The sequence below is a fragment of the Candidatus Omnitrophota bacterium genome (assembly GCA_026387175.1).
GTDB lineage: Bacteria > Omnitrophota > Gorgyraeia > 2-01-FULL-45-10 > 2-01-FULL-45-10 > CAIMPC01.
Window position 1 is genome coordinate 57,672 of the sequence record JAPLME010000003.1, and the last position, 57,671, is coordinate 115,342.

General features: G+C 48.0%; 57 protein-coding genes and 1 other RNA gene (2 of these 58 cut by a window edge). 3 read left to right on the top strand and 55 right to left on the bottom strand.

The annotated features are described in order from the left end of the window. The 29 genes from NTY76_00950 to NTY76_01090 all read right to left on the bottom strand — a co-directional run. Positions 1 to 291, bottom strand: partial view of a hypothetical protein gene (locus NTY76_00950; GenBank protein MCX5677664.1) — the 5' portion only. 2,001 nt of this gene lie to the left of the window's left edge; only the first 291 of its 2,292 coding nucleotides appear in the window; it begins with the start codon at positions 289 to 291; its stop codon lies off the left edge, out of view. Then, positions 288 to 962 (bottom strand): sulfite exporter TauE/SafE family protein, encoded by a 675-nt coding sequence (locus NTY76_00955; GenBank protein ID MCX5677665.1) that lies wholly within the window; start codon positions 960 to 962, stop codon positions 288 to 290. Before NTY76_00955 ends, NTY76_00950 begins: the two co-directional genes overlap by 4 nt. Next, on the bottom strand, positions 963 to 2,072 hold the full coding sequence (gene amrS, locus NTY76_00960) for an AmmeMemoRadiSam system radical SAM enzyme (GenBank protein MCX5677666.1): 1,110 nt from the start codon (positions 2,070 to 2,072) through the stop codon (positions 963 to 965). It lies immediately after the preceding gene. Between the two features lie 19 nt (positions 2,073 to 2,091). Further along, on the bottom strand, positions 2,092 to 3,774 hold the full coding sequence (gene recJ / locus NTY76_00965; protein ID MCX5677667.1) for a single-stranded-DNA-specific exonuclease RecJ: 1,683 nt from the start codon (positions 3,772 to 3,774) through the stop codon (positions 2,092 to 2,094). Positions 3,775 to 3,777: 3 nt separating this feature from the next. Next, positions 3,778 to 4,665: a cation diffusion facilitator family transporter gene (locus tag NTY76_00970; protein MCX5677668.1), complete on the bottom strand. Its 888-nt coding sequence runs from the start codon at positions 4,663 to 4,665 to the stop codon at positions 3,778 to 3,780. A 12-nt stretch (positions 4,666 to 4,677) separates the two neighbouring features. Next, positions 4,678 to 6,906 carry a protein translocase subunit SecD gene (gene secD / locus NTY76_00975; protein ID MCX5677669.1) on the bottom strand — a complete coding sequence of 743 codons (2,229 nt, stop codon included), beginning with the start codon at positions 6,904 to 6,906 and terminating at the stop codon, positions 4,678 to 4,680. Between the two features lie 28 nt (positions 6,907 to 6,934). Then, positions 6,935 to 7,207, bottom strand: a complete 273-nt coding sequence (gene yajC / locus NTY76_00980) for a preprotein translocase subunit YajC (GenBank protein MCX5677670.1) — start codon at positions 7,205 to 7,207, stop codon at positions 6,935 to 6,937. 37 nt (positions 7,208 to 7,244) lie between these two features. Beyond that, entirely contained in the window at positions 7,245 to 8,384 is a 1,140-nt protein-coding gene (gene tgt / locus NTY76_00985) for a tRNA guanosine(34) transglycosylase Tgt (GenBank protein ID MCX5677671.1), read from the bottom strand. Between the two features lie 10 nt (positions 8,385 to 8,394). Beyond that, complete coding sequence (gene queA, locus NTY76_00990) at positions 8,395 to 9,399, bottom strand: tRNA preQ1(34) S-adenosylmethionine ribosyltransferase-isomerase QueA (protein MCX5677672.1); 1,005 nt, start codon at positions 9,397 to 9,399, stop codon at positions 8,395 to 8,397. A gap of 580 nt (positions 9,400 to 9,979) precedes the next feature. Beyond that, a complete protein-coding gene (gene rodA / locus NTY76_00995; GenBank protein ID MCX5677673.1) occupies positions 9,980 to 11,080 on the bottom strand; it encodes a rod shape-determining protein RodA in 1,101 nt (366 codons plus the stop codon). Continuing rightward, positions 11,077 to 12,798: a penicillin-binding protein 2 gene (gene mrdA, locus NTY76_01000; protein ID MCX5677674.1), complete on the bottom strand. Its 1,722-nt coding sequence runs from the start codon at positions 12,796 to 12,798 to the stop codon at positions 11,077 to 11,079. Before mrdA ends, rodA begins: the two co-directional genes overlap by 4 nt. Before the next feature lie 22 nt (positions 12,799 to 12,820). Next, positions 12,821 to 13,333, bottom strand: coding sequence for a rod shape-determining protein MreD (mreD, locus tag NTY76_01005; protein MCX5677675.1), 513 nt, complete (start codon positions 13,331 to 13,333; stop codon positions 12,821 to 12,823). Next, positions 13,321 to 14,100 carry a rod shape-determining protein MreC gene (gene mreC, locus NTY76_01010; protein MCX5677676.1) on the bottom strand — a complete coding sequence of 260 codons (780 nt, stop codon included), beginning with the start codon at positions 14,098 to 14,100 and terminating at the stop codon, positions 13,321 to 13,323. The genes mreD and mreC overlap by 13 nt, the downstream gene beginning before the upstream one ends. Positions 14,101 to 14,102: 2 nt before the next feature. Then, positions 14,103 to 15,176, bottom strand: coding sequence for a rod shape-determining protein (locus NTY76_01015; protein ID MCX5677677.1), 1,074 nt, complete (start codon positions 15,174 to 15,176; stop codon positions 14,103 to 14,105). 54 nt (positions 15,177 to 15,230) lie between these two features. Continuing rightward, a complete protein-coding gene (locus NTY76_01020; protein MCX5677678.1) occupies positions 15,231 to 15,755 on the bottom strand; it encodes a phosphatase PAP2 family protein in 525 nt (174 codons plus the stop codon). Then, complete coding sequence (gene aroA, locus NTY76_01025; protein ID MCX5677679.1) at positions 15,749 to 17,029, bottom strand: 3-phosphoshikimate 1-carboxyvinyltransferase; 1,281 nt, start codon at positions 17,027 to 17,029, stop codon at positions 15,749 to 15,751. Before aroA ends, NTY76_01020 begins: the two co-directional genes overlap by 7 nt. 18 nt (positions 17,030 to 17,047) lie before the next feature. After that, entirely contained in the window at positions 17,048 to 17,983 is a 936-nt protein-coding gene (locus NTY76_01030) for an RluA family pseudouridine synthase (GenBank protein MCX5677680.1), read from the bottom strand. Beyond that, positions 17,950 to 18,693 (bottom strand): prolipoprotein diacylglyceryl transferase, encoded by a 744-nt coding sequence (gene lgt / locus NTY76_01035; GenBank protein ID MCX5677681.1) that lies wholly within the window; start codon positions 18,691 to 18,693, stop codon positions 17,950 to 17,952. The genes NTY76_01030 and lgt overlap by 34 nt, the downstream gene beginning before the upstream one ends. Positions 18,694 to 18,696: 3 nt before the next feature. After that, complete coding sequence (lspA, locus tag NTY76_01040) at positions 18,697 to 19,152, bottom strand: signal peptidase II (GenBank protein MCX5677682.1); 456 nt, start codon at positions 19,150 to 19,152, stop codon at positions 18,697 to 18,699. After that, complete coding sequence (locus NTY76_01045; GenBank protein ID MCX5677683.1) at positions 19,152 to 19,634, bottom strand: TraR/DksA C4-type zinc finger protein; 483 nt, start codon at positions 19,632 to 19,634, stop codon at positions 19,152 to 19,154. The genes lspA and NTY76_01045 overlap by 1 nt, the downstream gene beginning before the upstream one ends. Positions 19,635 to 19,648: 14 nt before the next feature. Continuing rightward, positions 19,649 to 22,426, bottom strand: coding sequence for an isoleucine--tRNA ligase (gene ileS, locus NTY76_01050; GenBank protein ID MCX5677684.1), 2,778 nt, complete (start codon positions 22,424 to 22,426; stop codon positions 19,649 to 19,651). A gap of 1 nt (position 22,427) precedes the next feature. Beyond that, a complete protein-coding gene (gene mtnP, locus NTY76_01055; GenBank protein ID MCX5677685.1) occupies positions 22,428 to 23,291 on the bottom strand; it encodes an S-methyl-5'-thioadenosine phosphorylase in 864 nt (287 codons plus the stop codon). A 28-nt stretch (positions 23,292 to 23,319) separates the two neighbouring features. Then, a complete protein-coding gene (locus NTY76_01060) occupies positions 23,320 to 23,619 on the bottom strand; it encodes a YggT family protein (GenBank protein MCX5677686.1) in 300 nt (99 codons plus the stop codon). Positions 23,620 to 23,621: 2 nt separating this feature from the next. Beyond that, a complete protein-coding gene (proC, locus tag NTY76_01065) occupies positions 23,622 to 24,434 on the bottom strand; it encodes a pyrroline-5-carboxylate reductase (GenBank protein ID MCX5677687.1) in 813 nt (270 codons plus the stop codon). Further along, positions 24,424 to 25,125 (bottom strand): YggS family pyridoxal phosphate-dependent enzyme, encoded by a 702-nt coding sequence (locus NTY76_01070; protein ID MCX5677688.1) that lies wholly within the window; start codon positions 25,123 to 25,125, stop codon positions 24,424 to 24,426. Before NTY76_01070 ends, proC begins: the two co-directional genes overlap by 11 nt. A 66-nt stretch (positions 25,126 to 25,191) precedes the next feature. Further along, the gene (locus NTY76_01075; protein ID MCX5677689.1) at positions 25,192 to 27,945 is read right to left on the bottom strand and encodes a hypothetical protein; all 2,754 of its coding nucleotides are present in this window, start codon (positions 27,943 to 27,945) and stop codon (positions 25,192 to 25,194) included. A gap of 255 nt (positions 27,946 to 28,200) precedes the next feature. After that, positions 28,201 to 29,307: a family 10 glycosylhydrolase gene (locus tag NTY76_01080; protein MCX5677690.1), complete on the bottom strand. Its 1,107-nt coding sequence runs from the start codon at positions 29,305 to 29,307 to the stop codon at positions 28,201 to 28,203. Further along, positions 29,307 to 29,462 carry a hypothetical protein gene (locus tag NTY76_01085; GenBank protein MCX5677691.1) on the bottom strand — a complete coding sequence of 52 codons (156 nt, stop codon included), beginning with the start codon at positions 29,460 to 29,462 and terminating at the stop codon, positions 29,307 to 29,309. The genes NTY76_01080 and NTY76_01085 overlap by 1 nt, the downstream gene beginning before the upstream one ends. A 115-nt stretch (positions 29,463 to 29,577) precedes the next feature. Next, positions 29,578 to 29,739 carry a DNA-directed RNA polymerase gene (locus NTY76_01090; protein MCX5677692.1) on the bottom strand — a complete coding sequence of 54 codons (162 nt, stop codon included), beginning with the start codon at positions 29,737 to 29,739 and terminating at the stop codon, positions 29,578 to 29,580. Positions 29,740 to 29,912: 173 nt separating this feature from the next. On the opposite strand from NTY76_01090, the gene NTY76_01095 reads away from it, so the two are divergent. After that, positions 29,913 to 30,722 (top strand): alpha/beta fold hydrolase, encoded by an 810-nt coding sequence (locus tag NTY76_01095; protein ID MCX5677693.1) that lies wholly within the window; start codon positions 29,913 to 29,915, stop codon positions 30,720 to 30,722. Positions 30,723 to 30,746: 24 nt separating this feature from the next. Further along, entirely contained in the window at positions 30,747 to 32,474 is a 1,728-nt protein-coding gene (locus tag NTY76_01100) for an AMP-binding protein (GenBank protein ID MCX5677694.1), read from the top strand. Here NTY76_01100 and NTY76_01105 read toward each other — a convergent pair. Next, positions 32,434 to 32,928: a PilZ domain-containing protein gene (locus tag NTY76_01105; GenBank protein ID MCX5677695.1), complete on the bottom strand. Its 495-nt coding sequence runs from the start codon at positions 32,926 to 32,928 to the stop codon at positions 32,434 to 32,436. The genes NTY76_01100 and NTY76_01105 overlap by 41 nt on opposite strands. Positions 32,929 to 33,065: 137 nt before the next feature. On the opposite strand from NTY76_01105, the gene NTY76_01110 reads away from it, so the two are divergent. Further along, on the top strand, positions 33,066 to 33,560 hold the full coding sequence (locus tag NTY76_01110) for a hypothetical protein (protein ID MCX5677696.1): 495 nt from the start codon (positions 33,066 to 33,068) through the stop codon (positions 33,558 to 33,560). A gap of 6 nt (positions 33,561 to 33,566) precedes the next feature. On the opposite strand, the gene NTY76_01115 is transcribed toward NTY76_01110, so the two are convergent. The 25 genes from NTY76_01115 to rnpB all read right to left on the bottom strand — a co-directional run. Then, positions 33,567 to 33,947 (bottom strand): hypothetical protein, encoded by a 381-nt coding sequence (locus NTY76_01115; GenBank protein MCX5677697.1) that lies wholly within the window; start codon positions 33,945 to 33,947, stop codon positions 33,567 to 33,569. A gap of 261 nt (positions 33,948 to 34,208) precedes the next feature. Next, positions 34,209 to 34,694, bottom strand: coding sequence for a periplasmic heavy metal sensor (locus NTY76_01120; protein MCX5677698.1), 486 nt, complete (start codon positions 34,692 to 34,694; stop codon positions 34,209 to 34,211). 54 nt (positions 34,695 to 34,748) lie between these two features. Beyond that, positions 34,749 to 35,252: a zf-HC2 domain-containing protein gene (locus NTY76_01125; protein ID MCX5677699.1), complete on the bottom strand. Its 504-nt coding sequence runs from the start codon at positions 35,250 to 35,252 to the stop codon at positions 34,749 to 34,751. A 5-nt stretch (positions 35,253 to 35,257) separates the two neighbouring features. Next, positions 35,258 to 35,803 (bottom strand): RNA polymerase sigma factor, encoded by a 546-nt coding sequence (locus NTY76_01130; GenBank protein ID MCX5677700.1) that lies wholly within the window; start codon positions 35,801 to 35,803, stop codon positions 35,258 to 35,260. Positions 35,804 to 35,863: 60 nt separating this feature from the next. Continuing rightward, positions 35,864 to 36,220, bottom strand: a complete 357-nt coding sequence (locus NTY76_01135; protein MCX5677701.1) for a DUF1667 domain-containing protein — start codon at positions 36,218 to 36,220, stop codon at positions 35,864 to 35,866. Then, positions 36,217 to 37,194, bottom strand: coding sequence for an FAD-dependent oxidoreductase (locus tag NTY76_01140; protein ID MCX5677702.1), 978 nt, complete (start codon positions 37,192 to 37,194; stop codon positions 36,217 to 36,219). Before NTY76_01140 ends, NTY76_01135 begins: the two co-directional genes overlap by 4 nt. Next, positions 37,184 to 38,623 (bottom strand): NAD(P)/FAD-dependent oxidoreductase, encoded by a 1,440-nt coding sequence (locus NTY76_01145; GenBank protein ID MCX5677703.1) that lies wholly within the window; start codon positions 38,621 to 38,623, stop codon positions 37,184 to 37,186. Before NTY76_01145 ends, NTY76_01140 begins: the two co-directional genes overlap by 11 nt. Continuing rightward, a complete protein-coding gene (glpK, locus tag NTY76_01150; GenBank protein MCX5677704.1) occupies positions 38,620 to 40,104 on the bottom strand; it encodes a glycerol kinase GlpK in 1,485 nt (494 codons plus the stop codon). Before glpK ends, NTY76_01145 begins: the two co-directional genes overlap by 4 nt. Before the next feature lie 13 nt (positions 40,105 to 40,117). Next, positions 40,118 to 40,876 (bottom strand): alpha/beta hydrolase, encoded by a 759-nt coding sequence (locus NTY76_01155; GenBank protein MCX5677705.1) that lies wholly within the window; start codon positions 40,874 to 40,876, stop codon positions 40,118 to 40,120. A gap of 26 nt (positions 40,877 to 40,902) precedes the next feature. Further along, positions 40,903 to 41,964, bottom strand: a complete 1,062-nt coding sequence (gene ftsA, locus NTY76_01160; protein ID MCX5677706.1) for a cell division protein FtsA — start codon at positions 41,962 to 41,964, stop codon at positions 40,903 to 40,905. Between the two features lie 28 nt (positions 41,965 to 41,992). Beyond that, entirely contained in the window at positions 41,993 to 42,787 is a 795-nt protein-coding gene (locus tag NTY76_01165; protein MCX5677707.1) for a cell division protein FtsQ/DivIB, read from the bottom strand. Between the two features lie 9 nt (positions 42,788 to 42,796). Then, complete coding sequence (locus NTY76_01170; protein ID MCX5677708.1) at positions 42,797 to 43,714, bottom strand: D-alanine--D-alanine ligase; 918 nt, start codon at positions 43,712 to 43,714, stop codon at positions 42,797 to 42,799. After that, the gene (murC, locus tag NTY76_01175; GenBank protein MCX5677709.1) at positions 43,711 to 46,020 is read right to left on the bottom strand and encodes a UDP-N-acetylmuramate--L-alanine ligase; all 2,310 of its coding nucleotides are present in this window, start codon (positions 46,018 to 46,020) and stop codon (positions 43,711 to 43,713) included. The genes NTY76_01170 and murC overlap by 4 nt, the downstream gene beginning before the upstream one ends. 1 nt (position 46,021) lies before the next feature. Continuing rightward, a complete protein-coding gene (gene murG, locus NTY76_01180; protein ID MCX5677710.1) occupies positions 46,022 to 47,125 on the bottom strand; it encodes an undecaprenyldiphospho-muramoylpentapeptide beta-N-acetylglucosaminyltransferase in 1,104 nt (367 codons plus the stop codon). Then, on the bottom strand, positions 47,122 to 48,216 hold the full coding sequence (gene ftsW / locus NTY76_01185; protein MCX5677711.1) for a putative lipid II flippase FtsW: 1,095 nt from the start codon (positions 48,214 to 48,216) through the stop codon (positions 47,122 to 47,124). Before ftsW ends, murG begins: the two co-directional genes overlap by 4 nt. Next, on the bottom strand, positions 48,213 to 49,607 hold the full coding sequence (gene murD, locus NTY76_01190; protein ID MCX5677712.1) for a UDP-N-acetylmuramoyl-L-alanine--D-glutamate ligase: 1,395 nt from the start codon (positions 49,605 to 49,607) through the stop codon (positions 48,213 to 48,215). Before murD ends, ftsW begins: the two co-directional genes overlap by 4 nt. Before the next feature lie 16 nt (positions 49,608 to 49,623). Beyond that, the gene (gene mraY, locus NTY76_01195; GenBank protein ID MCX5677713.1) at positions 49,624 to 50,712 is read right to left on the bottom strand and encodes a phospho-N-acetylmuramoyl-pentapeptide-transferase; all 1,089 of its coding nucleotides are present in this window, start codon (positions 50,710 to 50,712) and stop codon (positions 49,624 to 49,626) included. 1 nt (position 50,713) lies between these two features. Then, complete coding sequence (locus NTY76_01200; GenBank protein MCX5677714.1) at positions 50,714 to 52,072, bottom strand: UDP-N-acetylmuramoyl-tripeptide--D-alanyl-D-alanine ligase; 1,359 nt, start codon at positions 52,070 to 52,072, stop codon at positions 50,714 to 50,716. Between the two features lie 11 nt (positions 52,073 to 52,083). Continuing rightward, positions 52,084 to 53,541 carry a UDP-N-acetylmuramoyl-L-alanyl-D-glutamate--2,6-diaminopimelate ligase gene (locus tag NTY76_01205; protein ID MCX5677715.1) on the bottom strand — a complete coding sequence of 486 codons (1,458 nt, stop codon included), beginning with the start codon at positions 53,539 to 53,541 and terminating at the stop codon, positions 52,084 to 52,086. Between the two features lie 2 nt (positions 53,542 to 53,543). Then, on the bottom strand, positions 53,544 to 55,088 hold the full coding sequence (locus tag NTY76_01210) for a penicillin-binding transpeptidase domain-containing protein (GenBank protein MCX5677716.1): 1,545 nt from the start codon (positions 55,086 to 55,088) through the stop codon (positions 53,544 to 53,546). Between the two features lie 181 nt (positions 55,089 to 55,269). Beyond that, entirely contained in the window at positions 55,270 to 55,650 is a 381-nt protein-coding gene (locus tag NTY76_01215) for a hypothetical protein (protein ID MCX5677717.1), read from the bottom strand. Between the two features lie 5 nt (positions 55,651 to 55,655). Beyond that, a complete protein-coding gene (gene rsmH / locus NTY76_01220) occupies positions 55,656 to 56,531 on the bottom strand; it encodes a 16S rRNA (cytosine(1402)-N(4))-methyltransferase RsmH (GenBank protein ID MCX5677718.1) in 876 nt (291 codons plus the stop codon). 22 nt (positions 56,532 to 56,553) lie between these two features. Continuing rightward, complete coding sequence (locus NTY76_01225) at positions 56,554 to 56,742, bottom strand: hypothetical protein (GenBank protein MCX5677719.1); 189 nt, start codon at positions 56,740 to 56,742, stop codon at positions 56,554 to 56,556. Between the two features lies 1 nt (position 56,743). After that, positions 56,744 to 57,193: a division/cell wall cluster transcriptional repressor MraZ gene (gene mraZ / locus NTY76_01230; GenBank protein MCX5677720.1), complete on the bottom strand. Its 450-nt coding sequence runs from the start codon at positions 57,191 to 57,193 to the stop codon at positions 56,744 to 56,746. Positions 57,194 to 57,403: 210 nt separating this feature from the next. Continuing rightward, positions 57,404 to 57,671, bottom strand: an RNA gene (rnpB, locus tag NTY76_01235) — RNase P RNA component class A (it continues 139 nt past the right edge of the window).

The window sequence follows — 57,671 nt, forward strand, 5'->3', positions numbered from 1 at the left end:
CCCGAGAGCCAATCTGACGGATCGGACCGCCATTACAGACAGAGGAAACAGTATGCTTACGGCGACCTGACACGCGATGAAGACCGACATCCTGTTCTTTAGCCTATCCGCAAAATGCGCTCCCAGGAAAGCGCTCCCTATCGCGCCCCCTATGAGCCAGCTCGCGAGAATGAAGGCCAGAGAAAGCTCATTTCCGCAGAATACTATAAGAAGCTCGCGGATAAGCACTATCTGCGAGGCCATGGCGGTAAAACCGATGAGGGCTATCGAAAAGACGATGGGTTTTTTCATAGCGCTTTAATTCCCGCCCGGATAAGGCCGAGGCCGAATAATATTAAAATGGCTGAACAGGATATCCTGAATATGCTATTGGCTGTTTTTGAACGGAATATCTTGCGGGCAAAGCCCTTAAAGATACCGGTGAGGCTCGCGATAACTATGATTCCGGCAAGAAAAGTGCCGAGGCCGAAAGAGAACGCGTATGACGCGCCCTCAAACGCGCTCCTCGATATGAGCGCGATCTCGAACAGCAGAGCAGTCAAGGGCCCGCAAGGGCTTATTCCCACTAAAAATCCGAGGGCGAGAAGACTCCCTGAATTGTATACCTTACCGCTGTATTCATTACACGCGCACAATTTAGTTTCTTTATACATAAATACAAATATTCCCAAAAGGATGCTTATCACGCCGCTGGCTAGATTAAAATACGGCGTAAGGTCCGTTTCGATGAAGCGCCTTAAATAGAAACCCGATAGACCGGCTATCGCCCCCAGTATAATATACGCAAAAAGCCTGCCGGACAGGAAGACCGTTATATCGGCGGCAGTCTCTCCCCATCCTTTCTGCCGGGCTGTTATATATGTTATCATGACAGGCATGCAGACCAGAAGGCATGGCCCGTAACTTGCGAAGCTGAAACCTATCCAGAAGACCTGAAGATGCGTGATTAAATTATCGGGCACTTATCTCTTCCATATCCCTTCGAGGTTATAACCGCAATAATTACACTTTCCATCTTTGATGCCGTCCGTCCACACCTGATAACCCAGCCTCTTTATGACGAGTTTTCCGCAAGAAGGGCAGTATGTATTTTCATGCTCGTTGCCGGGGACGTTGCCGATGTAAACATATTTCAGCCCCTCTTCCTTGGCTATCCGGTACGCCTCTTCCAGCTTCTCCACCGGTGTGGGCGGAAGATTCTGTAATTTAAACGACGGCATGAACCTGCTGAAATGAAGCGGCACGCTCGAGCCCAGATTATCTTTTATCCACCGGCACATCGCCCTGATCTCTTTCGGGTCATCGTTCTGGCCGGGTATTATAAGGTTTGTGATCTCGAGCCACACCCCCTCATTCCTGATCGTCTTTAACGTCTCAAGCACCGGAGCCAATTCTGCCATAGCGCCCATCCTGCGATAAAAATCGGGATTAAACCCTTTCAGGTCGATATTGACGGCATCCATATACTTCAGAAGCTCTTTAAGCGGTTCCTGATTTATATAACCGCAGGAATGCATTCCATTCTTAAGCCCCCTGGCACGGGCAAGCTTGGCGATATCGAGCATGTACTCATAGAAGACGGTGGGTTCCGTGTAAGTGTAGACGATGAGCGGCGAACGCGACTTAATAGCCTCATCCACCACTTTCTCGGGAGGAAGATCGTATGCGGTAACCTCATCGGGTTTTGATTGGGATATCTGCCAGTTCTGGCAGAACAAGCATCTCATATTGCATCCGGCAACCGCCAGTGAAAAAGCGCTCTCTCCCGGCAGGACATGAAAGAAAGGCTTCTTCTCGATCGGATCGACATGCACCGCCACGGGATTGCCGTATCCCAGAGTGTAAAGCGTCCCATCCTTATTTACGCGTACGGTGCAGAAGCCCCTCTGCCCTACGTCGAGAACGCATCTGCGCGGGCATAAGGCACATTGGACTATTTTATCCTTAACCTTGTTCCAGTAACTTGCGATGTGAGGTGCGTGACTTGAAAGTTCCTGGGCGGCATACGAAATATTTACTGCGGGAATTACGACTAAAGATACGATGAGCGCAACCGGTATCACTCTTCTCATGATCGATCTCTCCGACAGGTTATTTTATATCGAGCAGCTCGAGCTGAATGGACTGGACGCCCTGCCAGTCATTGATGGACGGCACATAAGCTAAATCCGCTTTCTGGCCCGCCTCGGGCATATCGAACTTGTCCTTATTGAAGGTGATGGCTTCGCAGGTGATCTGTCCGTCGGTCACCCAGATCTTAAAACCCTTCTTTCCTATGGGGCGGGGGCCGTCCTTTATGGTGAGCTTACGGGAGACCAGCACCGGACGGGGGTTCTCTTCTCCGAATGGGGCGAGAGAGTCTATCTCTTTTATAACGCCCTCGTTCAAGCTGCTGAGCGGGAGATCCATATCCACATCGAGTTTTTCGCTGAATATGGATTCATCGGCGTCCTTTGCCGCCTCGGCATTTATCTTCTCCCTGAAACCGTCGATATTCTCTTTATCTATCGTTATCCCGCAAGCCCCCTCGTGCCCGCCGAAGCCCGCCAGGTAATCCTTGCACCTCAATAGGTATTCGAAGAGATGAAAATGCTCTATACTGCGGCCCGAACCCTTCCCGAGTTTTCCGTCGAGCGATATCACAATGGCCGGGCGATAAAAGAGGTCCGATATGCGCGAAGCCACTATCCCGATTACGCCGGGATGCCAATTTTCGCCCGCGAGGACTATTATGCGGTGGTCCTTAAAATTAACTTCCCTTTCGACTTTCGCGAGGGCCTCTTCAAGTATTTTCGCTTCTATCTTCCGGCGGTTCCTGTTCTCCGTCTCCAGCACCTTAGCAAGCTTTACGGCTTCTTCAGCATTATCGCTAAGCAGGAGATCGAGCGCCTTCTGGGGCGAGCCTATGCGGCCCATGGCATTGATCCTGGGGCCGAGCACAAATCCGATATGCCCGCTGGAGATATCCTTCGTGCCGAGCCCCGCGACATCCATCAGGGCCTTCAGGCCCGTGCGGCTGCGTGTGGTCAACTCGACCAGGCCATGTTTAGTGAGCGTCCTGTTCTCGCCCAGGAGCTGGGCAATATCCGCTACGGTGCCAAGCGCCACCAGGTCGAGAAAGTCCTCGGCGAAATGCGGTGTCCCCTCATACAGAGCTTTTACTAATTTATACGCGATACCTACACCGGCCAGGTGCTTGAACGGATATTTGCAATCACTCTGAAGGGCGTTTATGACGGCCAGGGCCGCGGGCACACGGTCTTCCAATATCTCATGGTGGTCCGTGATTATAACGTCTATATCCAGCATCTTGGCATGATCTACCTCTTTAAATGAGGTTATACCGCAATCAACGGTGATTATGAGCGTTACGCCGTTATTATGCGCTCTTTTTATAGCCGCGTTATTTAACCCATACCCCTCCTCAACGCGATTCGGGATATATGTATCGATTATAGCGCCGAGATTCTTAAGTGCTGAATAGACTATAGCGACGCTCGTCATTCCGTCCACGTCGTAATCGCCATAGACGAGGATCTTCTCTTTTTTTGAGATCGCCTTCTTTATGCGCAATACCGCCTTGTCCATATCTTTGAAAAGGAACGGGTCATGGCAGGACGCGAGCGATGAATTCATAAACTCTGAGGCGCTCTCTATATCATCTATGCCCCGGTTTACCAGTAACTGCGCTGTGACTTTCGATATATTGAGGTGCTCTGAAAGGCTATTTTGCAGCGAGGGATGGTGATCTTTTATCCGCCATGTTTTTCGCATAAACTATTTTGCTTTAGGCTCTATATGCACCAGCACATCCGTAGTTTCCGGGATATTTTTCTTAAGGGCCGCTTCTACGGCGTAACAGACTTTATGGGCATCTTCGATCTTCATGGCCGCTTCGACCTCCACGTGCAGATCTATGCAAATGTCATCCGGCCGTCCGCGCGTCCTTATCTTATGACAAGCCTTGACGCCTTTTACGGCCATCACTATCGACACTATCTTCTCGGAATCCGCTATCGCTACCGTATCGCATAATATCTTGGAAGCATCTTTAATTATCTCGAATACCGCGTATCCGATAAATATCGCAATGACAAATGTCGCTATAGGGTCGATTATCGGGAAGCCCAACTTTATGCCTATCAATGCCACTATAACCGCTAGCGACGTATAGATGTCGGCCCTGGTATGCATTGAATCCGCGACAAGCATATCGCTGCGCAGCTCTTTGCCCTGTTTATATTCATATTTCACTACCAGGGTATTTACCGCGATCGTGACAATCATCACTATAAAGCTTATCAGGTTCACCTGCGGCACTAATGGATGGAAGAAGCGTACGAAGCTCTCCCTTATCAGACTAAAGCATACCAGCATGAGAAGCGCTGCTATGCCCAGAGAGAAGAACGTCTCGTATTTTTTGTGGCCGTAAGGATGGTCTTCATCCACAGGCCTGGCGGACAAGGCTATGCCTATAAGGCCTATTATATTAGAGGTACCGTCGGACAGAGAATGGAAGCCGTCGGCCGTCATACTCTGACAGCGCGTCAGAAAGCCGATCAGCATCTTCGCCACCGCCACTGCCCAGTTCAATATCAGTACTATTATCAGGACCCAGCGGATGCGATTGAAATTATTTTTACCGATTCGTTCTGTTTTTCCCATGAAGAGTAACCTTTACTTCTTTTTTAATATCCTGACATGATGCCATGATATTACCATGGGGCTAGCGATGTAAACGGTCGAATAGACTCCCGTAAGGAAGCCGACGAATATGCAGAACGAGAAGTTGTTCAGCACTTCGCCGCCGAAAACAAGGAGCGCCACCACCGCGAGCATCGTAACGCCGGTAGTGAGCACGGTCCTGCCCAGCATCTGGTTAACACTTAAGTTTACAATGTCGCTAAAGGTTCCTTTTTTGACAATACGCAAGTTCTCCCTTATCCTGTCATAGATAACGACGGTGTCGTTGATGGAATATCCGGCAATGGTAAGGAGCGCCGCAACTATGGTAAGGTCAAATTGTCTGTGCGTAAATGCCATGGCGCCTATCGCGACAAATACGTCATGTATAAGCGCTATTACGCCAGCTATTCCGTATTTTAGATCAAACCTGAACATAACATAGATCGCTATGCCGGCAAGCCCCAGGCAAAGACTTATCAGTGCGTTCTGTCTTAAGTTCCTGCCAACAGCCGGACCGACACTTTCAACCTTCAACACCTGAAAGGCGTTATCCTTCAGCTCCTCCTTGAACGCATTGTTCATCTTCGTCGAAATATTCTCCTGTGTCCTTATTATGACCTCCCGCGGATTACCAAATTGCTGTATGGACGCGTCTCCGTGTCCTATGCCTTTCAATACACGCCTGACATCATCCATCTTCACCGGTTTATCGAACATCAACTGCTCCAACGTCCCGCCCGAGAAGTCTACACCATAATTTTTATCGCCGCGCATCGCAAAGAGCACGATACCGCCTATGATAAATACTGCCGAAAAGATATAGCATATCCTTCTCTTGCCGATAAAGTCTATCTTGGTCTCGGGAAAGAGCTGTAAAAATTTGAGTTTCATCAGATTGAACTGGTCGCACATCACTTCGAATATGACCCGCGTGCACGTCACTGCTGTAAAGAGGTTTGCTATGAGGCCTATTGTAAGCGTAACGGCGAAACCTCTTATTGGGCCGGTTCCAAACTTGAATATGAGAGCCGCCGCGACTATAGTCGTTAAGTTAGAGTCAACGATCGCGGAGAGCGCCCTGTGGTAGCCGGAGGCTATCGCGGCACGAAGAGTTTTGCCGAGCTTCAATTCCTCACGTATACGTTCATACACAAGGACGTTAGCGTCAACGGACATACCTATGGTCAATATCAAGCCCGCGATGCCGGGGAGTGTCAATGTCCCTTTAAATAGCGAAAGCGCCGCCAGTATGATAAGCACGTTCAATACCAGCGCCATATCGGCAACCACTCCCGCCAGGCGATAGTAGAATATCATAAAACCCACAACAAGCAGAGTGCCGATGATCGCCGCCTTCATACCGCTCTTTACAGAGTCCGCTCCAAGCAGCGGCCCGACAGTCCTCTCCTCTTCCACCACTACAGGCGCCGGCAGAGCGCCGGCCCTCAGGATAACGGAAAGGTCGTTGGCTTCGTTCACGGAGAAATTGCCGCTGATCTGGGCCTGGCCCGAAGGGATCGCTTCGCGTATAACAGGAGCCGATACCACCTTACCATCGAGAACTATCGCCAGCCTCTTCCCCACATTCGTTGCTGTCACATTCGCGAAGAGCTCCGCGCCCTTCGAGTTCAATGTGATCGATACGTAAGGCTCGCCAAAACCTCTCGAGCTGAATTCGGTCTTCGCGTTCACCAGAAGATCACCTGTAAGGCTGGCGTCTTTTGCAATAAGAAGGGGCTCTCTTCCGGCGCGCTCTCCTTCCAGATACTTGAGCTCATACCCTTCAACGGATTCTTTCGCGATAGCCTTCTTAAGGTCCTCGACATTGTCCGAGACTATCTTAAATTCAAGGTGCGCGGTCTTACCTATGATCTCAAGCGCACGCTCCCTGTCGGTGACTCCGGGGAGCTGAACTATGAGATTATCTTTACCCGATCTCTGGATCGCCATCTCTCCCACACCGAACTGGTCTACCCTGTTCCGTATGATCTCCATGGCCCTGTCGATCGCGTCTTTTCTTGTTTCAAGAGGAAGCTTTGAAGTGTCGACCTTAAGCAGGACATGCATACCACCCTGTAAGTCAAGGCCGAGGTTTATTTTACCTTTTTGAATTAGCTGGCCGTCTTTATCCTTTATCGCAAAGGGAGGCCATATAAGATATATACATGCCGCGGTGATCGCTATTATTCCCAGCAGTTTCCACTGAAGACCTCTATTCATCACTATCCTCCTGTATAAGTATAATGTTTTATTCCGAAGCTTTGCGCTTTATGGAAGCGACACTCGTTTTCTGGACCTCTACTTTTACATTGTCGTCCACTTTCAAGGTAATGGTGGACTCCTTTACATTGGCTATTATGCCATGAATGCCACCGGACGTTATTATCTCATCATTCTTCTTCAGGCTCGCTATCATCTTCCTATGATCGTCCTGCGCCTTTTTCTGCGGGCGGATCAGAAGAAAGTAGAACACGACAAATATTAGAATGATCGCTATCAACTGCGATTGTACCGGATTCATCTATGCGCTCTCCTTGTTTATTCAGCCATATTGTAGGCTAAGTGCCGATATCTCTGATATCGGCCTTGTTATATTTAGCTGCAAACTCATCCTTAAAAGAGGCAAAGCGGTCTTCCGCTATAGCCTTACGGGATAATTCTATTAGTTTAACATAGAAATGCGTATTATGCAATGAAACAAGCCTTAAACCCAGGAGCTCTTCCGTGTTAAAAAGGTGCCTGATATAGGATCGCGTATGGGTCCTGCATGTAAAACAATCGCAAGCCTCATCTATGGGACTGAAATCTTCCTTGTATTCGGCGTTTCTTAATTGAATATCCCCGTTAAAAGTGAATGCCTGGCCGTTGCGGCCATTGCGCGTAGGGACAACGCAGTCGAACATGTCCGAGCCCAGCGCTATGGCTTCCAATATATCCTGCGGCATGCCCACGCCCATAAGATAGCGCGGCTTACCTTCCGGCAATAAAGCCGCAGTATATCCGGCGATCTCGCGTATAAGATCCTTCGACTCGCCTACGCTCACTCCTCCTATGGCATAGCCATCAAAGCCAATCTTAAGCAGTTCTTCGGCTGCCCTCTTGCGAAGATCCAGGTAAGTGCCGCCCTGTACTATCCCGAACAGGAGTTGCCTACCCTTGGCGGGCAATTTATCGAGATGCTCTTTTGAGCGGCGCGCCCATCTCGTGGTGAGCCCAAGCGATTGCTCCACGTAATCCTTTGCGGCCGGATAATGCACACACTCGTCGAATACCATCATTATATCGCTTCCGAGCGTCTGCTGGATGTCTATCACTTTTTCAGGAGTGAGAATATGCCTCGAACCGTCTATGTGAGATGAGAATTCGGCTCCGTCATCGCTCAATTTACGCAGTTTCGCCAGGCTGAATACCTGATATCCGCCGCTATCGGTGAGAATGGGCCGGTCCCAACCCATGAATTTATGAAGGCTTCCCGCTTTCCTTATTATGTCCAGACCGGGTCTGAGATAAAGGTGATAGGCATTACCGAGGATTATCTCGGCGCCGATATCTTTCAGTTCGTCATTGGAGAGCGTCTTGACGGTGCCCTGTGTTCCGACCGGCATGAATACGGGCGTATAGATCTCACCATGCGCCGTTGTGAGCAGTCCCAGCCTCGCCCCACAACTCTTGTCCTTATGTAAAAGCTTAAACACTATATTCCCTTTCTCATAATATTAAAGTGGCATCGCCGTAGCTGAAGAAGCGATATTTTTCCTCTATGGCCTTCCGGTAAGCCTCCATTATAAACTCTTTACCGGAAAAAGCTGAAGCTAAAATTAAAAGGGTTGAACACGGCAGATGAAAGTTAGTTATCAGATGATCGACCACTTTAAACTTATAACCAGGATAGATGAAGAGATCTGTGTGGCCTGAGCATGCTTTAAGGCTGTCCCTGCAGTGTTCGAGCACACGGTTCGTCGTGGTCCCGACAGCAAATACCGCCCCACCATTCTCTTTTGTCCGGCGCACAGCATCAGCGGTTTCCTGAGACAGCTCGAAATATTCTTCATGCATCTTATGGCCTTCTATATCCTCACACTTTATGGGCCGGAAGGTGCCGTAATTGGTATGGAGCGTAACAAAGACTATCTTCACGCCCTTAGCCCTTATTCTTTCCAGAATATTATCGGTAAAATGCAGCCCCGCGGTAGGGCTAGCTGTAGCGCCCTCCTTCACGCCATATACAGTCTGGTAGTCGTTCTTATCCCGGAGCTCATCTCTTCGAGATATATACGGCGGCAGCGGAACGTGCCCTACCTCATTCAGAATATGATCGAGAGGCCTGCTGAACTTCACAAATCTCCCGATATTGCCTCTCCCCATAACCTCAACTTCGTCGCCCGATTCAAGGACGATCTTCTCGCCCTCCTTAACCCTCAAGGACGGCCTAAGGAGCACCTCAGATATCGGATCTTTTTTCTCAAGCAAAAAAATCTCAACTTTGCCGCCAGTCTTGCGCTTGGCGAAGAGCCGCGCAGGGATAACCTTCGTATTATTCAGGACCAGACAATCGCCTTTCTTAAAATATTCGACTATATCAGCGAACGTCCTCTGCACGATAGTCCGAGCCGACCGGTCCAGCACCATAAGACGGCACTTATCCCTCTCACCCGCGGGATATTGCGCGATCAATTCGCGCGGCAGTTCATAGTCAAATTCGGTCAGCTTCATTCTTTCCTCAAAATCTCTCGTTACAGTTAAGGTGTATTCGAATCATAGTCTATACCTGACCCGAAGTTATGGTTCGCACTGAAAATATTTCCCCGAACCTTAACTGCAGGGCCGGCCTTTTGTTCAGCAGAAAAAGGGGAGCCTGCGGAACTCGGCCACCATAGGCGGCCTCAAATCCGCCTACGGTATTACTACTGCGTATTCCGCTTACAGTATCTATTATGACTAACTCCTCTTATCTATTGCGGACATCCTCGGCTCTTTTTAACCCTTTTTCCGCTTCTCAAAAAACCTAATATTTTCAATGTACTCACCTATAACTTCGGTTCAGGTATAATCACTGTTCCAATCTCACTCTCTACTATCCACTATAGAGATTTTTCGACTTCATCAGATGGCGGAACCTTGACAGGGCACCTGAAGCGACTGTCGTGCAAAATGCGATACCTTAAGGCGATATAGGCTTTATCATCGCATTTTCACCACAGCAAATTTCCATGCCTAATGGAAATTTGCGACAAGCGAAAGGTGCCCTGACAAGGTAACCGCCGGACTGGTGATGAGCCGAAAAATCTCGCCCTCAGAAAGTGGAACGTCTCATACCGACATTAAGCAGTAGGCCGACTGCGACAAGGGTCGCGAGAAGGCTCGATCCCCCGTAACTGACAAGCGGAAGAGGAATCCCCACTACAGGCATTAGCCCTATGGTCATTCCGATATTTATAATGACCTGCAGGCTCAAAAGCACCGCAATACCTGTGGCTATGCACTTCCCGTATCTGTCGCTCGTCAGATTTCCTATATTGAATGCCCGATGCACAATAAAGAGATATAATAAAATTAGCGCGAGCGCGCCTAAAAATCCCCACTCTTCGCCTATGACCGAAAATATGAAATCCGTGTGCCTCTCTGGGATGAAATTGAGCTGATTCTGTGTTCCGTTGAGCCAGCCTTTGCCGATGAGCCCGCCCGAGCCCACCGCTATCTTAGACTGTATTATCGTGTAGCCCGCGCCCAGCGGATCGACGTTCGGATTTATGAATACGAGGAGCCTCTGCTTCTGGTAATCGCGTAAAAAATGCCAGAATACAGGCATACATGCCAGTCCAAGCAATATCGCCCATATAAGATATTTGGGCTTCGCCCCTCCGACAAGAAGTATCGCGAAGAATACCGGCACCAGAAGAAGCGCTGTGCCCAGATCCGGCTGCAATAAAACGAGCACAAACGGCACGGCAAATAGAATGAACGGTATTATTAAGCTTTCAAGCGATTCCATCGCGCCCTTCTTCTGTCCCACATAAGACGAAAGCGCCAATATAAAACTTATCTTCATGAATTCAGACGGCTGAAAAGCAAATCCCCCTATCGAAAACCATCTCTGAGCGCCCAGCCTGATGTGGCCCATTATAAGAACCAGCACAAGCAGCAAGATGTTGATTATGTATAATACATACGCGATATCCAAAATCTTATGATACGAGACCCTGATCGTTACCGCAAGGAACAAGATACCGATACCCAGCCATGTAAGTTGTCTAAAAGCATAGCCTTCGTGTAAGGTAAGATTTTTCGCTTGAGTCGCGCTGTGGATGGCAAGAAGACCTATCAGAAATATAACAAATGCCAGCGTAAGAAGGATCGCGTCAAAGTCTTTATATTTTCTTTTATCAATTATCATAGATAGCCCCTCTGCTTAGCCTCCGCGAATATTCCGCGCGCTATCTCGGCAGGCTCAAGGCCTCCTTTGCCGCCATGTTCCAGGAATACGACCAGGCATACCTTCGGGTCGTTGTAAGGCGCGAACCCGCAAAACCACGCATGCGTGCGGCCCTGGGGATTCTGAGCCGTTCCCGTCTTTCCAGCTACTGTCGCCCCCTCAAGTTTGGCGCGCTTCGCGGTACCGGACTCATTATTCACAGCCTCAAATAACCCCATCCTCACAACCTGAACCGTTTCGTCTTTCAACCCTATGCTTTTCGGTTTCTGATTTGGCAGGTCGCTCGAACCTACGCGTCTTACAAGGCGCGGCCGTACGAGATTCCCATTATTCGCCATGACTGCGGCCATCTCCAACACCTGAATCGGGGTTACCGATAAATAACCCTGTCCGATAGCATAATTCAGCGTCTCACCTTCATACCATATGCCTCTTTTGTGGAAGAGCTTCCATTCTCTGCCCGGCGCTATCCCGCCGACTTCGTCCGTCAGGTCAATGCCGGTAGGTTTGCCGTAGCCAAAAAGTTTCGTATATGATTCCAGCCGGTCGACACCGAGGGCCCTTCCCGTGTTATAAAAAAATACGTTGCAGGAATTCTTTATGCCTTCCACTACATTCTGTGAACCGTGCCCTCCGTCTTTCCAGCAATTGAATTGCGAATGGCCCAGCTTATAAAAACCGGGACAAAAAAACCTCGTATAGCGCGTTATCTTGTTCTGTTCGAGCGCTGCGCTTGAGGTGACGATCTTAAAGACGGAGCCCGGAGGATAAAGTCCTGAGATCGCCTTATTCGACATCGGGCGTCCTGTCTTATCGTTTAAAAGCTTCATCCTCTCTTCGGATGTGCCGCGTTCAACGAACACATTCGGATCAAAAGTAGGATGACTTGCGAGAGCCAGTATATCGCCGTTACGAGGATCCATTACCACTATCGCGCCCTTGCGGTCCCCGAGCAGCTTATCGCACGCGATCTGCATGGAAAAATCTATGGTAAGCTGCAGGTCCTGCCCGCTCGCCGGCTCTTTCAGGCCCAGGACCCGCGTCTGATGGCCCCTGCTGTCAACCTCTATTTGTGTCCCGCCGTCCACCCCCCTTAAGGCACTCTCGTAATACTTTTCCAGGCCGGCTCTGCCTATAAGGTCCTTCATTCTATAGCCATAATCTTTCAATGTCTCAAGCTCATTATCGGTAACCTCACTCAGATATCCGAATATATGGCTTCCGAAATGCTTATGAAGATAGTTGCGCCTGGATCTCGTCTCGATAACAATGCCGCTCACATCAAAACCGGCTTCCTCGAGAGCAAGCGCCTTCTCTTTGGGGATATCTTCGGCTATAGTCACAGGCTCGTAAGACCTTCCGCTGGCCTTCTCGAACGCATCCATGATCTGGGCGCCCGAAAGCCCGAGCTGATCGCTCAAAAGGCTCATCAGCTTCTTGCGGTCCCCTATCTCCTGATAAATTATTGCCGCGTCGAAAGAGAGCCTGCTCGTGACCAGCGGCTGCCCTGTCCTGTCGAAGATATTGCCGCGCGGCCCCTCTATCGGTATCACCCGTATCGAATTATTTCTTGATAGCTTTGCATAATACCCATACATCAGGATCTGATTATAAAAAAGTCCTATGATAATCAGAACAAATAGAAAAGACAGCGCTGATATAAGAAAGCGGTCTCTCATTCTGTCAGGACCTCACCAAAACTCATAGATACTCCTCCGAGCCCCTGACCTTATAAACCTTCATCAGCTTAGAGAATACAGGGATAGAGATGATGGCCGTGTATATGCATGTCGGTATAATAGAGCCGGCGAGATATTCGCTGAAGCTAAGGTAGATCCATTTTGAGAATATAGATACGATCATGAAGTGAAGTATCATGGAAAACGCTGTAAGAAGCACCACCAATAGGATCTGTGTTTTTTTAGACTCTCTTGAGAACCGGGCTCCAGCGAGGCCCGCGAGGTAACCGGTAATGGCAAAGACGAAAACGTTGATCCCGAAGAAATCCAGCGCGAATAAGTCTTTAAAGAGACCCGCCGCAAAGCCTGATTCCAATCCGGTCCCCCGCCCCAGAAATAGCCCAAAAAATATTACAATAATGAGAAGAAGGTCCGGTTTAACTCCTGATATTTTAATATAGTCCAGGACCGTCAGATGCAGGATAAGGGCCAGCGCCAGAATAAAGCATATCTGAAGCCTGCTTATTTTATACACAGGACCTCTTCGAGCTTCGTCATATCCTGCGCGGGACGGATTATCGCATATTTATAAAGGCGCCCCGGCTCTTTGCCGACGCTCACCACATCGCCTATAAGTATGCCTTTCGGGAATACGCTGCCGAAGCCCGCAGTGATGACCTTGTCGCCCTTCGCTACATCCGAGTCGAGCGCTATGTAGATCATTTTACATCTTCCGTCCGGCCTGCCCACCAGTATGCCGCCCTGGCGGTTACGCTGTATCACCGTGCCGACTTTTGAATTAGGATCCGTGATCAGAAGTATCCTGCTCGAATACCTGCCCACCTCGAGGACCCTGCCCACCAACCCCTTCATAGAGATCACGGCCTTGCCCTGCCTTATCCCATGAGCGGCGCCTTTATCGATTATAAGCGAATTCGACCAATTGGTCGGGTCGCGGCCTATCACTTCGGACGGAATGGCTGCATATGGTATCGTGTTTTTGAAGTCCAGGATATCTTTGAGGCGCTGGTTCTCCACATAAAGAGATTTCGACTCCTCGAGGCGTCTGTTGAGAAGATCGATCCTGTCGCGCAATAACCTGTTCTCTTCGCTTAAGGAAGCAAATGGGATCACTTTTCTGGAAGCATCGTAGACAGCGTTAAGGGCCTTTAGCGGCATGGAACTTAAATCCAGGAGCTTAGCTCTTATCGGGCTCGATATGGTATTGGAATTTGCTACGAGGAACGCGGTAATCGCGATAATTGCGAGGATCTTTAATAGTAAATTCTTTCTCTCACGCACACCTAACGGTCAATCCTTGGGGAAGCGGTAAGCATCTTAAGGTACTTCATCTCGCTCAGAACTTTACCTGTTCCTAGGGCCACCGCGGTCATCGGGTCTTCCGCCAGATGCACAGGCAGGCCAGTCTCTTCGGAGATAAGCTTGTCGATACCGCGCAGGAGCGATCCGCCGCCTGCCAGCACTATACCTTTATCGATCAGGTCCGACGAAATCTCAGGCGGGGTCCTTTCAAGCGTTATCCTGACGGCCTCGAGTATCTGGGCGATCGGCTCCGCCATCGCCTCTCTTATCTCTTCGCTTGTGATCGAAACTGTCTTCGGCAGGCCCGCGACCAGGTCACGGCCCTTTACATCCATCTTCAGTTCTTCCTCGAGAGGATAGACGGAACCGATCTTAATCTTTATATCTTCCGCGGTCCTCTCGCCTATCATGAGATTATAGTTTTTCTTTATATAATTTATAATAGCCTCGTCCAGCTCATCACCGCCGACCCGGACAGACTTAGAGAATACGACTCCGCCCAGCGATATGACCGCCATCTCCGTAGTACCGCCTCCTACATCTATGATCATATTTCCGGAAGGCTCCTGGGTGGGCAATCCTACTCCTATGGCGGCTGCCATAGGTTCCTCGATGGTGAAGACTTCTCTAGCGCCCGCGTGCAGCGCGGAATCTTTAACGGCCCGCCTCTCGACCTCGGTTATGCCCGATGGTATCGCTATAACTATGCGCGGCCTGCCGAGCGGCCTGGATTTATTGACTTTTTTGATGAAGTACCTTAACATTGCCTCGGAGATCTCGAAGTCAGTGATAACTCCGTGCCTCATCGGCCTTATGGCCACGATATTGCCGGGGGTCCTTCCCAGCATCCGTTTGGCCTCTTCTCCTACGGCCAGGACATTGGATGTACCAGCCTGGACAGCGACAACCGACGGTTCGCAGAGAACTATACCCTGGTTCTTCAGGTAAACAAGCGTATTCGCCGTTCCCAGATCTATCCCCATATCGTTGGCGAATAGACCCAACGTTTCATCGTAAACCTTAACTATCGCCTTCCATACCGGCTTTACTTTCATGCCATCTCCTTGTCTTGCGATATTAACAAAAAAAACCGTTCATGTCAAACATAATTAACCGGCGTTTGAACGATCGGCTGTCTTCATAATACAATATCCTGCTATTATGCCGATAAGCGCTCCGGCTATAACATCGGACGCATAATGCATACCAACATATATCCTGGAAAACGCGATTAGAAAAGCTATCGTAAACCATAAAGCCCTGTTTTTCTTAAAGAATCCAGACATGACGGTTGCGGCCATAAACGCTATCGTGGCGTGGCCTGACGGGAACGAAAATCCCATACTCTTCGGGACGAGAAGCCGCGCATCGGCAAGAGAGATAAAGGGCCTTGGTATAGCTGCCGCATTCTTTAAATACTCTACGGCAAAATATGTTATTGTAAGGCCCGCCAGTAAAAATATTCCGGTCAGCTTCTTCTCTCTTTTACAGAATACAGCCAATAGAACGGCAAGCGCGAATATAAACTCTCCGGAACCTGCTCTCGTAAAAAACGGCATCACTATATCAAAGACGGGGTTGGCTAAAGTTCTGTTTATAAATTGAAATATGGCTATATCCGCGGCGCCTAGCATTTTATGATATCCAGTAGTTTAAAAAATCCGGGGAAAGACTTGTTCACGCATTCTACATCATCTATCGAACTCTCGCCTTCCGCGGCAAGCGCGGCTATCGCCATCGACATGCATGTCCTATGGTCGCCGTAACTCTTGACCGCGGCACCCCGGAGTTTCTTCACGCCGTCTATCACGATCTGATCCTTCTCTACCGACACTTTGCCTCCCATCTTCTCGAGATTCTCCTTCATCGAAACTATCCTGTCGGTCTCCTTAACCCTCAACTCCTCCGCGCCTTTTATCACTGTCCTGCCCTTGGCAAGCGAGGCAAGCACAAATATTATAGGCAGCTCATCAATAATACCGGGGATATCATTCTCATTTATCTTAATGCCCTTTAAGGGCCCGGACTCCACTTCGATATCGCCATACGGCTCAAAATTATCGGCCTTATTGAGAACGTTGAGCCTGGCTCCCATCCGCGACAATATATTCAATATCCCCGCCCTGGTCGGATTTACGCTCACCTTATTTATCCTGATCCTGGAATTATTCAATAGGATAGCGCCGGCGGCGAAGAAGCTCGCGCTCGAAATGTCTCCGGGGATATTAAATTCTTTACCCGTCATCTCTTTAAGACCATTTACGGAAATTTTCAGGCCGGCAACTTTTATATCCGCGCCGAAATATCTCATCATGCGCTCGGTATGGTCGCGGGACTTCACATCCTCTTCTACTGTAGTATGTCCGAAGGCGTGCAGCCCCGCGAAAAGCACCGCGCTCTTTACCTGGGCGCTCGGCACAGGCAGTTTATAGTATATCGGTTTTACGGTCCCGCCTTTTATCTTGAGGGGCGGAAACCCTTCGGGGGACGCGGTTATATTTACCCCCATCATTTCCAGCGGCTCTATTATGCGCCTCATTGGCCGCTTCGACAGCGCCTCATCCCCTATGAGCGTCGACTCAAAGGCCTGGCCGGCGAGTATTCCCGCGAGTATCCGCATGCTCGTGCCGGAATTACCCATATCTATAGGTTTAGCGGGCTTCTTCAGGCCATTAAGCCCCACCCCGTGAATAATTGTGTCGCGGTCATCCCGGTCGAAGCGCACACCCATATTCTTAAAGGCATTTATCGTATAGTTACAATCGTCGCAATCGAGGATATCTATGGCCACGGTCTTGCCCTTGGCTATCGCGCCGCACATAATAGCGCGGTGGGAGATCGATTTGTCTCCGGGAAGGGCCACTTCGCCGAGTAATCTTTTTGCCGGCTTTAAATTTTCTGGTTTCATATATTCACACAACAGAGTTTATTTAATTATATCACGTTTTTTCGAGGCTATTAATCTTTTCATATCCCTGGGCAGTTCGCTCGTAAATTCCATAAATTTATTTTTGACAGGGTGAGTAAAACCTATCGTCTTGGCATGCAGCATCGGTCTGGCAAGACCTCCGAACCTTGTGCCATACTTCACGTCGCCCAGAACCGGATGGCCGATGTGCGCCATATGGACCCTCACCTGATGGGTACGGCCCGTGCCGAGAGTGAGCTCGATCATCGTGGCGTCCTTAAAACGCTTTATCACCTTATAGCTTGTGCTGGCTTCTCTGGCTCTCTCCGATTCAAAATCGACCGTCATCTTCATCCGGTCATGTTTATCACGGCCTATAGGGGCATTTATAATACCGTTATCGAATTGGACCACGCCTCTGACGATAGCGACATAAACTCTTTTAGCGGTCTTATCCTTGAATTGCTTCGCCAGGAAACGATGGGCCTTATCCGTCTTTGCTACGACCAGAAGTCCGGAGGTGCCTTTATCGAGCCTGTGCACTATACCGGGTTTTGCCACTCCTCCTATTCCGGACAAATTCTTACAATGCCCGAGAAGCGCGTTCACAAGCGTTCCGCTGTAGTTGCCGGGCGCCGGATGGACCACCATATCGGAGGTCTTATTTACCACCAGAAGCTCTTTATCCTCATAGACGATATTGAACGGTATCTTCTCTGCGGCGATATCGCACTTTTTGGGAGGGGGCATGTTTATCTCCACGTATTCGCCGGGGGTGATATCGTAATGACTCTTTCTCGGCCGCTCGTCCACAAGGATGTGCCCGTCCATTATAAGAGACTGCAAAAATGAGCGTGAATACTTGCCGCCTAACTTCTCGGTAACGAATTTATCGAGCCGCTTGCCTTTATCCTCTTCGGCTACTTCGAACCTGATAATCTCTTTTTTTCCCACTCATCCGCCTTTACCTTAAATACGATTAGGACCGTTAAAAATACCGCCGCGCTTATCAATTGCGACATCGTCAACCCTGAAAATATTCTGGGATTATCGCCGCGCAAAAATTCGATGAAGAACCTTTTGCAGGAATAGAGCGCGCAGTAGTCGAGAAAGATCTCGCCTTTAAACCGTCTTCTGTCCTGCCACCTGACCAGCACGATAAATATTATTAACAGCAGAATAGAGGAATATATCTGTGTCGGCTGACGTTCGCCGAAAATAAAATTACATGGCGCTATTATCCCATAGCAGCAGCCGTTCAGATAACAGCCTACCCTGCCGAATGCCTGTCCGAGCGCTATATACGGGGCTATAAGATCCGCAACCGGCCAGAAATCAAGTTTCTTTATTTTTAAAAACCAGATCGACGCCAAAAGGGCCGCGATGAATCCGCCGTACCATACCAGCCCGCCTCCCGACAGGTTCAATATCTCCATAGGATCGGCCATATAGTACCCGAGGTTCAACAGCACATACAGCGCCCTCGCCCCGACGACACCGGAGATCAGGAGGAGGATAAGATAGTCTATCATCTTATCCCTATCCATGCCAAATTTCGGCGCGCGTCTGTATACGAGAAAAGCCGCCAGGCTGAATCCCACAGCGACCATAACACCGTAGGAATAAATGGTAAGGGGGCCTAATTTCAGGAGGATTGGATGCATGCTTTACCCGGATTTTTTAAAAATAAAGCTGAATGCGATGAGCGCTATGCCGATCGATATGCAGGAATCCGCGATATTGAATACCGGCCATATTCGGAAGTCCAAAAAATCGATAACATAACCGAACTTCAGGCGATCCACAAGGTTCCCCGCGGCCCCGCCCAGAATTAGGGCAAGCGATACGGCAAGGAGCGTATCCAGCTGATGAGCCTTATAGATGATTAAAAGCATAAGCGCGATCGCCGCGAATGAGAAGATGATAAAAAAGAGGGCACAGTTCTGTAAGACCCCGAAAGCCGCCCCATTATTAAACACCAGCGTTATATGAAATACATCGGGGATGACCTTTATCGATTGCCCCGGGGTAATGCTCTTTATGATGAAATACTTCGTGAGCCTGTCCGCGACAAAGACAAGGCCTGCGGCAAGGAATATGCGGCTCTTAAACCAAAGCGTCATCAATTCTCTTTTTTCTTCTGGCACTCTATGCAAAGCTCGCTATACGGCAAAGCCACCAGCCGCCGCTTCGCTATCTGTTTTCCACAGGAAAGACAATTCCCGTAAGTGCCGTCATCTATGCGCTTCATGGCCTCATCGATAAAGTAAAGGATCTTCTGCTCCGCGGTGGCCCTCTCCAGGGAAAAATCCCTTTCGTAGTCATCGCTCGCCTGGTCGGCCATATGATAAGAATAACCGGAGAGGTCTCCGGAGGCGTCTCTGGCGGATTTATTCAAAGTATTCTGGGCTATGTGCGAGAGATCCCCGCCGACCTGTCCTCTAAGCCTTATTAACAGCAACTTATATTTCTTAAGCTCTTCCTTGGGCAGCTTATGAAGCTTAATCTTGATCTTGGATATTTTAGCTATTTTAAGTTTCATCGCCTTCTTCGCTTTTGCCTTCGGTTTAGCCTTCGCTCTTACTTTTCGTTTCGATTTTGCCATTTTATTCCCTTTCATTATGCTCTTATAGCCTTCTCACATCTTTCGCAAAGAGCCGGATGGTCCTTGTTCGAGCCGACCAGCTCACTGTAGTTCCAGCACCTCTGACACTTTTCGCCCTTCGCTTTTTCGATGTAGATAGCTGCAGGAATTGCAGCCTCCAGATCCGATTCGCTTACGGGAGCATTCTTAAGCTCAACTTTAGATACTATGAAAAGATATCTCAGAATCGCTTCATTGTCAACCAGCAACTTTTTATAATCCTGGTCCTTAACGGCAAGGGCCACACTGGCCTCCAGACCTGAGCCTATCTGGCCCGCTTCCCTCTTCTCCTCCAGCTTCTTCAGCACCGCTTCCCTCAAGGCTATCAGCTTGCCCCATTTCTGGTCAAGAGATTCGTTGCGCCATTTCGTATAATTATCATCGGGCCATTTTTCAAGATGCACCGATTCGGACTTGCCGCTAAAGTTAAGGCAGCCCCAGGCTTCATCAGAAGTCATAGCGAGTATCGGCGCCAGAATCTTTAATAAAGAGGAGAGTATCTCGAACATCGCGGTCTGGCCGCTTCTTCTCTCCGGTGAATCGGCCCTGAAAGTATACATTCTGTCTTTCAATATGTCCAGATATACCGATGAAACCTCGTAAACACAAAAACCGTATATATCCCTGTATACCTTATGAAAAGCGTAAGTTTCATAGTGGCCTTCCGCGGTCTTTATTATCGCTGATAGCCTTGAGAGTATCCACTTATCGATCTCGAGCATCTTATCATAAGGGACCGAATTCACCGCAGGGTCGAAATCGTACAAATTGCTCAGAAGATATTTATATGTATTTCTGATCTTGCGATACGCGTCCGCAAGCCTCCTCAATATCTCATCCGAAAGTCTGATGTCCTCGGAATAATCGCTAGACGAAACCCATAGCCTGAGAATGTCTGCACCGTACTTCTTCATGACCTGTTCCGGCGTTATGACATTGCCCAGAGACTTTGACATCTTCTTGCCTTCGCCGTCTACGACGAATCCATGGGTCAGGACGCTCTTATATGGCGGTTTGCCGTCCAGGCCCATTCCCGTTATGAGCGCGGCCTGGAACCACCCCCTATGCTGGTCGGATCCCTCAAGGTAAAGCTCGCAAGGATAATCCATGTCCTTATTGTCTTTAAGAACTATCTGATGACTGACGCCCGAATCGAACCAGACGTCGAGTATATCGGTCTCTTTCCTGAACTCGGACGAGCCGCACTTCGGGCACTTCATCCCTTTCGGCAAAAGCTCCGTTTCCTTCTTCTGGAACCATACCTCGGCGCCCTCTTTCTCGACCAGTGAAGCGACATATTTTATCGTCTCCGGATCCAGGAGGACACTGCCGCAACCCTTACAATAGAACGCGATTATCGGCACTCCCCAGTATCTCTGGCGCGAAAGGCACCAGTCGGGCCTCGTCTTCAACATCGCCGAAATGCGCGACAAGCCCATCTCGGGTATCCACTTCACCCCTGAAGAGATGGTTTCGAGCATCTTCGTCCTCAATTCGTCATGGTCTATCTTAATGAAGTATTGCTCTGTAGCGCGGAATATTATCGGTTTCTTACAGCGCCAGCAGTGCGGGTAAGAATGCGTGATCTCACCCTGCTTTACGAGCTTGCCTAAAAGAGCGAGCCTCTCGATGATCGGCTTATTGGCATCATGCACCTTCATGCCGCTGAATTCAGCCGCCGTCTTATCGAATTTGCCCCTGCCGTCCACGGGCATTATTATCGGAAGCTTGTAACGTCTGCCCGTATGATAGTCGTCCTGTCCGTGTCCCGGAGCGGTGTGAACGCATCCCGTGCCGTCCTCCATCGTAACGTAAGGAGCGAGCACCACTTTAACATTCCTGTCGATAAACGGATGACGCGCGTCACGGCCCTCAAGTTCTCTGCCTTTGAACGTCTTCAACACCTTATATTCTTTTACCCCCGTAGCTTCCATCACCTTAGGGAGAAGATCCTTTGCCAGCATGAACTTTTCGCCCTTGAATTCCCCGTCCAGCATTTCGGCAAGCACGTAATCGAAATCCGGGTGTACGGCGATCGCTACGTTTGCGACCAGCGTCCACGGTGTCGTCGTCCAGATAAGGAAATGTCCGGGAAGGTCGCTATGGACCGATTCGAACTTGACGTATATCGAGGGAGACTTCTTATCCTCATATTCCACTTCGGCTTCGGCGAGCGCCGTCTCACAGGTGGTGCACCAATTGACCGGCTTCAGATCTTTATATATATATCCCTTCTCGACGAGCTTCCCGAATGACCTGACGATGCCGGCTTCGTAATCTTTCGACATGGTTATGTACGGCTTATCCCAGTGGCCCATGATACCGAGCTTCTGGAACTCTCTTCGCTGGATGTCGACATACTTCATCGCGTAGTCATGAGCCTTCTTCCTGAACTCGACCTGGTCGATATCGTACTTAGTCATCTTCAGCTCTTTGAATAGCTGATGCTCGACGGGCAATCCATGGCAGTCCCAGCCCGGCACATACGGCGAATCGAAGCCACGCATCGTCTTATATCTTATGACGATATCCTTCAATATCTTATTGAGCGCATGGCCCATATGAATCGAGCCGTTGGCGTAAGGCGGGCCGTCGTGCAGGATGAACTTAGGCTTATCCTTATATTTCGCCCGGATCTTCTCGTGCAGTTTCTTATCTTCCCAATTCTTCAGGAATACGGGCTCGCGATTAGGCAGGTCCGCCTTCATCGGAAAATCCGTCTTCGGTAAATTCAGCGTGTTCTTGTATTCCATCTTATTTAATATATTTCCCTATTATCAAATTAAGTTTCTTTTTGGTTGCAGGCGGTATCACTTTCGGATCTGTAATAATAGCGTCTTTCAGCGCGGATGCGCAGGCGCAATTTCTGTGTCCTGAGAGCTTGGGCAGCGCTTCAGATATAATGCTCTTCGCTCGTTCTATATTCTTCAATAGGTTCTGGATGATCATCTCGATCGAAACCTCTTCCTCCGACTGGTGCCAGCAGTCATAATCCGTTATACAGGCGAGCGTCGCATAGCAGATCTCCGCTTCTCTGGCCAGTCTCGCCTCCGCGATATTGGTCATTCCTATAACGTCCATCCCCCATGAGCGATACAGATTGGACTCGGCTCTGGTCGAGAACTGAGGGCCTTCCATATTTAGGTAGGTCCCGCCCATATGCATGTTAACGCCCGTCTTCTTTCCCGCGTTATAAAGCGCCTTGGCCAGATCCGGACAGATGGGGTCGGCGAATTGTATATGCGCGACTATGCCCTCGCGGAAGAAAGTCATGATCCGCGTCTGGTTCGTCCTGTCTACAAACTGGTCCGGTATGACTATATCGAGAGGTTTCAATTCTTCCTTAAGGCTTCCGCACGCGGAGACCGATATTATCCTATCGACGCCGAGCTTCTTCATTCCGTAAATATTGGCACGGTAGTTAACCTCACTCGGAGAGAACCTGTGGCCCTTCCCGTGCCTGGTCAGAAATACCACTTCCGTGCCGCCCATCGAGCCGATCACATAATCATCGGACGGGTCGCCGAAAGGCGTCTTGACCTTAACGGTCTTCGCCTTCGTTATCTTCTCCATGTTATAGAGCCCGCTGCCGCCTATGATACCTATTTTACCTTTCATAATATCTCCCGAATTTTATCAGTTAAATTTATCCGATTCTTGCGGCGATGCCGAAGAGCGTCCTGACCAGGAAGAGCTTCGTAAACCATACGGCTATAAGCGCGAATATCGGCGAAAAATCTATCCCGATGGAATATGCCGGAATTATACGCCTGAACGGCGCAAGGAGCGGCTCCGTAGTAATATTTATAAACCGAACGATAGCATTATACGGATCGGGGTTCACCCAGCTAAGAAGCGCGCGGATTATTATCATCCAATTTATTATCGTGAGCAGATAGTCAAGTATTGTGGCAAGGGCGTATACTAAGTTACCCAATACGAACATATTTATCCCTTCGACAGTTCTTTAGAGCGCTTACAGGCCTCCGCCGTGGCGGCCTGGACGATCTCTTTAAATTTCTTCTTGTTGAATACTTTGAGGGCCGCTTCTGTAGTGCCGCCTTTTGAAGTCACCTTATGTCTTAAGTACGCAGGCTCCTCTTTCAGCGCGTCAAGCAGCTTCACACTTCCGAGCGCGGTCTTCATTACCAGCATTTCGGCGGTCTTACGGTCTAATTTCAATTTTTTAGCAGCATCTATCAGGGTTTCGATAAAATAGAAGAAGTAAGCCGGGCCGCTGCCGCTTATCGCGGTGACCGCGTCGACCATCTTCTCATCGACTTCCACCACCTCGCCTATCATCGAAAATATCTCGCGCGCGGAGTCCATATGCTCTCTGGTGGCCGAGGTGCCGGCGCTTATAGAGGATACGGCCTCTCCTATTATCGCGGGCATGTTCGGCATAACCCGTATGACGGGGACATCCTTACCGATCACCTTCTCTATATGTTTTGTAGTTATGCCGGCGGCTATCGATATCAAAAGTTTATCCGGGGACACTCCGCAGCAGACTTCTTGAGTTAATACGCTTTCAATATCCTTGGGCTTTACGGCAAGTATTATGATATCGGAGTATTTGACAACGTAATTATTGTCGATCTCGACTATTATCCTGTGCTTCGCCGCTATTGTCTCGCGCCTGGCGGCATCCATCTCGCTTACCATCAGAGATGTACTCTTCTCCATCACTTGTGCTAAACGGCTAAAGATAGCCTCGCCCATATTGCCGCAGCCAATTATACCTATCTTCTTATTTATCATTTTTGAATATCGCCCTCCCTATCCTTACCATATTAGAACCCTCTTCGATGGCTATTTCAAAATCGTTCGTCATCCCCATCGAGAGCGTTGAATACTCAGTCTCATCAGAGCGGCTCTTTATAATAGGGCTTGTCTTATTAAGAAGCTCTCTCAAGGCCCTGAAGTACGGCCTTACAGTCTCAGTGGCACTGACTTCGGGGGCTATCGTCATGAGTCCCCTTATATTTATATTAGGATATAACGATGCTTCTTTTAAAAAACCTATCGTTTCTTCGGGCGAGATCCCGAATTTCGATCCTTCGCCTGATGTATTTACCTGGATTAGGATATTCTGTCGCTTTCCAATCCTGGCAGCCTCTTTATCGATAGTTTGCGCCAGCTTAAGACTGTCCACTGAGTGTATAAGCGAGAATATCCTTACAGCATCCTTAACTTTATTGGTCTGTAAATGCCCTATCAGATGCCATTCGACTCCATTGCCTATAACTCTATGCTTAATAAGGGCGTCCTGCACTCTGTTCTCGCCAAAGCTGGAAACCCCTGCCTCAACAGCCTCATTCATCTGGCTAATAGAAGCTTCTTTGGTCACCGCTATAAGCTTAACGCTATCCAGAGGCCTGCCGGCTTTCTCACAACATTTTGCTATTCTTTTGGTTACAAATTTAAGATTGTCGGCTATCATTTCGGGCATAAAATAACATAATCACATCTAAAAGTCAATGCAAAAGGGACGTCACGTGTGAAGGAATTTAAGGTTTTATGCGGCCTGCGCGAACTTCCGTGCCGCTTCGTGCAGGAGTTCAAGTCTCTCGCGTTCCACTATACCAGAGACTTTGCCAAGGGCGCCTATTATCTTCTTCACTATATCCGTTATATCGAAAGTGGTAACGTCTCGCAAATCCGTATCAGGATCTCCGTTAACTTTAAAATAATAGCATCTTGCCGAATTAACCTTTGCCCTTATATCGATGATTGTGTCGGCATAGATTATTCTCTCATTCTCAGGCCTACCCTGATTTAACTCATCTATCAATGCCCTTTGCCTATCATTGGTAGCTATTACCGCTACTTTCATGCCGGATTTAGCTAGTTTAGGCAGAAATACCCCTAAACCATTATCAAAGGTAACCTTTTCTGAAAAGATGAAGGTTGATTTGCCCGGGTTAAGGATGTTCTCTATTGATAAAGACTCTGCCAGCCCTCTGGTAAAGTCAGTGGCTCTTGGCTCACTTCTATACCACTCTTGCGGAAGCGCTAACTGGGCTTCTTTCTCCGCAGGCGGAGTTCTACATATCACATCTTGCTTTATAAATTCGGAAATATCGACTTTTTCAAATACCCCATCATCAATTTTGTTAAATTTGCCTGTTTCGACAAAATCCTTTCTTAATATCTCATCAACTCTTATCCTTTGTGCCGGATGCGCTTTATAGGCGGAATTATCTGTATAAAATCTTCCTCCGGGGGTTAAGGAAGCCCAGACATTTTCAATGCTTTGCCTAATATCACCTCTTTTGGCTACGCTCTGTCCTAGCGCCGCGTTGATTACCACGATATCCAGTCCTTTGCTAAAAGAACCCGGCTCTCTCATATCACCCTGTCTTAATGTAATCAGTTTTCTATATTCGTCTTTTAAGGCAACAACGTCCTTAGTTTTATAGATAAAATATTTATTTATGGCTCCTCTTAAGTATTTTGGAATTCTTTTTACATAAACCCAATTTAGTTCCTGCGGATTGGGTTCAATAAAATCTGTCCCGACTATTTCAAAAACACGATTAGGGTAAAAATGCTTAAGCATAATGGCTATAGCGTAGGCATCTTCTCCTTGCCAGACGGCATGGACAAGGATCTTCACGGATTTATATTTTGGTAAAGTATCCACATATTCCTTTATGCTCTTTAATTGATCTTTATATCTAAACCATATGCTCCAAAGCGGCAGGATACCAAATTCCTTGAGGGAAGGAACCACAATTGAGTCATACAATTCTGGCAGATCCTCTCCGAGCCTAAGATACCTAAGATAATCATCAGGAGATTTGCCTTGAGCCAACTTTTTTAAACTAGCAATATTAAGAGGTTTGGGAGCAACTGACTCCACTATGTTGCCATCAATAGGTATAACGCGCGGTAGCGGCCATCCAAGCTCTGCAAGTAGAGCTCTAAAATGATCAAGCACTTCGGCTTCATCTTCCCAGTTCAATTGCTCAATCGGCCTTATTTTATTCTCCCGCTGCTCCCTCGGAGGTACTGACTGGGCTTCTTTCTCTGGAGCTTTCAGCACTGGTAATACTTTAAGAAGCATTATGCGCTGTACTGTATCGTCATGATGAACAAAATCCAGAGCTAGATCTTGATCAAAACCTTGCCTACGGTAAAAGTTAAATACTGATGCACCTGTTAAGCATTTCCCGAATACTGAAACTACAGGCGCGCCGCATTTTCGAAGATAAGGCTCTATGTGATTTTGGTACCATGCCGGCGCCAAACCTTTCCGTCTTAAGCGGTCCATAAATATAAAATTTCGTATCTCTACCCGCTTTTTAAGATTATGATACACCCTGGTTTCAACCGTTCCCTGCCATGGCCGCGATGTCTTTGTAACAGTATAATACATGTCATCTGTAGCCAATACGTTAGTTTTGGGCAATAAATCTCCTGAGAGGCCTTCTATTTCAAGCTCATTAGATGGAATAACCATAGTCAATGCGGCAAGCACTTCGCTTCCGTTAAAAAGCCTTAATTGTATCGTTTCGGCGGTCATCTCTTTTACTTCAACTTTTAAATCAATAGGTACAGATTGTCTGGCTAATTCAGCTTTGATCCGGTCTATCGGAAACAATGATTCCGGCTTAACGCTTGGATCAAAGGAAATTTCTTTTGAGATCCGTGCCACATTACCCTGCTTCTTCGACATCGCATAATCCCTATTAATAACATCGGGATGTACGGCAAATGTAAGGTTTGCGAATTCAAGACGTAGGGAGTTGTTCTCAATGCGTCCACCCTGCCCTACTTCGCGCTCTATTCGGAGATTATCGTTTTCAAACCTTTTCCGCGTTGATATTATAAAAGCGCTTATTTCTTCCGATGTAGTCGGATTCTTATCTTTGAATTCCTCGTCAAACAGCTCCTTCGCTTTAGTCGACCTTGCCCTTATCTCATGGAATAGCCTCGCTATTATCTTCCTTCTTCCCTCTTTTGAATCTTTCTCATTATCTAGAGCGAATACCGTAACATAGGTACCGGAGTGCCCCCATACCTTCTTTCCAGAGAATATAGGCAGTTCATCCTCACTCTTCACGAATATAACCTGAATCCTACATTCTGAGGAAGAGAGAGTCACCTTTAGGCGATTAAGCATATTATCCGCTCCACAGGCAGTGATACATGCTTTAAAATCTTCTTCAAGATATGGAATGGATGATAAGCTCTTGGTTAGATTGGCATGGTCTTTTATGAATTCATCAATAGGATCTTGATGCGCGATAAGGCGCTCCTCCATCATATTGCGCATCTTTTGGTAAACTATTGGATTGCCAACTAGAGGGGCAAGCGTATCCGGGTTAGCTATAATGACGGTATCGGTGCAAAATAGGCAGATTAGAGCTATAGATATGGCTCTAGATATTATGCTATATTTGAAATTATGTGTAAACATATAACATACATTATACCATATGAATCTGTTAAGGCAATAGAAAGATATCTACCTTTTTTCGCTTTAACTTTTTTGATCTGTGTATGGAAATTTGAGGAACTTCTATTTGCGGTCTTTTATCAGGAAATCGCTTAAGGCAGGATTTTCAAGCAAGCTTCCGTAGTGAAAAACTACGAAACCACCGGCGCCTGATTTCTGGCAGATCCGGAACTCTTGCTTGAATGTATCGGGCCAGAGCACTAACTTATAGGCTCCGAGTCCGATATTAACTTTCTTAAAATCTGCGGTCTTCAATTTAGCTTTCACGATCCATTGCTCAAATTCATCCGGATGCGGTGAATAATTCATCACCGTAACATAATCCACAAGCCCGCGATCGATCCAGGACGGCCAGTTTTGAAAGGCTTCAAGATAGGCGCGTGAATACGGCATGCAGCCTGTAGCGGATATTTTAATACTTGGCCGCGCCTTACGCGCTCTATCTACAAGCAATCGGAGAACCTCTGTCACTTGATCGCGTTTCCAGTCTTTCCAAACCTTGCTCGACTCATCGATCGTTTTATTACCGGTCGCTTTTTTAAAACGCTCAATGTTCATCGGTGTATAACCATATACCGGATCTTTATCCGGATAGCGGATGTAATCGAACAGAACGCCGTCTAAGCCGGGATAGGCGCTAAGCACTTCGCCGAGCACACCCAAGAGCTCCTCCCTGACCCGCAGGTCTCCCGGTTCCAGAAAAAACTGATTATCTATCTTATAATCTCTAAGAGCTCTCTTCTTTTTCAGATTTCTCGTAAGGATATCAGGGCCGTATTTTTTAAGAAACACAGCGTCTTTATTAGCGCCCAGGCTCAGCATGTTCATCCAGGCGTACACTTCTATCCCGTTTGCGTGAGCTTCCTTAATAAGAAGAGCCAGCGGATCTTCTGAAAGGTTCTTTAGACATTCCTGATACGGTGAGGAATCCGCGATTTTGGAGGGAAACCACGCTTTATTGGCATAGTAGATCTGCACAGAAAGGGTTTTGATCCGGGCGCTTCTGGCGAAGACGATGAGTTTGCCGATATCCCGGCGGCTGGAAAGGACAGGAGGATCCTGTATAACCGAAACAAAAAGGCCGCGGCGAAAATCATCTTCACATTCAGCTAAGGAAGAAAAGGTAAAGAGCGCGCATAAAATACAGAATACGATTCTTTTTTTCAACATCAGATAAGAGGTGTACCCTCATTAGAAACCGGCGCCGAAGGTTCTTCGTCCTGCGCTTTTTTCTTATTCAGTTTACGCAGCATCTTCTCTTCTTTCTTCTTCTTCTTCGCTAATTCTCTCTGATATTTTTGATATGAGTAATTATCTCTTGCCAATGTCTCCTCCTTCTATCTGGAGCTTTTTGCACCGAAAAAAATGCCCTCTCCTACAGAAGAGGGCATTTGAATAACAGTCCTACAGGAACTAGAGAGTATTACAAGTCTCTCTTTCTTAACGGCCTGCGTCCTTGCGCTTAGAAAAACAATCCTTGCAATAGACAGGACGGTCTTCTCTGGGCTTAAACGGTACTTCGCATTCTTTCTTACACTCGGCGCACGTCGCCTTGTGCATCTCTCTCGGCGCTCCGCCGAACCCGCCACCTTGATATGCCATGTTACCTCCCTTTTTAGCACCGATAAAAGCCCTACACTTACAGCCCATAGGGCCTTTATACGGAAATAGTGTATCACAATCTCTGTAAAAAAGTAAATAATTATATTATATTTTACATGTGCTATAATATTGTAAAGTTTATTATGCGGTTTTAACAAATAACCGGAGACACTATGAAACGATGCGAAAAGAGGGATATTCTTTACAGGCAGTGGGGATCTACCTCTCCGAGGGCCGTGGTATTAATGGTGCATGGCCTGGGCGGCCACAGCAATAACTGGGAGTTCGTAGCGAAGTTTCTTATCGAACACGGCATCGCATCTTATTCGATTGAGCTCAAAGGTTTCGGCAATACAGAAGGAGTGAAAGGGCATATAGATTCTTTGAATACATATATTAAGGATGTCCGCCGCCTTTACAGTATAATAAAGAGAGAGCATAGAAGGCTCCCCGTCTTTATCGCAGGCGAAAGCATGGGCGGCCTTATAGGGTTTCTCACGGTTATTAAAAAACCGAGGCTCTTCAGGGGGCTCGTATGCATGTCACCCGGGTTTGCCAGCAGCCTGAAGTTCTCCCTGGTCGAATACATCAAAATGATCTCGGCACGTTTCTATAACTCGAAGAAACAATTTCTGATGCCCTTTACCAATGAAATGTGCACCCGTGACCCGGAATGCAAAAAGATCATGGATAACGACAAGCTCGAACATAAGTTTGCTACGCCCCGCCTTCTTCATAGCATACTCATGGGGCAACTCTCCAGCAGGCTCTTCAAGCACAAGGTGAGGACCGACACCCTGTTCCTGCTTGCCGGCGCCGACACATTTGTAAGCTCTGACGCGAGCAAAGAGATATTCAAAGGGATAAGATTCGAACATAAAGAGATGATCGAATACCCGGAGATGCGCCATAGCCTTACGATGGAACTCGGAAGAGAAAAAGTTTTTGTCGATCTTCTCCGATGGCTGAACAAGCGGATATAGGCTATCGCTATCGAGGTCTAGCATATGATCAATTCAATGGTAAAGACCCTTCTCAAGAATATCACCATAAAAGACATCTTAGAGACGATCAATAAGAGGTACGGCAATAAAACGGCCCTCCGGATAAAAAATGAAGATGGTTCTTTCAGGGAGATCTCTTACACAAAACTGGGGCGGCGTGTCGTCAGCATCTCTTCCGTCCTTATCAACCTGGGCATAAAGAAAGGTGACAGGATAGCGATATTCTCCGAGAACAGGCCCGAATGGGCGGCCGCATACTTTGGAATTATAGGCTGCGGCGGCATCATCCTCCCATTGGACGTGAAATTGACCGACCCGGAAGTCCGGTTCATCCTGAATGATAGCCAGGCAAAATGCATATTCGTAAGCGGCAAATATATTGAAACGATAGACCGTTTAAGAGAATCCCTGACGCATCTTAAGAATATAATACTTTTCGACAAGAGCCCGCGTACCGACATAATACAGCTAAATAAATTGAGGCCTCACAGGGGAAAAGAACGAGATAGGCCGATATATCCCGAAGACACCGCGATCATAGTCTATACATCCGGCACTATGGGCCTTGCCAAAGGCGTTGAGTTAAGTTACAAGAATCTGCTCTTCCAGGTGCTCGAGTTCAGCGAGATCATACGCGCGACCCCTAAAGAAAAGCTCCTTTCCGTCCTGCCGCTAAATCATATGCTGGAGATAACCGGCGGCCTTATAGCGCCGTTATACGCGGGTTCATGCGTCACCTATTGCGACACTCTGAAGACCGGTACGCTCTTGCCATTAATGAGGGAAACAGGAACCACGGCGATCATCTCTGTTCCCCTCGTTCTTAAGTTGATCCATTCGGGGATAATGAAGAAAGTCGCAAAATTATCTCCTTTCAGGCAAAAAGTCTTTAAAACACTGTTGTCCACATCGGCTTTTTTACTCAAATTCAAAATAAGGGCAGGAAGGCTATTCTTCCGCTCATTGCATAAAGAGTTCGGAGGCAGATTGCATACTTTCATCAGTGGAGGCGCGCCTCTCGACACGGATATCGAAATCGATATGAATGCTCTCGGCTTCAGGATCCTGCAGGGATATGGCCTTACTGAAACGGCGCCTGTCATATCTGTCAATACCTTTAAGGATAATCGATTTGGCTCTGTCGGTAAACCGTTGCCCGGCGTAGAGGTTATGATACTGAAAGAGAAAAATACCGATACCGAGGGAGAGATCCTGACCCGCGGGCCCCATGTAATGAAAGGTTATTTCAGAAATCCTGAAAAGACCGCGGAGACGATCAGGCGCGGGTGGTTTCATACCGGAGACTTGGGCTACCTGGACAAAGACGGGTTTTTGTACATATCAGGCAGGATAAAGAACATGATAATATTGGGCGGCGGTAAAAAGGTATTCCCGGAAGAAGTCGAGAGCGTTATGGGCCATAGCCCATATATAAAAGAGATATGCGTATCGGCCAGAACGGCCGGCCGCGGCCTTCGCAAAGGGCATGAAGAAGTTTACGCTATTATAGTACCTAACCTTGAACTTTTCGGGCAGGAAAATATGGTTTCGAAAGAAGAGATAACCGGTAAGATATCATCTGAGATCGCCCGTTTAAGTAAAAATTTGGCAGCATATAAAAGGATAATGAGTTTCGATGTATCTTATGAGGAACTGCCCAAAACTGTTACGAAGAAAATAAGGAGAGATCTTATTCTTGTTTCGCCCCTCTTAAGATCGGATATTTCTTAAGAGTCTCAAAATTACCGAATAATGATTCCAATATCGCGCTCCACACGATCTGATGTCTCCTGTCAAAATAGATGGAATCGATAACAGTCCTGTCATTCACCGTGACAACCTGGATGCCCGTGTAAAACATGTCATATTCCTTACTGGGCCCGGGACATTTTTCAGACCAGCGGACCTGACCCTCCATCTTAACCGGATTCTTCATTATCGGATCATAGACCTCAAGCATAAGAAGATCGTCTCTTATCAGATGCTTTTTAGAAACGACGAGCAGGCCTTCAACACTGACATTGTTGCACAGTCCGAAATATTTAGACGGCACATTGCTATCATGATGGCTCTCAATAACATGAAATTCGACTCTAATATTGATATCGTATCTGACTTTAAAATAGACCTCCATCTCAGTATCATACCTGGGATATTTTCTTCTATTAATATCAATATTTTCCATGATGCCCCCTCTTATACTGTATATAATTATAGCATATTTACCCTAATGTATGAATAATTTAAACCATATGCCATAATTTAACATGATTTTTTCTCCGCTATTTGAATTTTAAAGAAAGTATGATATACTTTCCTGCAATGGTACATTATAAGCGTTTTCTATTCTGTCTGGCCATCATGGGACTGCTATCTCTTTCATATGTAAGCCACGCCTTCTGCCAGGAACACATACGAAAGCTTGATGCTGTCAGAGCTTCGATGGCTAAAATGGGAAGCGCGCTTCCGGAACTTACCCGAAAAGCTCAACCTCGCGATATCAGAACTATGGAGAGGGTGTTCGAAATAAATAACTACTCCCTCGTCACCATAGAATCATACTTTAAGATGATAAAGATAGCGCTCTCATCCGGCACGGGGCTGAACAAAGATGTCTTAAGCATACTGAGCGGATGGCTGAAATTCGTATCGAACTACTGCGAATATGATATCAAATATATAGATGAGGCGCTCGCTCAAACAAATGACGCCGCGATCATCGAAATACTGAAATCCGAGAAAAACAACATTTCATCCCTGCGGGATGCTTCACAGTCCGGCATAAATGAGAATACCGCAACATCCAATAAGCTATAGACCGGCCTAATTGCGAGTTTTATCCCTATCCTGAGAAAAACGGTCTCTTCCACTTTCAGGGGAAAGAGTGCCGTTCATGCCAACAAGCGCCACATTGATCTTCTCTGTCGGGGGCATGATCCGCGCCAAGTCAATGTTCTCAACTTTCAAACAACTCGTCTTTTCCTTTTCTACCGTATTGACCTTATTGATATTTTCCTGCAACCCATTTTCCGTATCGCGGGTATCTTCCCTGATCGATTCCAGCAGCATCTGTTTTTGCTCCAAGTCCGCTGTATACTGACAGGAGTAGGATGTCGCAGTCTCGGCAAGGGTTCCGAACACAAAAAAGTCCATCACTAATGTGAGCACTATGGCCATTCTTGCAAAACGAGTTAATGTCGACATCTTTACCACCGCCTTCAATTACTTTATACACTTTATAAAAATTTTTATCATGAAATCAAAAAAAATCCCCTCACCATTTATAGTATATCATTATAGCTCAGGTTTTTCAAGTCTAACAACCTTACTTTTTTATATTCTAACTTTATTAGATTATTGTGAAAAATTAGCTTAAAGAAGTATCTCAATAAGGTCGTAGGACAGGTTTAAACCTGTCCTACGACATGAGTTATTCTCCAGACTAAACCGTACGCTTTAAGGATACTAAATCGTGCAGGCTGGATCGCTCTTATCACCGTGCTTCTCATGCTTATTCTGTTTATGCTCCTTCATGGAAGCCTTCATCTTATTAAACTGCTCAGGGGTCAGGATCTGTTTCATAGCCATGACCTTATCCACCCTGTTCTGTATCTGCTGGCCGACCATATTCTTGATCTCGGCTACCAGGCCATCCACTTTAGCCTTATCAGGCGCCGGCTTCTCAAGTTCTGTCTTCAGGCCCGTACGAGCCGCCTGGATCTTTTCCCTGAGATCCTTTGACCTTGAGCCAAATTCTTCCTTTTCTTTGGCAAGCTGCTCTTTCTGCTGAGGCGTAAGCTGGAGCTCCTCAGACATTTTATTGAAATGGGCCTCCTTCTTCGCCGTATTCTGCGCGGCATTCCCGGCTTCCTCGGCATATACACCGGATTGCAAAAGAACCACTGCCGCGATCACTGCCACTGCCAAACTTCCACAGATCTTTCTACTCATGTTAATCACCCCCCTTTATTATTTTAGACAACTGCATATACAGGAAAGTTCCTGTTATAGGATATTTTCCATACCTGTAGCGATATCTGTATCGAACATACTGGTTCCGTTGGCCTGGCCGGCATCAAGTCTCGCCAGAAAAGAGGCTTGCTCATTCAAATACTCGTCCAGAGCACGGCTCTGGGACCCAGAAACGGCCGCCAATATGGCGATAAGGATCATAGCGCCTGCGGCGAACGCCGCAATCGGCTTTGGTATCCTTAATATGGATGAGAATATCTGTCGTATAACCTCCACCACATTTGCGAATATTCCCGCCCTGGCGCCGGCTTCCGATAATGCGATCTTTTCCTTTATGCCTTCCCATATATACGCCGGAGGTTTTTCTTTTCCTGCAAGAGCAAAAGGCCTGGCGGCATCTTCACGCGCAAGTTTCTCGAAATTGCCGCACTCCGTGCATACTCGCAGATGCTCCCTCATCTCACGCTGGCCCTTGGCGTTCAATTCCCCGTCCATATGATCGGTCAGCATCAATTCCCGTGCTCTTTCGCATTTCATGGCCGTCACCCCTTTCTACCCGCCTCCATAAGCTTTTCACGCGCTCTCTTCAGCCTGGAACGGACCGTGTTTATGTTTATATGCAGCGTATCCGCTATCGACTGATAATCGAACCCTTCTATTTCCCTCAAGACGATGCAGGCCCGCTGGTCCGGGTCGAGCAAATCCAGAAGAGAACTTATTCTCTTTTCGGAGTCGGCCCTGTCGAGCTCCGATCTCACGTCGCCCTGAATCTGCACATCATGCACTACCGGATCGTACTCCACTTTGCCGCGCTCATACTTTGCCTTACTCTTTGAATAGTTGATCGCGGTATTGGCGGTAATGCGGTAGATCCAGGTCTTGAACGATGAGCGGAACCCGAAATTCCTGAGGTTATCATAAACTTTGACAAATACATCCTGCGTGACCTCATCCGCATTATCCCGATTATTGGTTATGCGAAATGCAACATTATATACGAAGGTAGACATGGCCTTATATATCTCTTCAAAAGCAGCCACGTCACCCTGAGACGCCTTCATAACAAGTTCATTAGATATATCCGGCATAGGCACCTTGTACTATTTTAGACATTAGCGCGGCCCTGAAAGTTCCCGTTTATTGAAAATTTAAACTGCTTCCCTGGTAGCTATTAAGCTGACACCGGATACGAGGAAATTCTCGATGATGGTATCGCCCGCCTTGGTGGGTTTTATTATCTTTACCTTCCTCACCTCTTCCATAGCTCTATATAGATCTTTTTTAGAAATGGGCTTGTTCGTTCTTACAGGAACGAGCTTCAGGGAAAGCCCCTCCGCAAGCACAGTAGTGGTGAATATTCTCGTAGGATTCTCGATCTCTGAGGCCGCATATAAAATGCCCTTAGGGCATCTCGCGCCCCGCACTTTTACGATCTTCTTATCCTCAATATCCACAGACAGGCTGCAGCCTTTCGGGCACTCTATGCAGATCATATTCTTTGTCATATGCGGCCCCTTATATATCCGGCAGCCAGCTTTCCTGCCAATTCGCTGTCGGCCGTTACGGAATCCACGTAGTCATATACCTTGAAGGCATTGCCGCAGACGAATATGCCGGGCATCGATGTCTCATTTACCGTCTTTGAGACCGGAGAATTAGTTCTCTTGTCTATTGCGACGCCTGCCATCTCTATAAGCTCATTTTCAGGTATAAGCCCAACCGATAACAGGATGGTATCGCACTCTATCGTGAACTCCTTTCCGGGGATCACGTCCATCTTATCATCGACTTTCGCCGCAATAATACTTTCCACTCTGTCCCTGCCGAATATCTTTAACACTTTATGGTTAAAGTACATGGGAATATCAAAATCTTCCACGCACTGGACCACATTCCGGGCCAGTCCGCTGGTCCTCGGCTGTATCTCCAATATCGCTTTTACCTTCGCGCCTTCCATCGTAAACCGTCGAGCCATTATGAGGCCAATATCTCCGGAACCTATTATGACAACTGATTTGCCCGGCAGGAACCCTTCGATATTTATCAATTTCTGAGCGAGCCCCGCGGAAAATATGCCTGCGGGCCTTGTGCCCGGGATATGTATCATCTCGCGTGTCCTTTCGCGGCAGCCGGTGGCCATTATCAGGGCTTTAGGCCGTACGGTGAAAAGGCCTCCCGGTTTAAGATATGTAAGGGTCTTGTCCGGCCGAAGGCGCACGACGAATGACCGCAAGCTTATCTCTATGCCGGGTATCTTTCTTATCTTCTGTATGAAACGATCGGCATATTCCGGCCCGGTCAATATCTCTTTAAAGTAGTCGAGCCCGAAACCGGTATGTACGCACTGGTTCAACAGCCCGCCCAGATACTGGTCGCGTTCTATGAGAAGGATATCCTTTATTCCGCTCTCACGCGCCGCGATGGCCGCCGCCATGCCCGCCGGCCCGCCGCCGACTATGACAAGATCTTTATTTATCACCTGATCTGTCTTCCTTTACAATCTCTGAGCCCTTTCCCCTCTTCGTCACGCTAGAGGGCGGGATCTTCATTTGGCCGGAGAGTATCTTCATAAGCCGCGTCGTGCAAAAACTGCCATGGCATCTGCCTGCCTGGGCCCTGGTCCTGAACTTTATCCCGTCGAGCGTTCTTGCCCCTCGAGCTATTGCCCTGCGCACCTCTGCGGCGGATACCATCTCGCATCTGCACACAATATCACCATATTCAGGATCTTCTTTAATAAGGCGCCCAGCCTTTTTAAGCAGGCGATCCGAAAAAAGATGGGCCTCTTCTTTGCGATATTTATTAAAAATTCTCTTCTTCTTCATTCCAAGGCCGTGCTTCTTCAATATGCCGGTCACCATTAACGCTATAGCAGGCGCGGCCGTGAGCCCCGGAGACTGTATGCCGGCTACATTAATAAAACCCGGCACTTTATCTTCATGCCGAATGATGAAATCGTCTCCTGCTGCAGGCCTTAAGCCCGCAAAATAGGCTATTATGTCATTTTCATTTATCGAGGGTACCAGCCTCTTCGCATTGGCAAGCACCTTTTTTAATCCCGCGGCGGTGGTCGAAAGATCCTCTTTGTCTTCAACGTCTTCCGATGTCGGGCCTATCATAGGATTACCATCGGAAGTCCTGATAACGAGTATACCTTTGGATGCCTTGGAAGGCAGAGGAAATATGAGATGTTTGGTTAGATGCTCTCTCTTTTTATCGAGAAGAAACTCTTCGCCCTTACGGGGTCTTATCTTAAAATCATCCACTCCTACCATACCCGATATATCGTCCGCATAGAGTCCGCCCGCATTTATTACAAATCTCGCGCTAAATGTTTTCCCTGAGGTCCTTATCTTAAAACCGGGCTTCTCGGGCGTAATCTCCGTGACCTTAGTTTCGGTATATATCTCGACGCCGTTCATCACAGCATTCTCGGCGAAGTTATAGACCCACCTGTAAGGACTTATCACGCAGGCGCTCGGAGAATAAAGCGCCGCTATTACATCATGCGACAGATTCGGCTCATGCTTCCTTAGCCAGGCTTTATTTACGATCTTAAGCCCCGGGACTCCCAGCGCCTTGCCGTCCTCTTTTAACTGCGAAAGCCGCGAGGTCTCCTCTTTATTGAAAGCGACGATCAGCTCTCCCACTTCTTTTAAATCGATCGAAAGCTCCCTGGCCAATTTCCTCGCCAGGAGATTGCCCTGGACACATAATTTGCCCTTAAGAGAGTTTGGAGGGTTCTGAGTGCCGGGATGGATAATGCCGCTATTAGATTTCGATACGCCGAAGGCAAGCTCTGCCTCTTTCTCGAGGAGAGCGATCTTTATATCATAGCGTGAAAGCTCACGTGCTATCGCGGTGCCTGTTATGCCTCCGCCCACTATGCAGACATCGTAGTATCTCATACCGTGAGCGTCCTCTTCACGGCCTCTAGCCAGCCGGCATAGAGCGAGGACGCGGTCTTCTTCGCCATCTTTGGAACAAATACTCTATCGGCCTGCCAGCACCTCTTTATCTCGCGAGTATCCTTCCAGTAACCGACAGCGAGGCCCGCAAGATACGCCGCGCCAAGCGAGGTGATCTCTATCACCTTTGGCCTTACGACATCAATACCGAGTATATCCGCCTGGAACTGGCACAACAGGTCATTCACTACCGCGCCGCCGTCGACCTTCAGGCTCCTTATCTTAAGCTTCGAATCTTTCTGCATGGCATCGACCACATCTTTCGTCTGGTAGCATATGGCTTCGAGAGCGGCGCGCACAAAATGGCTCGCATGTGTGCCCCTCGTGATACCGAATATGGCGCCGCGCGCTTTCTGATCCCAGTAGGGCGCGCCTAACCCGACGAGCGCGGGAACGAAATAGACTCCCGCGTTATTTGCGACCGAGGCAGCCATCGCCCCAGACTCCGAAGCATGCTTCAAAATCTTTAGCCCGTCTCTCAGCCATTGTATGGCCGCGCCGGCAGTAAATATGGAACCCTCCAGGACATAGACGGGTTCGGCATTGGCGCCGCAACCGATCGTCGTAATAAGCCCGTGTTTCGAGACGGGCCTCTTCTTTCCCGTATTCATAAGGACAAAAGATCCCGTGCCGTAAGTGCTCTTCATCGTGCCGGGTTCGAAGCATGTCTGGGCGAAGAGCGCTGCCTGCTGATCTCCGGCAAGCGCGCATATGGGTATGCCTTCCTGGAGGCGCCCTATGCGCACCGTGCGGCCGAACATACCTGACGATTTTTTAACTTCGGGAAGGATCTGCCGCGGGATCCTGAATTTCTTAAGTATCTCCTCGTCCCATTTGAACTCGCCGATATTGAAACACATTGTACGGGAGGCATTCGTATAATCGGTCGCATGCGCTTTACCGCCCGTCAGCTTCCACAATATCCACGAATCGGCCGTGCCGAAACATATCTCGCCCCTCTTAGCCCTGGCGCGCAGGCCCGGCACATTATTCAGCATCCACTCGATCTTAGTTGCGGAGAAATACGCGTCGATGGGCAGCCCCGTCTTCTTCCTGAAGAACTCCGTCATCCGGGGCCTCTTCTTAAGCCCTTCACAGCGGTCCTGGGTCCTTCTGCACTGCCACACTATCGCATTATGGGCCGGCTTCCCGGTCTTCCTGTCCCACATTATCGTGGTCTCACGCTGATTGGTAATGCCTATCGCGGATATAGAAGCATGGGGTGCTTTGGCAAGCGCTCTCTGTATTGAATCATTGACGCTGTTCCACAGGTCGTGAGGATCGTGTTCCACCCAGCCGGGACGTGGAAAATGCTGGGGAAATTCCTGATAAGCACTGGAGACCTTACGCCCTTTCTTGTTGTAGATTATGGCGCGGCTTCCCGTGGTACCCTGGTCTATCGCTAAAATGTATTTTGCCATCTATCCCCTTCGATTATATCCTTTTTTCCGTCCACTTCAACAGATCCTCAAAAACCTTCTCCTTGCCCAAATCTATCGAAAGCGCATGATACATACCAGGATATTCTATTAATGTCTTGTCCTTGGCCGTAAGACGTTTAAATATTCCGACGCTGACGCGGGAGTCGACTATCTTATCGTCCCCTGCAACGAGAAAAAATACGGGATCTTTCAGCTTCTTGGCTAAAATCCATGAAGCCATTTGCATAAATAATATCTTAACGATCGAATGTGATGAAGCCAGGCGATGCTCGCGCTCATCGGAATCCATCTTCTTTCTATATTCTTCATCGCGAGTGCACATCGACGAATCAAACGGCAGCTTGAATTCTTTTCCCGGATTATAGAGAAGGGATGCGGAGATCTTCAGGTAATTCAGCATCGACATCTTCAGTCTACTCCCGAAGGCGGGCGAAAAACAGACAAGGCCGTCGAAGAGGCCGCTTCGCCTCACGACGAGCGTAAATGATATAAGCCCACCCAGGCTCTCGCCTATCAGGAATATCTTTTTTCCGGGATTATTCTTTACGATTATTTCGCGAAGGCTGAAGATGCCGTCATTATAATCTTCGGGATTCGGGCATTCGATAGCGTAAGACGAGATATCATTCTTGATGAAGAAGTCGGCCAGCGCTTCCCATCTTCCGGTGTGGGCTCCGATCCCGTGCACCAATAAAAAAACGGCTCTGGCTCGAGGGGAGATCCATTGCCTGTAGCCGTTCTCTTCGCTCATCCGGACAAGACCTCTGATGTAGGCATTTAAAAGTAGTTATTAAATATTTCGACTACTTTGGCATGAATACGTTTAGCCGGGCTTGAAGTAAGGGCTAGCTTCTTTTCATAGGCATATCCGCAAAGTCCTATCGCTGTCGCAAGGCGCACGCCGTCGAGTCCGGAGATATCGCCCTGCGTCCCCCGAAGCGTGCCCATTTTGACGGGGTGAGAAAGCTTTTCTTCCAGAAATTCTATTACGCCATCGGTAAGCGCATAGCCTCCCGTAAGGATTATCGATTGAGGCCCTACGCTTCTCTTTGAAAGATCCTGGAGGCTCGCGGATATCGCAGATATGAGTTTGTTAAATAAGGCGCTGGAGCGAAAATCACTCCCCGCATCTCGGCCCCCGAGGCTTATTATGTCAAAGCTGTCAAGAACACCTCCAAGAAATATGGAAATTTCTGTAAGAGAATTACCTATATCTACCAGTACGGCGCCGGATTCCTTCGTCTCTTTATCAAGAAGGCTCACTCCGCTCGCTATCCCCGTAAACGCGATATCTTTCACATCATAGCCGGCGTCATTCACGCATTTATGGATACTCTGAATGTGATTCATGTTTGCCGTGACGACATATGTCTCACAGGCAAGACGCGACGCATACAACCCAAGCGGATTCTTTATCCATGGCTGGTCATCTATCGAAAAAGAATGGACCACTCTATGTATTATCTCTCTATCGAACGGAAGATGGATCGTGCTCGCGGCATTGACGCTGTTCTCGATATCGGGGGCCGCTATCTCTCTGCCTCTAAGCGATATGGGGACCATCCCTACGGACTTTGCCCCCCTGACATCCTCCCCGCTTATGTTCACATATATCTCACCGGTTACTCTTGAGGCCTTACCTTTGAGTTTCGTCAATACCCTGGAGACGGAATCTATCGAATCATTAAGATCCACAAGCATGCCCCTGTCGATCCCTCCGGCCTCGCCGGTCGCAAAACCCGCGATATCTAATCGGCCATCCCTATCTATGCGCGCGATGACGGCCGCTATCTTCGACGATCCTATATCCAGGCCTGTTACCGTTATTGACTTATTCACTGACGCTCTTCCTCCGATTTTTATATTATTATTTGGGACCTACTACAATATCCTTAAACCGCACGTCTATATATCTTATATTATCCAGAGCCAGCCTCGGATCTCTGAGAGCCTTACTGAGCAGATTGAGCCTTTCTCTAAAATTTTCCTGTCCTATCCTGATCTCGACGCCGTTCTTCAGGCAGAACGACATATTTCTGGGATCGTACACACTTATCGAGGAGACCCCAAAGGACGATAGCGAGCGAGCCCGGCGTATCTCTCCCAATAGCTCCAGGGTAAGGTTTAAGTTTTTGCCTGTCAGTCCCGAATTTATCGTCCTGATGTCGAGCCCGTTGATCACAGGCAGATCGTTAAGCGCCTCCACCCGACTTCCGCCCGGAAGGATCACGCCATCCTCATCCACAGGATAAAATTTTCCGCTTTTAATCAACGCTACCGGACGGCGCAGTTTGAGGCTTATCACCAATTTATCGGGAAGCGAGATGCTGGCTACGACGTCCCTCACATCCCCGTAACTACTCTGTATGCTTTGCGCTATATACTTTAAATTTATGTTAAAAACGTTTTTGGACCTATAGGCGTTAAATACCCGGCTGCTTATGGATGATGCCGCGCGCGGATCCAGGAACGAGGCTTTAATATCCACCGCGCGCAGTTTAAAGTAATCCGACTGGCGAAGGAATGCCTTTACCAGCATGGCCGCGAATATAAGAAAAAGAAACACTACAAGAACTGTCATAGTTTTCGATATGATCACATCCTTGGTCTTGCCGTTTATTTCAGGCGCTTTAAATTTCTTTATTTTTTTAAGCTTTCCCATATCATCCGCCTATGCAATCAAAGCATTCTCGACCAGTCTAATACATAAATCGTCAAAACTCAAGCCAATTGCCTGCGCTGCCTTCGGCAGCAGGCTCCTTTCCGTCATGCCGGGAATGGTATTGGCTTCAAGCACAAAGAACCTGGATGAAGAGTCCATGATCATATCGATGCGTGAAAAACATCTGCATCCGAGAGCCAGATGAGAGCTCTTTCCAAGCGCCTGCGCCCGCTTGGCCGTCTCCTCATCCAGCGGAGCTGGCACAAGGTACTTCGTTTCCAGGTCGGCATACTTTGCCTTATAATCGTAAATATTATCTTTCGTAACGATCTCTATCACAGGAAGAGGTTCGTCGTCCAATATACCTACGGTAAGTTCCCGTCCCGCGACATACTCTTCGATGAGCGCCAGCTCGCCATATTCAAAAGCTTTATCTATCGCCGCAACAAGGGCATTCTTATCGTTGACGACTGAAAGACCTATGCTCGAACCTTCAAGATGGGGCTTCACCACCATCGGAAAGCCCAGATGGTAGCAGTCCTCCGGATTGAAATCATCTTTTTCAAATATTATATAGCGCGGCGATGGTATCTCTGAGCGCTCGAAGACGGATTTCGTCAGGACTTTGTCTAATGCGGTCTTCGAAGCCTCAGGGCGGGATCCTGTATAAGGTATCTTCATATCTTCTAATATCCTCTGGACCGTGCCGTCCTCACCAAACCTTCCATGGAGCGCGATAAAGGCTATATCGATCTTATTCTCTTCGATCACGCTCTTAATATCATTCCGCACATCAAGAAGCACGGCGTCAAGGCCTTTACGAACAAGGCTCGCGTGCACAGCCCGGCCGCTTCTCAGGCTTATCTCGCGCTCATTCGAAGGCCCTCCCGCCAGCACCCCTACCCTCCCTATCCTCGTAAGGCTCATATCAGTTTCACTTCCAATTCAAGATCTATCCCGTAATTTTCTTTTACTTTGCCTTTTATAAAGTCGACTAGCTCAAGCACGTCTTTACAGCTGGCGTTGCCGCGGTTTATTATGAAGTTCGCATGCTTACAGGAAACCTCGGCGCCGCCTATTCTCTTGCCTTTAAGCTTAAGCATGTCTATCATCTGAGCGCATGTGAACTGGGAATTATCCGGATTTTTGAATATGCATCCCGCGCTCGGGTAATCGAGCGCCTGTTTATCTTTTTTCATCTTCAGAAACCTGCCGCAGCTTGAGATCAGAGCGGACCTTTCGGACCTATCAAGCTTAAGTTGGGCCTCCAGCACTATATACCGATCAAGGTTTGAAGATCTATAACCAAAAACAAGATCTTTCTTCTTTAGCGTCTTTATCCTTCCTCTGTAGTCCATAACTTTTAATGACGTAATGAGCTCGCCGATATTCCTGTAGGCCGGATTTTTATGACCGCCGGCGTTCATATATATGGCTCCGCCTGTCGTGCCGGGTATTCCGACGAGTGACTCCATCCCCCCAAGACCGTTTTCACAAACCATCCGCACAAGTTTCGGCAAACTGAAGCCGGCCCCTACAGTAACTTTGGCACCGGTTATCTTAATCTTCCTGAAAGCTTCCGCGCCGAGATGAACCAGTATGCCGTTAAAACCGCTATCTGATGCCAGGACGTTGGACCCGTTGCCTATGATGAACATCAGTATCTTATATTTGGCTATAAAGATGAGGACTTTGCGCAGGTCCTTAACATCTGCGGGCTCGATCCATATTTCCGATCGTCCGCCTATCCTGAAGGATGTGCGGCGTGAAAGTTTTTCGCCGGTTACTATTCTGCCCTTCGTTTTTCTTTTTAAGTCCGCTATCAATTTTTTGTTCAGCGAATAGTTTACCGGAGCGCTCACCTCTCTATTGAGCATATCGGACAACCTGTCCGCGACATTCTTTATATCGCCGGCACCAAGCACAAGGATCATATCGCCGGATTTCTTTATTCGCATCACATGTTCCGGAATAGCTTCTTTTTTTAAGACCGTGACATCGGAGATGCCGTTCTCCTTCGCTTTATCATACACATTCATTATCGAAACACCCCTTATAGCCTTCTCGCTTGCGGCATAGATATCGGTAAGTATCAGCTTATCGACGCCTTTGAAACATCTGCCAAACTCATCCACAAGAAATTTAGTGCGTGAGAATCTGTGCGGTTGAAATATCGCGACGACCCTCTTTGGCTTCCAATTACGACATGCATCCAGGACCGCCCTTATCTCGGTCGGATGGTGGGCGTAATCGTCTATCAGCATTACTCCGTCGACATCGGCCCTGAGCTGGAAACGGCGTTTTGCGCCGTCAAAATTTTTTATCGAGCGCGTTATTTCCTTGAAAGCGATCCCGAGTTTTAATCCGACGAGTATGGCAGCCATCGCATTCAATATATTATGCCTGCCGGGGATGCTTAAATTTACACTGCCCAGCACTTTATTCTTATAGACGCACCTGAAAGACGTATTAAACCCATCCATCTTTATGCCGATCGGATACATATCGGCGTTCCTGGAGAAACCGAATCCTTCGCTATGCTTGCGGAAGCCTTTCATAGCTATCCGTGTATTCATATCCTCGGCATTATAAAAGACCGCGCCGCCGTTTTTTATGTTATCAATGAACGCCCTGTAAGACGCGTGAATATGTTCAAGGGATTTGAAGTGGTCGAGATGCTCCATCTCCATATTAGTAATTACAGCATAGAGGGGTTTGAGATGAATGAAAGAACCGTCGCTCTCATCAGCTTCAGCGACAGCGTAAGGCCCGGCGCCCAGTTTAGCATTGCCGTTAAATTGGCTGACCTCGCCGCCTATTATCGCAGTCGGCCCGAGCCTGGCATTCTCGAGCATTATCGATATAAGCGAGGTAGTAGTGGTCTTGCCATGAGTGCCGCTAACCGCGATGCCTTTCTTGCTATTGAATATCTCACCGAGCATACGGGCGCGATGCACTATGCCGGCTTTTCGCCTCAAACCCTCTTTCATCTCAGGGTTATCCTTCGTTATGGATGAAGAATAAACAAGGATATCGAGACTTCCGGGAAGATTTGAGGCCCTGTGCCCGGCGAACATCCTGCCGCCCATGGCTTCCAGCCGCTCCGTTATATGGCTCTTTTCGATATCTGAACCCGATATGTTATGGCCCATCTCCAGCAGGATCTGGGCGATGCCGCTCATCCCTATCCCGCCAACCCCCACAAAATGTATATTCTTTTTTTTGCTGAGCATTTTATCTTCTCTCTAAAGCGATCACTTCTCTCGCCAGGTTGTCTGAGGCTTGCCCAACGGAGAGCCGGTGGGCCGCCTCGCCCAAACTTCTCATCTTATCGCCGTCTTTGATCAGGCCGAGAATTAAATTCGAGAAGATACCAGCACTCAGGTCCTTCTCCTCTACCAGTATGGCCGCGCCGTCTTGCTGGAAGACACGCGCATTATCAAGCTGATGGCTCATAGCGTACGGATACGGTATAAGTATCATCGGCTTTTTTAAAAAGGCGAGTTCGAATATAGCCGAAGCGCCGGACCTGGTCACCACAAGATCCGCGGAAGCGTAAGCCTCCTCTATCCTGTCGAGGAACGAATGGACCCTGTAATCTATCCCGAGCTCTTCATAAGCCTTAAGCGCCCATTCATAATCTTTAACGCCCGTTATGTGGATAACCTGCACAGAGCACCTCTGCCCGGGATCCATTATCGAAAGGGCGTCAATGAATGTCCTGTTAAGGAAAGCCGCGCCCTGACTGCCGCCTATAACGAGTATCGTTAACTTATTCCCGTCCAGGCCAAAACGTTTCATGCCGTAAGCGCGATCGCCCTTCGAGATCTCACTGCGTATAGGGTTGCCGGTCAATACGCATTTTTCCGAGTATCTGCCGATCGCATCTTTAGTCTCTTCAAAGCTGACAGCTATTTTACTCACAAACTTAAAGAGCAGCTTATTAGCTCTACCGGGCACCACGTTCTGCTCATGCGCTATTGTAGGTATGCCGACCAGCCCGGCGGCAAATATTACGGGGAAAGATACATAGCCCCCGAAACCCACCACGACATCCGGTTTGTATGAAAGAATCATAGATAAGGCTTTAAATATATCGGCCAGCAGCCTGAAACATACGATGACCATGCCCGGTGAAAATTTATACGCAAGCTTGTTCGCTGAAAGGGTACTGAAGGGCACACCCTCCTTCTCGAACATTCTCCTGTCGAGGGCCTTATCGCTTCCAATATACATTATAGCGGCGTCTTTATCCAGCGCCGAAATCGAGCGGCCCAGGGCTATCGCCGGAAATATATGGCCGCCTGAACCACCCGCGGCTATTATGATCTTCTTCACCTTACCGCCTCGCAGCTCTTTGCCGCATTCAGCAATAGGCCGACCGCCACCAGATGAAACATCAGCCCGCTTCCGCCATAGCTTATGAAAGGCAGCGGCAGCCCCTTCGTTGGAAGAGCGCCCGCGGTCACGCCTATATTTATTATCGCCTCGAGGGCTATCATCGACACCACGCCGAAACTGAGCATCTTTTCGAAAATCCCCGAGGTCCTCATCACCACTTTCATTCCTTCCCAGACAAATAGAATAAACAATACCACAACCGACGCCGTACCTATGAAACCGAGCTCCTCTCCTATTATCGAGAATATGAAATCGGTATGTGAGGCAGGGAGATAGAATAATTTCTGTCTCGACTGCCCGAGACCGACGCCCAATAACCCGCCTGAGCCGAGCGCGATAAACGACTGAATTATCTGAAACCCCGTGCCCCGTTTATCGGCCCACGGGTTCAGGAATATCATTAAACGCTTCCTCCTGAAAGGCACCCTGAAGAGAAGCATATACATCAGCGGAAGGCTGGCCAATAACGAAGCGATTATATAAGAGACCCTGAGGCCGCTTACATACAACATCATTATAGTTATGACCGAGATAGTTACCGCTGTACCCAGATCAGGTTCAAGCAGTATAAGTCCCACCGTCGTGCCAAGGACTAACATCGCCGGCACATAACCGCGCATAAAACTCTTCACGAGCTCTTTTTTTCTGGCGATGAAGTCTGCCATATATATAAGTATGGCTATCTTGGCAAACTCCGACGGTTGAAAGTTAACCGGACCGAGCTTAAACCAGCGTTTGGCGCCCGATATCTCTTTACCTATATGCGGGACGAGGACAAGGACCAGGAGCATTATAGATACCAGCATCATAGGCTTAGACAGTCCTTTGATACGCTTTAGATCCACCGACATCGCTATAAACATCATCACGATCCCTGCCGCCAGATATATAAGATGCCTCTTAAGGTAATACAGGCTGTCATGCATATTACTGTACGCGTAAATGGCGCTCGCGGAATATATCATGACTATGCCCACGCCCACCAGCACGGCGACTATTGAGAATATCGACCTCCTCACACTTCTCATCTTTTCAAGCCTTCGCCGGCTTCAAGCCTGCATTTTAATTTCCTCACAGCCTCTTTAAATTTATTGCCTCGCTCCTTATAATTCTTATACATATCGAAGCTGGAGCACATCGGCGAGAGCAGAACCACCCATCCGTCCTTAGCAAGCTTACTCGACATCTCTACCGCCCCGTCCATGTCGCCGGCTTCATGTATAAGCGCGCTCTCGATCAACGCCTTCTTTATGGCGCCGGATGCCTCCCCTATAAGCACAACGTGCCTGGCCTTATCTTCAACGACATTCTTCACAACGCTATAGTCGCTATGCTTGTCTTTACCGCCTGCTATCAAAACGACCGGCTTCGAGCAGGATTCAAGCGCCCTCTTGGTAGAATCCACGGTCGTGCTCTTTGAATCGTCTATATATTCAACGCCTTCTACAATATCTACCGTTTCGAACCTGTGCGCAAGGCCCATAAATTTTCTTACAGTATCCCTGATCGATCTTCCTGTAGCGCCCACAATCATCCCGACCAGGCTCGATACTATAACGTTCTCCAGATTATGAAGGCCTTTAAGCTTGATATCATTTATGTGCATTATCTCTTTCTCGCCTTCTCCGAAAATACAGCATATCCATTCATCCCTTACATATGCCGCTATCTCGTAACTGTTGGTGGCGAGCCGGGCCTTAGCATAGAAGAGAACGTTGGACCTGGCGAGCCCTTTTAAATTTCTCAGATTCTCGGCATCGTAATTCAGGATGAGAAGATCGCCCTGGTCCTGATTGGCAAATATCTTCATTTTATGATTGAAATATTCATAAAAGTCTTTATACCGGTCCATATGGTCGTCGGTAACGTTAAGTATGATGGCTATGTGCGGCTTAAACTTCTCGATACGCTCAAGCTGGGCGGAACTGACTTCAAGCACAACCCAAGTCTCTTTCTTTATTTTCGTCACCTCGCCGCAAAGTGAATTGCCGATATTGCCGCAGACTACCATATCCTTTCCGCTATCCTTCAGTATCTCGCCTATAAGCGTCGTCACTGTGGACTTGCCATTCGTTCCCGTTATCGCGATTATTCGACCTTTACAGAAAAGATAACCGAGCTCCATCTCGCTTATTATATTTATCTTATGCTCTAACGCCCATTTCAAGGCCTGGGATGACTCCTCAACGCCCGGGCTCACGACAACGAGATCACTTCCTTTAACAAACGATTCCGTATGAGCTCCAAGCTCGACTTTGATCTTCTTAGCTTCAAGCTTCGTTCTCGATCTCTTAAGTTCCGCGTTTATACTCGCGTCGGTAGCGAACACTTTCGCGCCATGCTTTGACAGCAAGAGCGCCGCGTTCACTCCGCTATTTCCCAACCCGATGACCGTTACCCGCCTGCCTTTAAGTTCCATATATCTTCCTTATATTTTACTGCAGTTTAAGTGTCGCCAAGCTGAATAACGCGAGGATTATCGCGACTATCCAGAACCGTATCGTTATCTTCGACTCCTTCCAGCCGAGGAACTGAAAATGGTGATGTATAGGCGCCATAAGAAATAATCTATTTTTAGTCGTCTTGAACCATAAGACCTGCAACACAACCGAGAGCGCCTCGAGGACAAATATACCCCCTACCAGGAACAGCAGAAGCTCCTTCTTTATAAATACCGCGACTACGCCGATACCTCCGCCGAGGGCAAGTGAGCCCGTATCGCCCATGAAGACGGTCGCGGGATAGCAGTTGAACCATAAGAACCCGAGCCCGGCCCCTATCATGCTGGCGCAGAAGACGGTAAGCTCTCCCGCGCCCTCGAGATAGAATATATTAAGATAGTCGCTCAGTTTAAAATTTCCCGTAACATAACTTAATATCGCATAAGATAATGCCGCGACTATCGTGCATCCGATGGCAAGTCCGTCCAGCCCGTCGGTCAGGTTCACGGCATTACTGGAGCTCGTCAGGACGAGGACAACAAAAATAATATAAAATATCCCCAGGCTTAATACGAAACCTTTGGTGAAGGGCAGCGCAAGGTCGGTCGGGATAGGCGTAAAGTATATGACGTAGAGAGCGATGGCGACGCCCAAAGTCACCTGGCTAATGAGCTTTGCTTTCGCGCCCAGGCCCTTATTTCTCTTCTTGGTTACCTTGATATAATCGTCTCTGAATCCGACAAGGCCTAAGAACAGGAATGATGCTAAAGTCAGAAGCACATATTGATTTAGTACATCGGCCCAGAGCAAAGTCGATACCAGTATCGCCAATATTATAAGTAAGCCGCCCATCGTCGGAGTGCCCTCTTTATGCTTATGCAGATCATGAAGGCTCTCCACGTGGTCTTTTCTGATATACTGGCCAAAATTCAACTTCTTGAGTAAACGTATAACGATAGGTCCGAATATCACCGATATCAGGAACGCGGTAAGCGCGGCCATCACGGCCCTGAACGTTATATATTTAAATACGTTAAAACCGAACCACAGATCCTTAAGCGGATAAAATATATAGTAAAGCATCCTAACCCTTCAATCTTTCTATGACTTTTTCCATCCTCATCCCGCGGGAGCCCTTTACGAGCACGACATCCCCCTCGCGGGCAACTGTCTTAAGTATATCCGCTATCTCATCATGCGTACCGCAATGCCGCAGGCTCTTCTTTTCCATACCGCTCGCAAAAGCGCCGGATAGCGTATGCCTGGAAAGCTTGCCGAATGTAAATAGCCCCGTCGCGGCAGAATTAGCGATAAGCTTACCGGCCATCCTGTGGAAATGCGCCGCTTCCGGCCCGAGCTCCAGCATGTCGCCGCTCACTATCCATTTAGATCCCCCGTTATAGGCGCGTATCGCGTCGAGCGCGGTCTTCATCGATGCCGGATTCGAATTGTATGAGTCGTTGATAACAAATATTCCGTTTACGTTCAAAGGATCGAGCCTCATTGATGCCGGCTTGAAATTTGAAAGGGCTCTCTTTATCGCGTCGGGGCCGACTTTAAATTGCGATGCTACGGCTATCGCCGCAAGCGCATTATGCACATTATGCATACCCAGCAGTTTAAGAAGATACTCTCTTCCGTTATTTACCCTGAATTTCAACTCAAGCCCCTTAGCCGAGATATCCGATGCCCTGAGATCATTCGATCTCCTCAGGCCATACCTGAGCACTTTAAAACGGCCGGATTTTATTCTCGCCAGCAGCGGATCGTCTCCATTTATAACAGCGATGCCGCCTTTACCCAGAGAGTCAAGGAGACGCCTCTTCTCTTTATAGACACCGTCAAGGTTCGCAAAATATTCAAGATGCGATGGGCCTATGTTGGTTATCACTGCCAGCGTGGGTCCGGCAATGCGAGAGAGCGCTTCGATCTCACCTTTATGGTTCGTGCCGAACTCGAGGACACAGATGTCATGTTCTTTCTTTAATTTTAGAAGCGTCTGCGGAACACCGATATGGTTATTCTTCGTCCCTTCATTCTTTAAGACATTGTATTTCCCGGACAGGACAGCCGCTATCATATCTTTTACGGTCGTCTTACCGTTACTTCCCGTAATACATATGACAGGGATATTGAACTTCGCCCTGTGCGCCAAGGCGATATCCTGCAGGGCTCTTGCGGAATCCTTAACCCTGATCAGTATCTTATCGGTATCTATCGCGGAAATATCCGAGCTCTCCACGATAGCGCCCAGCGCGCCTTTCTTAAACGCATCTTTCAGGAAAAGGCTTCCGCAGTAGTTAGGACCGCTAAGCGCGATAAAGAACTCTCCCCTCTTTATTATCCTGGAATCTGTCGAGACTTTCGAAAGGTCGATATCGGTATCGCGTTTGCCTGCCAGCAGTTTACCGTCCGTTATTTTCAATATCTCGCTTACCTTCATCCTGTCAGACCTCATAACTTTTTTAATATCGAGAGCGCAACTTTCCGGTCGTCAAACGGCATAATCTTGTCCTTAATTATCTGGTAACCCTCATGGCCCTTGCCGGCTATTATTATTATATCGTCTTTCAATGCCGAACCCAACGCTTTAGAGATAGCTTCTTTTCGATCGGCGATTATATCATAGTTTGAGAATTTACCTTTAATGCCGGCCTCTATCTCGCCTATTATATCCTCCGGTTTTTCAAAACGGGGGTTATCCGAAGTCACTATCACATGATCCGAATATTTACATGCGACCTTACCCATCAGCGGCCTCTTGGTCCTATCCCTGTTTCCGCCGCAACCGAAGACGGTCACTATACGCCTCTTCGCGACCTCTCTTAAAAGATTCAGCACATTGAATAACGCGTCCTCTGTATGGGCAAAATCTACGAATATCTTGAACGGCTGTCCCGTCTCTACGGCTTCGAGCCTGCCGGGCACTTTATCGACGGATTCGATGCCCTCTATTATGGCCTTTTTTGGAATTTTAAGGGCAAGCGCGGCCGCCACAGCCGCTAAGACATTCGATACGTTATGGATGCCGATAAGCTTAGTTCTCATCTCAAAGCTCATGCCGGGAGCATTAACGGTAAATCTCGTGCCGTCCATCGAAAGCGCTATATTCTCCGCGGTAACATCGGCCTTGCTCTTGATACCGTATGTTATTATCCCGGATTTTATGGATCCTTTAAGGGACGCGACTTTCTTGTCATCCATATTGAGCACCGCCCGACCCTTAGTTTTTAATTTATCAAAAAGCCTTCTCTTCGCTTTGAAATAATTCGTAGTTGTCTTATGGTAATCGAGATGATCACTCGTTAAATTGGTAAATATGCCTACATCGAATAAGATGTTGTCAACTCTGCCCTGGTCCAGGGAATGGCTCGAAACCTCCATTATCGCACAACCGATCTTCGAAGCCGCCATTTCTGCCAGCATCTCCTGGAGAAGCATAGGGCCCGGCGTGGTATTAATCGCCGTAAAGACTTTGCCGTTAAACCTGTAATTGATCGTACCGATAATGCCGGCATCGGCTTTCCCCGCCGCCTTAACAACGCTTTCGATAAGATAGGTTATAGTGGTCTTACCGTTAGTCCCGGTTATCCCTATGACTTTAAGTTTACACGACGGATGACCGTAAAAATTGTCAGCTATGGTGCTCATCGCGGAACGTGTATCATCAACCAATATTTTGGCTACGCCGGGCCTTGAGTTAAAATCCTTTTCTGTTACAATAGCTCTTGCGCCAGCTTTCAGCGCTAAGTCCACAAACTTCGAAGCGTCCAGCGAATAACCTCTTACAGCCACAAAGAGATCACCGGCTTCAACTTTACGCGAATCGTCCGTAACCTTACTTATATCGACACCGCCGATATTTTCGCCCGTCCTTATCTTTACGCCGCTCAATATTTTTTTCAAATCCATGATTAAATAGCCTTAAGTCCTTTTGTATTCAGGTATTTCAGCGTCTCTTCCACTACGCCTTTAAATACAGGAGCCGATACATCGCCTCCGTAGTATACAGGATGCGGCTCATCAACGCATATCGCTACCGCCAGAAGCGGCTTATCATAAGGCGCGAAACCTATGAAAGACGCTATAAACTTGCTATGCGAATATGTACCGCCTTCTATCTTCTGGGCAGTGCCCGTCTTCCCGCCTACCTTAAATTCCTCCACCTTGGCTTTCTTTCCCGTTCCCATCTCAACTACACCATTCAATATATAGCGCATGTAGACGGCGGTTTTAGGCGTTATTATCTTTCTAACCACTACGGGAGGAAATGTCTTTATAACTTCGCCGTTCTCGGCTACGATCTCTTTGACGATCCTTGGTTTTACATAAAAACCGTTATTGGCGATCACCGACATGGCCGTAACGAGCTGCATAGCGGTGACGGTGACTTCCTGTCCCATCGGAATCGCGTACATGCTGACCTTGGACCACTTCTCGGGAGGGCGGTTCAAACCGACAACCTCACCTGGAAGATCTACGCCTGTGCGGTCCAGGAAGCCGAATGCTTTTATATATTTATACATTTTATCCGGACCCAGCGCGCTGGCGGCCTTGACCGTACCTATATTGGAAGATTTCACAATAATTTCTTTGAAAGTCAGTGTGCCGTAGGGATGAACGTCGTGCAGCGTCTTACTTCCTATCCTCCACTCGCCGTTCTCGCAGAAAAATTTATCGTTCAGCCCGACCAGCCCCTCTTCCAGCAGCCCGCTCGCGGTAACTACCTTAAATATACTGCCGGGCTCGAAGAAATCATTTATCGCCCTGTTCCTTATCGACTCCGTCTGCCTCTTGTTAAGATCGTTCAGATCGAAGTTCGGGAAGTTAGCAAGCGCCAGTATGGCGCCTGTGCGCGGGTCCATCACAACTATTGAAGCCGCCTTCGCGTTATGTTTCTCATATGCCTTATAGAGCTCCCGCTCGGCAATGGACTGTATGACTTCGTCGATCGTGAGAACAAGGTTCATACCATTCTGGGGCGGGATGAATTCATATTCATATAATTCGAGGAGTTTTCTTTTGGCGTCCTGCGTGGAGATCAGCCATCCGCTTCGGCCCTTAAGATAATTATTATAATTATATTCCACGCCCTCGAGCCCGTTATTATCGATATTCACCGCGCCCAGAAGATGACAGGCAAGCGACTTATCAGGATAGACTCGTTTCGATTCCTCTACGAGTTCGATACCTTTTATATTAAGCTTTTTGATTTCGTCCGATTCCTGGGGCGTTATCTTTCTCTTGATCCATACGAAACCTTTATCGCGCGAGAGCCTGTCAAATATGTATTTCTGATCGAGCTTTAAGGCTTCCGACAAAGCCTTCGCGCAAGCCTCCTTGTCTTTTACAAGGCGAGCGTTCGCGAATACAGAGTCGGTATTGATATTGACAGCGAGGATCTGCATGTTGCGGTCATATACGGTCCCGCGCCTCGGCTGGACCTCGGTCGAAACCACATGCTGTTCATTTGCGATTTTATAGTAGAAGTTTTGCTGAACACCTTGGATATAGAAAAGCCGCACTAACAGAAGGGTTAATGATAGGAGAAAAAAAAGAAAGATGGCTAATTGCCGCGCCCTGAAGATTCCGCTATGCACGAATTAGAGCAATCCTTAAACTTAAAACGACCGAAGCTTATTATCGGCTAACCTGAGCTTCCGCTTTCGGTGTTAAAAAATCGAAAAAAGCGAATATATCATGCTTCTTTGAGGCCTTCAATATATACGGACGACGATCACTTCCGCTGTACTTTGAGCTGGCCAACCTTACCACATGCCCTCTCTTCGGAAAAGCGACTTCTATCTTCTTTGCGAGAAGGACCTCTTCCAATCTATTAGGAGCCTCTAAATTATCGATATTATAACCCAGCCCTTCATTGTGGTCAAGGACATCCTTAAGGGTTTTTTCTTTCAATTCTATCGAATAACTAAGCTTAACCAGTTCGACCTGCTGATGCACGTACAATAACGCCACCAGTGTCGCGCTAACTATCATCATCGTTGCTCTTAATGCCCTCATGATGCTTATATCCTTTCCGCCACTCTCAATTTCGCGCTTCTTGCGCGCGGATTGCTTAAGATCTCTTCCCTGGAAGCCGTTTGCGGTTTTTTGGTAACTATTTTTAAATCTCCGTGAAGCGCATGCAACTTAAAAGTATTCTTCACTATACGGTCTTCAAGAGAGTGAAATGATATTACCGCAATTCTTCGAGAACTCGCCAGGTAATCTATACTTTTTTTCAACCCTTCTTCGAGCGCCCCCAACTCATCATTGACCTCTATTCTTATCGCCTGAAAAGTCCTGGTCGCCGGGTCTATCCTGCCCCACTTGCCCTTGACCGCCCTGTGAACCAGCGATCTTAACTGTGTGGTAGTATCTATCGGGCTTTCGCGCCGGTTGTAAACGATGTATCGCGCTATGCGTCTTGCAAAACGCTCCTCGCCATAATTCTTTATAAGTTCGGCAAGGTCCTCTTCTTTATATCTGTTCACAACATCCCAGGCCGATATTTCCAATCTGGGATCCATTCTCATATCCAGCCTGGCATCGCGTTGTAAGCTGAATCCCCTGGCCCCGTCATCTATTTGAAACGATGATATTCCTAAATCCAGCAAACACGCGTCCAGCCGCTGGACACCTTCCGAGCGCAGGGCCTTATCCAGATTCCTGAAGTTCTCGTTTATCAACCTGCAGGACGCGCCGAAAGTCTTCAAGGCGTTCGCGGCTGTGGTTACGGCCGATGCATCGGCATCAAGGCCGATCAATTTCCCGCCGGGAGAGATCCTTTTTAAAATTTCAACGGCGTGACCGCCGCCGCCGAGGGTCGCGTCCAACACTGTATAGCCCGGCCTTAGATTCAAAGAGCTTATGACTTCATCAAGCATTACCGGTAGATGCACTCTTAGGATATTCTCCGATACACTACAAAAATTTCGAGATCGCGTTCGACCGGGAATTGACAAAAAACATATTCCAGATATAACATTCCAGCCCGACATCGGCAGGATTACAGTTCAACGCCCTGACTTTCTTGAACCTCTCGATAAGCGTATCTATGCTCACCTGATAATCCTTCCCCTTCTTCACGGATTTAACATATCTGTTCGGCATATTATCCACCTCCTTCTTCCGTCATCAGCTTCTCCGCGATATCTTCGAAGGATTCCTTGGAATTATCATAATATGATTTCCAGGCCTCTTGAGACCAGATCTCTATCCTGTTGGATACGCCGATGATCATAACATCTCTTTTTATCGCGGCGTAATCCTTCAGGTACTTCGGTATAAGGATCCTTCCCTGTTTATCGCACTCGATCTGTGACGCGCCTGCAAAATACAGCCGGTTAAACTTTCTTGATTCTGATTTTGTAAACGAAATAGATTTGAATTTCGTCTCTTGAGTTTTCCACTCATTCTCCGTAAACATAAAAAGACATTTGTCGAGTCCGCGCGTGATAAAGAATTTCTCGACGTCATACTCTCTAAATGCCTCCCTGAATTTGGAGGGTATGATGAGCCTTCCCTTTTTATCTATGGTATGTTCATACTCACCGTAAAACATGCTCCGGACTATCCTCCATTTTACACCACTTTAAACCACTTAGTGCTTTAAGTATACACTAGCGCCTCCACCTTGTCAAGCACCCGATTACTATTTTTATATTATTATATAAGGGGAAAAAATAAAGGACAGTAGAAATAAATCTACTGTCCTTTATAAATATTTCGTCCCCACTCAAACTGTCGGGACGATATCCTGAGTCAGACTGAATATATCGGTAGACCTGTAAGCCGGGTTCTGTCTTATCCCGCGATTAGGCGGGATGAGGCGCTCATCTATCTCGACCACGAATCGCTCCGTGGCTCTAGTCGCTGGCAAAGCCAACGACATGCGCGGTCAATGCCAGAGGCATTGGCCAGCGCTAGCGACCTTACCCGTTCCGATACTGACGTGTTTTCCAGTAGGATCTAGCAGATCCTGGATCGGAACCTATTTGATCTTGCTCCGCGTAGAGATTGCCGCGTTTCACCCCATCGCT

Excerpts from the sequence above, each read along its gene's own strand:
- ftsW (MCX5677711.1), bottom strand. The coding sequence starts at position 48,216 with ATGAGAAGTGTGAGGAGGTCGATATTCTCAATAGTCGCCGTGCTGGTG.
- NTY76_01205 (MCX5677715.1), bottom strand. The coding sequence starts at position 53,541 with ATGGATTTGAAAAAAATATTGAGCGGCGTAAAGATAAGGACGGGCGAA.
- aroA (MCX5677679.1), bottom strand. The coding sequence starts at position 17,029 with ATGAAACCAGAAAATTTAAAGCCGGCAAAAAGATTACTCGGCGAAGTG.
- NTY76_01130 (MCX5677700.1), bottom strand. The coding sequence starts at position 35,803 with ATGCCGGATATATCTAATGAACTTGTTATGAAGGCGTCTCAGGGTGAC.
- NTY76_01105 (MCX5677695.1), bottom strand. The coding sequence starts at position 32,928 with ATGGAAAATATTGATATTAATAGAAGAAAATATCCCAGGTATGATACT.
- NTY76_01080 (MCX5677690.1), bottom strand. The coding sequence starts at position 29,307 with ATGTTGAAAAAAAGAATCGTATTCTGTATTTTATGCGCGCTCTTTACC.
- mraY (MCX5677713.1), bottom strand. The coding sequence starts at position 50,712 with ATGCTTTACTATATATTTTATCCGCTTAAGGATCTGTGGTTCGGTTTT.
- NTY76_01070 (MCX5677688.1), bottom strand. The coding sequence starts at position 25,125 with ATGCCCGAAATGATAGCCGACAATCTTAAATTTGTAACCAAAAGAATA.
- recJ (MCX5677667.1), bottom strand. The coding sequence starts at position 3,774 with ATGCGAAAAACATGGCGGATAAAAGATCACCATCCCTCGCTGCAAAAT.
- proC (MCX5677687.1), bottom strand. The coding sequence starts at position 24,434 with ATGATAAATAAGAAGATAGGTATAATTGGCTGCGGCAATATGGGCGAG.
- NTY76_01020 (MCX5677678.1), bottom strand. The coding sequence starts at position 15,755 with ATGCTAGGCGCCGCGGATATAGCCATATTTCAATTTATAAACAGAACT.
- amrS (MCX5677666.1), bottom strand. The coding sequence starts at position 2,072 with ATGAGAAGAGTGATACCGGTTGCGCTCATCGTATCTTTAGTCGTAATT.
- queA (MCX5677672.1), bottom strand. The coding sequence starts at position 9,399 with ATGAAGCTGACCGAATTTGACTATGAACTGCCGCGCGAATTGATCGCG.
- mrdA (MCX5677674.1), bottom strand. The coding sequence starts at position 12,798 with ATGAGAGACCGCTTTCTTATATCAGCGCTGTCTTTTCTATTTGTTCTG.
- NTY76_01015 (MCX5677677.1), bottom strand. The coding sequence starts at position 15,176 with ATGAAAGTAAAGCCGGTATGGAAGGCGATAGTTAAGGTTTACGATGAA.
- mraZ (MCX5677720.1), bottom strand. The coding sequence starts at position 57,193 with ATGTTTTACGGTGAGTATGAACATACCATAGATAAAAAGGGAAGGCTC.
- NTY76_01145 (MCX5677703.1), bottom strand. The coding sequence starts at position 38,623 with ATGAGATACTACGATGTCTGCATAGTGGGCGGAGGCATAACAGGCACC.
- NTY76_01125 (MCX5677699.1), bottom strand. The coding sequence starts at position 35,252 with ATGAAATGCGAAAGAGCACGGGAATTGATGCTGACCGATCATATGGAC.
- NTY76_01120 (MCX5677698.1), bottom strand. The coding sequence starts at position 34,694 with ATGAGTAGAAAGATCTGTGGAAGTTTGGCAGTGGCAGTGATCGCGGCA.
- NTY76_01100 (MCX5677694.1), top strand. The coding sequence starts at position 30,747 with ATGATCAATTCAATGGTAAAGACCCTTCTCAAGAATATCACCATAAAA.
- glpK (MCX5677704.1), bottom strand. The coding sequence starts at position 40,104 with ATGGCAAAATACATTTTAGCGATAGACCAGGGTACCACGGGAAGCCGC.
- NTY76_01170 (MCX5677708.1), bottom strand. The coding sequence starts at position 43,714 with ATGAGCCTTACGAGGATAGGGAGGGTAGGGGTGCTGGCGGGAGGGCCT.
- secD (MCX5677669.1), bottom strand. The coding sequence starts at position 6,906 with ATGAATAGAGGTCTTCAGTGGAAACTGCTGGGAATAATAGCGATCACC.
- NTY76_01165 (MCX5677707.1), bottom strand. The coding sequence starts at position 42,787 with ATGGGAAAGCTTAAAAAAATAAAGAAATTTAAAGCGCCTGAAATAAAC.
- NTY76_01075 (MCX5677689.1), bottom strand. The coding sequence starts at position 27,945 with ATGATGGAGGAGCGCCTTATCGCGCATCAAGATCCTATTGATGAATTC.
- NTY76_01155 (MCX5677705.1), bottom strand. The coding sequence starts at position 40,876 with ATGAGCGAAGAGAACGGCTACAGGCAATGGATCTCCCCTCGAGCCAGA.
- NTY76_00970 (MCX5677668.1), bottom strand. The coding sequence starts at position 4,665 with ATGGGAAAAACAGAACGAATCGGTAAAAATAATTTCAATCGCATCCGC.
- NTY76_01110 (MCX5677696.1), top strand. The coding sequence starts at position 33,066 with ATGGTACATTATAAGCGTTTTCTATTCTGTCTGGCCATCATGGGACTG.
- yajC (MCX5677670.1), bottom strand. The coding sequence starts at position 7,207 with ATGAATCCGGTACAATCGCAGTTGATAGCGATCATTCTAATATTTGTC.
- NTY76_01045 (MCX5677683.1), bottom strand. The coding sequence starts at position 19,634 with ATGGCAAAATCGAAACGAAAAGTAAGAGCGAAGGCTAAACCGAAGGCA.
- NTY76_01225 (MCX5677719.1), bottom strand. The coding sequence starts at position 56,742 with ATGCCGAACAGATATGTTAAATCCGTGAAGAAGGGGAAGGATTATCAG.
- NTY76_01095 (MCX5677693.1), top strand. The coding sequence starts at position 29,913 with ATGAAACGATGCGAAAAGAGGGATATTCTTTACAGGCAGTGGGGATCT.
- lgt (MCX5677681.1), bottom strand. The coding sequence starts at position 18,693 with ATGCATCCAATCCTCCTGAAATTAGGCCCCCTTACCATTTATTCCTAC.
- ileS (MCX5677684.1), bottom strand. The coding sequence starts at position 22,426 with ATGGAATACAAGAACACGCTGAATTTACCGAAGACGGATTTTCCGATG.
- NTY76_01060 (MCX5677686.1), bottom strand. The coding sequence starts at position 23,619 with ATGTTCGTATTGGGTAACTTAGTATACGCCCTTGCCACAATACTTGAC.
- rodA (MCX5677673.1), bottom strand. The coding sequence starts at position 11,080 with ATGATAATTGATAAAAGAAAATATAAAGACTTTGACGCGATCCTTCTT.
- murC (MCX5677709.1), bottom strand. The coding sequence starts at position 46,020 with ATGCTCAGCAAAAAAAAGAATATACATTTTGTGGGGGTTGGCGGGATA.
- NTY76_01215 (MCX5677717.1), bottom strand. The coding sequence starts at position 55,650 with ATGAGGGCATTAAGAGCAACGATGATGATAGTTAGCGCGACACTGGTG.
- NTY76_01115 (MCX5677697.1), bottom strand. The coding sequence starts at position 33,947 with ATGTCGACATTAACTCGTTTTGCAAGAATGGCCATAGTGCTCACATTA.
- NTY76_01200 (MCX5677714.1), bottom strand. The coding sequence starts at position 52,072 with ATGAAGGTAAGCGAGATATTGAAAATAACGGACGGTAAACTGCTGGCA.
- NTY76_01135 (MCX5677701.1), bottom strand. The coding sequence starts at position 36,220 with ATGACAAAGAATATGATCTGCATAGAGTGCCCGAAAGGCTGCAGCCTG.
- murD (MCX5677712.1), bottom strand. The coding sequence starts at position 49,607 with ATGGAACTTAAAGGCAGGCGGGTAACGGTCATCGGGTTGGGAAATAGC.
- NTY76_01090 (MCX5677692.1), bottom strand. The coding sequence starts at position 29,739 with ATGGCATATCAAGGTGGCGGGTTCGGCGGAGCGCCGAGAGAGATGCAC.
- mtnP (MCX5677685.1), bottom strand. The coding sequence starts at position 23,291 with ATGAAAGGTAAAATAGGTATCATAGGCGGCAGCGGGCTCTATAACATG.
- lspA (MCX5677682.1), bottom strand. The coding sequence starts at position 19,152 with ATGACGCTTTGGTTTAAGAGCCGCATATTCCTTGCCGCAGGCCTTGTC.